Source organism: Streptomyces sp. NPDC006798, from assembly GCF_040635975.1.
Classification (GTDB): Bacteria; Actinomycetota; Actinomycetes; order Streptomycetales; family Streptomycetaceae; genus Streptomyces.
In genome coordinates, this window is sequence record NZ_JBEYIS010000024.1 from 57,672 (window position 1) to 115,342 (window position 57,671).

Annotated in this window: 47 protein-coding genes and 1 pseudogene (2 of these 48 cut by a window edge); 26 read left to right on the forward strand and 22 right to left on the reverse strand. The window is 72.6% G+C overall.

From position 1 onward, the window contains the following. From ABZ714_RS18355 to ABZ714_RS18365, 3 genes are all read right to left on the reverse strand, one after another. A protein-coding gene (locus ABZ714_RS18355) for an MFS transporter (RefSeq protein ID WP_358826274.1) crosses the window boundary here: on the reverse strand, positions 1–590 show its start. It extends 1,375 nt beyond the left edge of the window; 590 of the gene's 1,965 nt are visible here — the first part of the coding sequence; the start codon lies at positions 588–590; the stop codon falls past the left edge of the window. A gap of 206 nt (positions 591–796) precedes the next feature. After that, complete coding sequence (locus tag ABZ714_RS18360; protein WP_358826275.1) at positions 797–2,326, reverse strand: 4-hydroxyphenylacetate 3-hydroxylase N-terminal domain-containing protein; 1,530 nt, start codon at positions 2,324–2,326, stop codon at positions 797–799. Between the two features lie 90 nt (positions 2,327–2,416). Further along, positions 2,417–3,403, reverse strand: coding sequence for an AraC family transcriptional regulator (locus ABZ714_RS18365; RefSeq protein ID WP_358826276.1), 987 nt, complete (start codon positions 3,401–3,403; stop codon positions 2,417–2,419). A 120-nt stretch (positions 3,404–3,523) separates the two neighbouring features. Here ABZ714_RS18365 and ABZ714_RS18370 point away from each other — a divergent pair, with 120 nt between their 5' ends. The 5 genes from ABZ714_RS18370 (at position 3,524) to glgB (ending at position 12,843) form a co-directional block, all read left to right on the forward strand. Continuing rightward, positions 3,524–4,558 (forward strand): NmrA family NAD(P)-binding protein, encoded by a 1,035-nt coding sequence (locus tag ABZ714_RS18370; protein WP_358826277.1) that lies wholly within the window; start codon positions 3,524–3,526, stop codon positions 4,556–4,558. Positions 4,559–4,913: 355 nt separating this feature from the next. Continuing rightward, a complete protein-coding gene (locus ABZ714_RS18375; protein ID WP_358826278.1) occupies positions 4,914–6,902 on the forward strand; it encodes an alpha-1,4-glucan--maltose-1-phosphate maltosyltransferase in 1,989 nt (662 codons plus the stop codon). Further along, positions 6,899–8,638 (forward strand): maltose alpha-D-glucosyltransferase, encoded by a 1,740-nt coding sequence (gene treS, locus ABZ714_RS18380; protein ID WP_358826279.1) that lies wholly within the window; start codon positions 6,899–6,901, stop codon positions 8,636–8,638. The genes ABZ714_RS18375 and treS overlap by 4 nt, the downstream gene beginning before the upstream one ends. A 270-nt stretch (positions 8,639–8,908) precedes the next feature. Next, positions 8,909–10,297 (forward strand): maltokinase, encoded by a 1,389-nt coding sequence (locus ABZ714_RS18385; RefSeq protein WP_358826280.1) that lies wholly within the window; start codon positions 8,909–8,911, stop codon positions 10,295–10,297. 95 nt (positions 10,298–10,392) lie between these two features. Continuing rightward, positions 10,393–12,843: a 1,4-alpha-glucan branching enzyme gene (glgB, locus tag ABZ714_RS18390; RefSeq protein WP_358826281.1), complete on the forward strand. Its 2,451-nt coding sequence runs from the start codon at positions 10,393–10,395 to the stop codon at positions 12,841–12,843. A 527-nt stretch (positions 12,844–13,370) separates the two neighbouring features. Here glgB and ABZ714_RS18395 read toward each other — a convergent pair. Continuing rightward, complete coding sequence (locus tag ABZ714_RS18395) at positions 13,371–15,647, reverse strand: helicase (RefSeq protein ID WP_358826282.1); 2,277 nt, start codon at positions 15,645–15,647, stop codon at positions 13,371–13,373. 317 nt (positions 15,648–15,964) lie between these two features. On the opposite strand from ABZ714_RS18395, the gene ABZ714_RS18400 reads away from it, so the two are divergent. Then, entirely contained in the window at positions 15,965–17,005 is a 1,041-nt protein-coding gene (locus ABZ714_RS18400; protein WP_358826283.1) for an NAD(P)/FAD-dependent oxidoreductase, read from the forward strand. An 11-nt stretch (positions 17,006–17,016) separates the two neighbouring features. Next, positions 17,017–17,727 (forward strand): leucine-rich repeat domain-containing protein, encoded by a 711-nt coding sequence (locus ABZ714_RS18405; RefSeq protein WP_358826322.1) that lies wholly within the window; start codon positions 17,017–17,019, stop codon positions 17,725–17,727. Positions 17,728–18,353: 626 nt separating this feature from the next. Here the strand turns inward: ABZ714_RS18405 and cpt are convergent. From cpt to ABZ714_RS18420, 3 genes are read right to left on the reverse strand one after another with little or no spacing between them, the layout of a single operon-like run. Further along, a complete protein-coding gene (cpt, locus tag ABZ714_RS18410; RefSeq protein WP_358826284.1) occupies positions 18,354–18,920 on the reverse strand; it encodes a chloramphenicol phosphotransferase CPT in 567 nt (188 codons plus the stop codon). A 9-nt stretch (positions 18,921–18,929) separates the two neighbouring features. Beyond that, positions 18,930–19,322, reverse strand: coding sequence for a thioredoxin domain-containing protein (locus ABZ714_RS18415; protein ID WP_358826285.1), 393 nt, complete (start codon positions 19,320–19,322; stop codon positions 18,930–18,932). Next, a complete protein-coding gene (locus ABZ714_RS18420) occupies positions 19,322–19,756 on the reverse strand; it encodes a MerR family transcriptional regulator (protein ID WP_358826286.1) in 435 nt (144 codons plus the stop codon). The genes ABZ714_RS18415 and ABZ714_RS18420 overlap by 1 nt, the downstream gene beginning before the upstream one ends. Before the next feature lie 89 nt (positions 19,757–19,845). On the opposite strand from ABZ714_RS18420, the pseudogene ABZ714_RS18425 reads away from it, so the two are divergent. Continuing rightward, a pseudogene (locus ABZ714_RS18425) lies at positions 19,846–20,052 on the forward strand (ATP-binding protein); the annotation flags it as partial. Between the two features lie 32 nt (positions 20,053–20,084). Here ABZ714_RS18425 and ABZ714_RS18430 read toward each other — a convergent pair. Next, a complete protein-coding gene (locus ABZ714_RS18430; protein WP_358826287.1) occupies positions 20,085–21,188 on the reverse strand; it encodes an alkene reductase in 1,104 nt (367 codons plus the stop codon). A gap of 91 nt (positions 21,189–21,279) precedes the next feature. On the opposite strand from ABZ714_RS18430, the gene ABZ714_RS18435 reads away from it, so the two are divergent. Then, a complete protein-coding gene (locus tag ABZ714_RS18435) occupies positions 21,280–21,636 on the forward strand; it encodes a MerR family transcriptional regulator (RefSeq protein ID WP_358826288.1) in 357 nt (118 codons plus the stop codon). Between the two features lie 339 nt (positions 21,637–21,975). On the opposite strand, the gene ABZ714_RS18440 is transcribed toward ABZ714_RS18435, so the two are convergent. Together ABZ714_RS18440 and ABZ714_RS18445 are read right to left on the reverse strand one after the other, a co-directional pair. Continuing rightward, a complete protein-coding gene (locus ABZ714_RS18440) occupies positions 21,976–22,623 on the reverse strand; it encodes a 1,4-alpha-glucan branching protein (RefSeq protein ID WP_358826289.1) in 648 nt (215 codons plus the stop codon). A gap of 196 nt (positions 22,624–22,819) precedes the next feature. Beyond that, positions 22,820–24,196 (reverse strand): cation:dicarboxylase symporter family transporter, encoded by a 1,377-nt coding sequence (locus ABZ714_RS18445; protein ID WP_358826290.1) that lies wholly within the window; start codon positions 24,194–24,196, stop codon positions 22,820–22,822. Positions 24,197–24,353: 157 nt separating this feature from the next. On the opposite strand from ABZ714_RS18445, the gene ABZ714_RS18450 reads away from it, so the two are divergent. From ABZ714_RS18450 to ABZ714_RS18475, 6 genes are all read left to right on the forward strand, one after another. Beyond that, positions 24,354–26,036, forward strand: coding sequence for a sensor histidine kinase (locus ABZ714_RS18450; protein WP_358826291.1), 1,683 nt, complete (start codon positions 24,354–24,356; stop codon positions 26,034–26,036). A 355-nt stretch (positions 26,037–26,391) separates the two neighbouring features. After that, positions 26,392–27,096, forward strand: a complete 705-nt coding sequence (locus tag ABZ714_RS18455) for a response regulator (RefSeq protein ID WP_358826292.1) — start codon at positions 26,392–26,394, stop codon at positions 27,094–27,096. A gap of 136 nt (positions 27,097–27,232) precedes the next feature. Continuing rightward, a complete protein-coding gene (locus tag ABZ714_RS18460) occupies positions 27,233–28,024 on the forward strand; it encodes a serine protease (protein WP_358826293.1) in 792 nt (263 codons plus the stop codon). 197 nt (positions 28,025–28,221) lie between these two features. Next, positions 28,222–29,082 carry a hypothetical protein gene (locus ABZ714_RS18465; protein WP_358826294.1) on the forward strand — a complete coding sequence of 287 codons (861 nt, stop codon included), beginning with the start codon at positions 28,222–28,224 and terminating at the stop codon, positions 29,080–29,082. After that, positions 29,082–31,214 carry a bifunctional serine/threonine-protein kinase/ABC transporter substrate-binding protein gene (locus ABZ714_RS18470; protein ID WP_358826295.1) on the forward strand — a complete coding sequence of 711 codons (2,133 nt, stop codon included), beginning with the start codon at positions 29,082–29,084 and terminating at the stop codon, positions 31,212–31,214. The genes ABZ714_RS18465 and ABZ714_RS18470 overlap by 1 nt, the downstream gene beginning before the upstream one ends. Before the next feature lie 30 nt (positions 31,215–31,244). Beyond that, positions 31,245–33,443 (forward strand): bifunctional serine/threonine-protein kinase/ABC transporter substrate-binding protein, encoded by a 2,199-nt coding sequence (locus tag ABZ714_RS18475; RefSeq protein ID WP_358826296.1) that lies wholly within the window; start codon positions 31,245–31,247, stop codon positions 33,441–33,443. 196 nt (positions 33,444–33,639) lie between these two features. Here the strand turns inward: ABZ714_RS18475 and ABZ714_RS18480 are convergent, their stop codons facing one another. Genes ABZ714_RS18480 through ABZ714_RS18495 form a run of 4 tightly spaced genes read right to left on the reverse strand, consistent with a single transcriptional unit; the run spans position 33,640 to position 34,684 of the window. Beyond that, on the reverse strand, positions 33,640–33,834 hold the full coding sequence (locus tag ABZ714_RS18480) for a hypothetical protein (protein WP_358826297.1): 195 nt from the start codon (positions 33,832–33,834) through the stop codon (positions 33,640–33,642). A 43-nt stretch (positions 33,835–33,877) separates the two neighbouring features. Continuing rightward, positions 33,878–34,258, reverse strand: a complete 381-nt coding sequence (locus ABZ714_RS18485) for a hypothetical protein (protein WP_358826298.1) — start codon at positions 34,256–34,258, stop codon at positions 33,878–33,880. Between the two features lie 4 nt (positions 34,259–34,262). Continuing rightward, positions 34,263–34,508, reverse strand: a complete 246-nt coding sequence (locus tag ABZ714_RS18490; protein WP_358826299.1) for a hypothetical protein — start codon at positions 34,506–34,508, stop codon at positions 34,263–34,265. Positions 34,509–34,519: 11 nt separating this feature from the next. Continuing rightward, the gene (locus ABZ714_RS18495) at positions 34,520–34,684 is read right to left on the reverse strand and encodes a hypothetical protein (protein ID WP_358826300.1); all 165 of its coding nucleotides are present in this window, start codon (positions 34,682–34,684) and stop codon (positions 34,520–34,522) included. A 332-nt stretch (positions 34,685–35,016) separates the two neighbouring features. On the opposite strand from ABZ714_RS18495, the gene ABZ714_RS18500 reads away from it, so the two are divergent. Next, positions 35,017–35,856, forward strand: a complete 840-nt coding sequence (locus ABZ714_RS18500) for a helix-turn-helix transcriptional regulator (protein WP_358826301.1) — start codon at positions 35,017–35,019, stop codon at positions 35,854–35,856. Then, complete coding sequence (locus ABZ714_RS18505; protein WP_358826302.1) at positions 35,853–36,059, forward strand: DUF397 domain-containing protein; 207 nt, start codon at positions 35,853–35,855, stop codon at positions 36,057–36,059. The genes ABZ714_RS18500 and ABZ714_RS18505 overlap by 4 nt, the downstream gene beginning before the upstream one ends. 198 nt (positions 36,060–36,257) lie before the next feature. Here the strand turns inward: ABZ714_RS18505 and ABZ714_RS18510 are convergent, their stop codons facing one another. The 3 genes from ABZ714_RS18510 to ABZ714_RS18520 form a co-directional block, all read right to left on the reverse strand. Next, positions 36,258–37,391 (reverse strand): hypothetical protein, encoded by a 1,134-nt coding sequence (locus ABZ714_RS18510; protein ID WP_358826303.1) that lies wholly within the window; start codon positions 37,389–37,391, stop codon positions 36,258–36,260. Further along, a complete protein-coding gene (locus tag ABZ714_RS18515; protein ID WP_358826304.1) occupies positions 37,388–38,668 on the reverse strand; it encodes a hypothetical protein in 1,281 nt (426 codons plus the stop codon). The genes ABZ714_RS18510 and ABZ714_RS18515 overlap by 4 nt, the downstream gene beginning before the upstream one ends. 473 nt (positions 38,669–39,141) lie before the next feature. Then, on the reverse strand, positions 39,142–40,167 hold the full coding sequence (locus tag ABZ714_RS18520) for an ATP-dependent 6-phosphofructokinase (protein WP_358826305.1): 1,026 nt from the start codon (positions 40,165–40,167) through the stop codon (positions 39,142–39,144). Positions 40,168–40,559: 392 nt separating this feature from the next. On the opposite strand from ABZ714_RS18520, the gene pta reads away from it, so the two are divergent. The 8 genes from pta to ABZ714_RS18560 all read left to right on the forward strand — a co-directional run bounded on the left by pta (position 40,560) and on the right by ABZ714_RS18560 (position 51,302). Beyond that, positions 40,560–42,680 (forward strand): phosphate acetyltransferase, encoded by a 2,121-nt coding sequence (gene pta / locus ABZ714_RS18525; RefSeq protein ID WP_358826306.1) that lies wholly within the window; start codon positions 40,560–40,562, stop codon positions 42,678–42,680. Between the two features lie 162 nt (positions 42,681–42,842). Continuing rightward, the gene (locus ABZ714_RS18530) at positions 42,843–44,048 is read left to right on the forward strand and encodes an acetate kinase (protein ID WP_358826323.1); all 1,206 of its coding nucleotides are present in this window, start codon (positions 42,843–42,845) and stop codon (positions 44,046–44,048) included. Positions 44,049–44,122: 74 nt separating this feature from the next. After that, positions 44,123–45,547 carry a pyruvate kinase gene (gene pyk / locus ABZ714_RS18535; protein WP_358826307.1) on the forward strand — a complete coding sequence of 475 codons (1,425 nt, stop codon included), beginning with the start codon at positions 44,123–44,125 and terminating at the stop codon, positions 45,545–45,547. Between the two features lie 238 nt (positions 45,548–45,785). Next, a complete protein-coding gene (locus ABZ714_RS18540) occupies positions 45,786–46,427 on the forward strand; it encodes a hypothetical protein (RefSeq protein WP_358826308.1) in 642 nt (213 codons plus the stop codon). Further along, the gene (locus ABZ714_RS18545) at positions 46,424–47,107 is read left to right on the forward strand and encodes a hypothetical protein (protein WP_358826309.1); all 684 of its coding nucleotides are present in this window, start codon (positions 46,424–46,426) and stop codon (positions 47,105–47,107) included. Before ABZ714_RS18540 ends, ABZ714_RS18545 begins: the two co-directional genes overlap by 4 nt. Then, positions 47,107–49,053, forward strand: a complete 1,947-nt coding sequence (locus ABZ714_RS18550; RefSeq protein WP_358826310.1) for a putative T7SS-secreted protein — start codon at positions 47,107–47,109, stop codon at positions 49,051–49,053. The genes ABZ714_RS18545 and ABZ714_RS18550 overlap by 1 nt, the downstream gene beginning before the upstream one ends. Positions 49,054–49,478: 425 nt before the next feature. Beyond that, a complete protein-coding gene (locus tag ABZ714_RS18555; RefSeq protein WP_358826324.1) occupies positions 49,479–50,573 on the forward strand; it encodes an ADP-ribosylglycohydrolase family protein in 1,095 nt (364 codons plus the stop codon). 39 nt (positions 50,574–50,612) lie between these two features. Beyond that, entirely contained in the window at positions 50,613–51,302 is a 690-nt protein-coding gene (locus tag ABZ714_RS18560) for a toxin glutamine deamidase domain-containing protein (RefSeq protein WP_358826311.1), read from the forward strand. A 100-nt stretch (positions 51,303–51,402) separates the two neighbouring features. On the opposite strand, the gene ABZ714_RS18565 is transcribed toward ABZ714_RS18560, so the two are convergent. The 4 genes from ABZ714_RS18565 to ABZ714_RS18580 all read right to left on the reverse strand — a co-directional run bounded on the left by ABZ714_RS18565 (position 51,403) and on the right by ABZ714_RS18580 (position 56,032). Further along, positions 51,403–52,998, reverse strand: a complete 1,596-nt coding sequence (locus ABZ714_RS18565; RefSeq protein WP_358826312.1) for a hypothetical protein — start codon at positions 52,996–52,998, stop codon at positions 51,403–51,405. Next, on the reverse strand, positions 52,988–53,563 hold the full coding sequence (locus ABZ714_RS18570; protein ID WP_358826313.1) for a DUF6114 domain-containing protein: 576 nt from the start codon (positions 53,561–53,563) through the stop codon (positions 52,988–52,990). Before ABZ714_RS18570 ends, ABZ714_RS18565 begins: the two co-directional genes overlap by 11 nt. 126 nt (positions 53,564–53,689) lie before the next feature. Next, positions 53,690–54,346 (reverse strand): DUF6230 family protein, encoded by a 657-nt coding sequence (locus ABZ714_RS18575; protein WP_358826314.1) that lies wholly within the window; start codon positions 54,344–54,346, stop codon positions 53,690–53,692. A 714-nt stretch (positions 54,347–55,060) separates the two neighbouring features. After that, positions 55,061–56,032, reverse strand: a complete 972-nt coding sequence (locus ABZ714_RS18580) for a tetratricopeptide repeat protein (protein ID WP_358826315.1) — start codon at positions 56,030–56,032, stop codon at positions 55,061–55,063. 311 nt (positions 56,033–56,343) lie between these two features. On the opposite strand from ABZ714_RS18580, the gene ABZ714_RS18585 reads away from it, so the two are divergent. Next, positions 56,344–57,066, forward strand: a complete 723-nt coding sequence (locus ABZ714_RS18585; protein WP_358826316.1) for a TetR/AcrR family transcriptional regulator — start codon at positions 56,344–56,346, stop codon at positions 57,064–57,066. Between the two features lie 69 nt (positions 57,067–57,135). Here the strand turns inward: ABZ714_RS18585 and ABZ714_RS18590 are convergent, their stop codons facing one another. Next, positions 57,136–57,671: the 3' end of a methylmalonyl-CoA mutase family protein gene (locus tag ABZ714_RS18590; RefSeq protein ID WP_358826317.1), read on the reverse strand. 1,165 nt of this gene lie beyond the right edge of the window; the window shows 536 of its 1,701 coding nt (coding positions 1,166–1,701); its start codon lies beyond the right edge, outside the window; it ends in the stop codon at positions 57,136–57,138.

A 57,671-nucleotide genomic window follows, 5' to 3' on the forward strand; every position in this document is an offset into this window, starting at 1 on the left:
ACGACATTGAGCCAGAACGTGGCCCGCCAGGACAGCAGATCGGTGAGCACCCCGCCGAGTACGGTTCCGGTGACTCCGCCGAGTCCGCCCATCGCGGCGAAGATCCCGAGGGCGCGATGGCGGCCGGGACCGGCCGGGAAGAGGGTCAGGAGCTGGGCGAAGGCCGCGGCGGCGGCGAACGCGGCCCCGGCGCCCTGGGCGGCGCGGGCGGCGATCAGGGTCTCCGTACCGCCCGCGACGGCTCCGGCGGCGGAGGCGGTGACGAGGACTCCGAGCCCGGCGAGATAGAGCCGCCGGTGGCCGAGGAGGTCGGCGGTCCGGCCGCCGAGCAGCAGCAGTCCGCCGAAGGTGATCAGAAACGCGTTGGCGACCCAGGAGAGTCCGGCCGAGCCGGAGCCCAGTTCCTTCCCGATGGACGGCAGCGCCACATTGATGATGGCGGTGTCCATGATGAGCAGCAGCTGGGTGGAGGCGAGCAGGGCGAGGGCGGCCCCGGCGCCCGGTCTTCCGCCCCCGGGAGGCACGGCGGGCGGGGGCGCCGGCGGCCCGGCCGCACGGCCGGGCCCGGTCGAACCTGGTATCTCGTCCACCTCGTCCACCCCGGGTCCCGGGGGTCTCTCCGGGTCCCGGGGTGCTCCGTACCCCCCGGGAGCATCCGACACTCCGTCGGCGCCCGTCGAACCGCCCGCCCCGTTCCGCCCGGCGCCCGTACCGGGCCCGGAACGCGCCGAACCCGTCAAATGTCCGGTCGCCGGAGCGTGCTCCGGCGGCTGCCCCGGCCGGGCCGAGGGGTCGGTCACGGGCGCGCCCCGTCGGCCGCGAAGGCGTGCCCGGCCCCGGCGGGACCGGCCCCGGCGGCCTTACCGCCGCCGTCCGCGCCACCGCCGGTGGTGCCCGTACCGCCGTCCGTCAGGTCGTAGCCGTCGAAGCAGGCGCGGGCCAGCCGTTCGCACGCGTCGGCGCCCCCGGCCGTCGTCTGCATCGACAGATAGACGTGCGGCGCCCCGTGGTAGAAGCGTTCGTACTGCTCGTGCCGGGAGGCGAACTCGGAGCCGAGCGCGTCCCACGCCAGCTTCAGCAGCTTCACCCGGTCCTTCGCCGTACTCCCCGGCGCCTTGAGATACCTCGCCACCAGCGGGCCCAGTTCGGGATGGAGCAGATCCTCGCCCGACGCCGGGAGCTGGATGACCGCGCCGCCCGCGAGTCCCTTGATCTCCTGGACGGCCCGGGGGTAGATCTCCCCGGCCATGATGCGCTGCGCCCAGGAGATCTCGGTCCCGGGCGCGACCCCGCCGCAGCCGCCGTCGACCTGCTCGTACGACGCCTCGGCGGCCAGTACGAACGCCTTGGCCTGGGCGACCATGCCGAGCAGCCGTCCGACGGACTGGGTGACGGCGGGCAGCTCGTACGTGCCGTTGGAGCGGGTCAGCAGGATCGCGAGACCGGTGAGGAACTCCAGTTTGGTCCAGAAGCGGGTGGCGGCCTGGTGGACGAAGTTGAGATAGGCGGGGGTGCCCCACCACATCGCGGCGGTCGACTCCACATTGCGGTACGTCAGCACCCGTTCCCACGGGACGAAGACGTCGTCGCAGATCAGCATCGCGTCGTTCTCGTCGAACCGGGAGGAGAGGGGGTTGTCGAAGACCCCGCGCGCCCGGCCCTCGTACGAGGTGCGCGAGACCAGCCGCAGCCCGGGGGTGTCGATCGGGAGGGAGAAGCAGAGCGCGTGGTCGACGTCGTGCGGCGCCAGCGGTTCTATGGTGCCGACCAGGACCTCGTCGGCGAAGACCGCGCCCGAGCCGATGGTCTTGGCGCCGCGTACCACGATCCCCCCGTCGCGCTCCTCGACCGCTTTGACCAGCAGATCGTCGGCGCCGGTGCCGGAGCGGGGGTTGGTGATGGTGAAGGCGCAGTAGAGATCGTTCTCGGCGAGCCGGCGGTGGAAGGCGAGAACGTTGTCGGCACCGTCGAAGGTGTCGGTGGTGAAGAGCCGGGGCAGCGCCGCGAAACCGGCCGCGCCGCTCGCCATGTAGTCGGGGGTACGTCCCAGGAAGCCGTAGCTGGCCTCCGCCCACACCTTGTACGCCTGACGGCGGGCGACCAGGTCCGCGTGGGTACGGGGGACCACGAACGCGCGGTGGACGCCGTCGGCGCCGAGCACCGGGCGGTGGGCGGGGTCATGGGCCAGGTCGTAGAGGCCCGCCAGCGACGCGGCGGTGGCGCGGAAGGCGGGATGCGTGGTCACGTCCTTGACCCGCTCGCCGTCCAGCCAGATCTCCCGGCCGTCGTCCAGCGCGTCCAGATAGTGCCGACCAGACCTGATCAACGTTTCTCCTCAACAGGAACATACCCCCCGCCCGCACCGAGCCTCGCCCTGTCTCCGGCGGGGGAGCAATGAAAGACCGTCCAGCGGTGATTAAGAACCAGCCAGCCGTTCGGGGACGGGCCGGGCCCCGGTCCGGTACTCGCCGGGGGTGACTCCGTACCACTTCCGGAAGGCCAGATGGAAGCCCACGGCGCTCTGGTAACCGACCCGCTGGGGGACGGCGGACTGGGGCAGCGACGTCTCGCCCAGCAGCCGGGCGGCCTCCTGCATCCGCCGTCCGGCCAGATGGCGGGCCGGGGCCTCCCCGACGAGTTCGCGGAAGGCGGCGGTGAAGGCGGACCGGGACATGCCCACCTCGCGGGCGAGGGACTCGATCGTCCACGGTTCGGCGAACCGGGTGGAGATGATCACCATCGCCTTGCTGATCCCGGGGTGCCGCAGCAGGGGCAGGGTGGCCGGATTGTCGGCCAGTTCGCGCAGCAGCGGCCGGAGCGCCAGGACCAGCGCCATCTCGAAGGTGCGCAGGGTGACCAGCCGGTCACCGGGGCCGACGGGCCGGTCGGTGGTGGCGAGCAGCCGCAGGGTGTCGCGGAGCAGGGGTTCCTGCTCGACCTGGGAGCGGTCCAGGACCAGCGCCCAGGGCAGTGCCTGGTAGAGCCCGCTGGCGGCGGAGGCGTCGTAGTGCAGTCCGGCGCAGAGCAGCCGGGTCACCGGGCCGCCGCCCTCGATCCTGATCTCCCCGGACGTGCCGGGTTCCCGTTCGGGCAGGACGCTGCCGAGGGCGACGCCGCCGCGCCGGTCGGGGTGGTCGGAGAGCCGGTGCTCGGTGCCGGTGGGGAAGACCGCGAGATCGCCCTCGTGCAGCCGGAAGGCGCCCCGGCCGCCCTGGCCGGTGATCCAGCAGTCGCCCTCGATGATGAAGTGGAGGACGGCACAGCTCTCCTCGGCGTCGCCCTCGATGGCCCAGGGTCCGCGGAGATTCCACCGGCTGTCGAACACTCCGGTGAGCCGCAGCGGCCTCATCAGTTCGCTCAGGAGGTCGTCGCCTTCGGTCTGGGCAGTCTCAACAGAGTCCATTGGACGATCCTTCAACCTCCGACCCGGTTTGTTAATTGATCGGCCGAAGCCGCCGCCGCGAGCCTGGAAGTAGCCGTACCCGGCAGCGACCACAACCTTATCGAAGGGCTCTGCAGACACATGTCCGATCACATTCCGATGCGTGTGGCGGTCGTGGGGGCGACCGGCTTCCAGGGGGGTGCCGCGGCGAGACTGCTGGTCGAGCGCGGCCATCGGGTCCGGACGCTGAGCCGCAGACCGGAGGGGGACCGCCCGGATCTGCCCGGCGTCTCGTTCGGCGGCGGCGATCTGGGGCGGTTCGAGGACGTCCGGCAGCTCTTCGAGGGCGCGACCCACGCGGCGGTCGGGATGCCGCTGGTCTACCAGGCCGAGAAGGTGCTGCGGTACGCGCAGAACATCGCCAGGGCGGCCCGCGAGTCCGGGGTGCGGCGGCTGGTCTACAACGCGAATACCCGGGTCCCGTCCAGGACCACCAATGTGGCGGGCTTCGAGACCCGGCGGCTGGCGGAGACCGTGTTCCGCGAGGGTCTCGCGCAGAGCGGCGTCGAGCTGGTCGTGGTCCGTCCGCCGGTCTATCTGGACAACCTCTTCAGCCCGTGGAACGGCCCGGCGCTGATGACGGAGGGCGTACTGGCCTATCCGCTGCCCGCGGACGCGGAGATCGCCTGGCTCTCCCACCGCGATCTGGCGGAGGCGGTCTTCGCGGCGCTCACGGTCGACGGGATCGCGGGCCGCTGCTTCGACATCGGCGGCCCGGTGGGGCTGACCGGCGAGAACCTGGCCGCCGCGTTCGGCCGGGGCCTGGGCCGTGACGTGCGGTACGTGGCCCTGGAGCCGACCGTCTTCGAGCAGGGGCTCTCCCATCTGCTGGGCCCGGAGGCGGCGGCGGGCATCTCCGGGATCTACCACTACATGGCGACGGGCATGGAGCCCGGTCTGCTGGCGGCCGACGGCGGGGTGTGGTCGACGGCGCTGTCGGTGAAGCCGGCCCGGGCCGAGGAGTGGGTGGCCCGCCAGCCCTGGCACACCTGGACGGAGACCGGCCCGGAGAACGAGCCGGAGCCCGCCGCGGCGACCGTGGCCGCCCCCGCGACGACGAGCACCACCAGCACCACCAGCACGAGTACCGAGACGGAGTCCTCCCATGACGTCTGACGCCCACCCATGCGCCACGGCCCTGTTCCCCAGGGAACCGAGCTGGGAGTACCTCCCGCGATGAACGGACCGCACGGCTGACACGGCTGACACGAGAACGCGAGCCCCCCGGACACCTCCGGGGGGCTCCTTCGCGTTTCGGGAGGCGTAAGGGCGTTGGGCCCCCCGGGTGAACAGGAACGGGCATTGGTACGGACCGCCCGCGTCCCGGAGCCGCTCCCGCCGATCGAACAGTTACAAATATGGGCAACTAACGCTAAAAACAACACTTCACGCAATTAGCCCGCCCGTTGCCGCCCCGCTCCGCGCCGCCCGTTCCTCCTCCCGCCCGCACCACCACCCCACAGGTGAGCCCATGATCGGCCGTATCCCCGTCACGGACGTCCGTCCTCTCGTCGACTGCGGGCACCGGCCCGCCAAGGCCGTGGTGGGTGAGACCTTCGAGGTCACCGCCACGGTCTTCCGGGAGGGCCATGACGCCGTCGCCGCCAATGTCGTGCTGCGCGACCCGGGCGGGCAGCCGGGGCCGTGGACCCCGATGCGGGAGCTGGCACCCGGCAGCGACCGGTGGGGCGCGCGGGTCACCCCGGACGCGCCGGGGATGTGGAGCTATGCCGTGGAGGCCTGGGACGACCCGGTGGCCGGCTGGCTGCGGGAGGCCGGGATCAAGGTCCCGGCCGGGATCGACACCGAACTGGTCCTGGAGGAGGGGGCGCGGCTGTACGAGCGGGCGGCCGACGGCGTACCGAAGCGGGACGGCCGGGAGGCGGTCCTCGCGGTGGCCGACGCGCTGCGGGACGGCGGGCGGGAGCCGCGGGCCCGGCTGGCCGCCGCCCGCGCCCCGGAGGTGACGGCGGTCCTGGCCCGCCATCCGCTGCGCGAGCTGGTCAGTCTCTCCCGGCCGCTGCCGCTGCTGGTGGAGCGCCGCCGGGCGCTCTTCGGCTCCTGGTACGAGCTGTTCCCCCGGTCCGAGGGCGCGGTGCTCGCGCCGGGCCTTCCGCCGGTCTCCGGCACCTTCCGGACGGCGGCCGAGCGGCTGCCCGCGATCGCCGCGATGGGCTTCGACGTGGTGTATCTGCCGCCGGTCCATCCGATCGGCACCACCCACCGCAAAGGCCCGGACAACGCCCTGACGGCCGGGCCCGACGACGTCGGGGTGCCGTGGGCGATCGGCTCGGCGGCCGGCGGCCACGACGCGCTCCACCCCGACCTGGGCACCTTCGCCGACTTCGAGCACTTCGTGGCGACCGCGCGGGCGCTGCGGCTGGAGATCGCCCTCGACTTCGCGCTCCAGTGCTCACCGGACCATCCGTGGGTGACGGAGCGTCCGGAGTGGTTCCGGCACCGCGCGGACGGTTCGATCGCCTATGCCGAGAACCCGCCGAAGAAGTACCAGGACATCTATCCGATCCGGTTCGACGCCGATCCCCGGGGCCTGGTCCGGGAGACCGTACGGATCCTGCGGTTCTGGGCGGCGAAGGGGGTGCGGATCTTCCGGGTGGACAATCCGCACACCAAGCCGGTGGACTTCTGGGAGCAGGTCCTGGCCGAGATCGGCCGGACCGACCCGGATGTGATCTTCCTGGCGGAGGCGTTCACCCGTCCGGCGATGATGCGGGCCCTGGCCCAGGTCGGCTTCCAGCAGTCGTACACCTACTTCACCTGGCGGAACACCAAGGCGGAGCTGACGGAGTATCTGACCGAGCTGTCCGGGGAGACCTCCGCGTTCCTGCGGCCGAACCTCTTCGTCAACACCCCGGACATCCTGCACGAGACCCTTCAGCGCGGCGGCCGGCCCGCCTTCGAGGTCCGGGCCGTGCTGGCGGCGACGCTCTCCCCGTCGTGGGGGATGTACGCGGGGTACGAGCTGTGCGAGAACACGGCCCTGCGGGAGGGCAGTGAGGAGTACTTGCGCTCGGAGAAGTACGAACTCCGGCCCCGGGACTGGGAGTCCGCCGCCCGCGAGGGCCGGACGATCGCCCCCCTGATCACCGCGCTCAACCGGATCAGACGCCGCCATCCGGCGCTCCAGCAGCTGCGGGACCTGCATTTCCACGAGACCGACAACGAGGCGCTGATCGCGTACTCGAAACGGGCGGGACGGGACACCGTACTCGTCGTCGCCAACCTCGACCCCCACCACACCCAGGAGGGGACGGTCTCGTTGGACATGCCGCGACTCGGCCTCGGATGGCACGAGTCGGCCCCGGTGCGCGAGCTGCTCACCGGTGAGACCTATCACTGGGGCAGAGCCGCCTTCGTGCGCCTTGAGCCGGGTGTCACGCCCGCGCACGTGGTGGCTCTGCGACCGTCCCCGCCGATCGGAGGGTCACCCACACCATGACCGTCAACGAACCCGTCCACGACCTGTTCGAGGACACCCCCGAGAAGGACCGCGACCCCGACTGGTTCAAGCGGGCCGTCTTCTACGAAGTACTCGTCCGCTCCTTCCAGGACAGCGACGGGGACGGCGTCGGCGACCTGAAGGGCCTGACCCAGCGCCTGGACTACCTCCAGTGGCTGGGCGTGGACTGCCTCTGGCTGCCGCCGTTCTTCAAGTCACCGCTGCGGGACGGCGGCTACGACGTCGCCGACTACACCTCGGTACTGCCCGAGTTCGGCGATCTGGCGGACTTCGTCGAGTTCGTGGACGCCGCCCACCAGCGGGGCATGCGGGTCATCATCGACTTCGTGATGAACCACACCAGCGACCAGCACGAGTGGTTCCAGCAGTCCCGGTCGGACCCCGACGGCCCCTACGGCGACTACTACGTCTGGGCCGACGACGACAAGCGCTACCCCGACGCGCGGATCATCTTCGTCGACACCGAGTCGTCGAACTGGACCTTCGACCCGGTCCGCCAGCAGTACTACTGGCACCGGTTCTTCTCCCACCAGCCGGATCTCAACTACGAGAACCCGGCCGTCCAGGAGGAGATCGTCTCGGCCCTGCGGTTCTGGCTGGATCTGGGTATCGACGGCTTCCGGCTGGACGCGGTGCCCTACCTCTACCAGGAGGACGGCACCAACTGCGAGAACCTGCCGGCCACCCACGAGTTCCTCAAGCGGGTCCGCGAGGAGATCGACGCGCACTACCCGGACACCGTGCTGCTCGCCGAGGCCAACCAGTGGCCCGAGGACGTGGTGGACTACTTCGGCGACTACGCCGACGGCGGCGACGAGTGCCATATGGCGTTCCACTTCCCGGTGATGCCCCGGATCTTCATGGCGGTCCGCCGCGAGTCCCGCCATCCGGTCTCCGAGATCCTGGCCAAGACCCCGGCGATCCCGGCGAACTGCCAGTGGGGCATCTTCCTCCGCAACCACGACGAGCTGACCCTCGAAATGGTGACGGACGAGGAACGCGACTACATGTACGCGGAGTACGCCAAGGACCCCCGGATGCGGGCGAATATCGGCATCCGGCGGCGGCTCGCCCCGCTGCTCGACAACGACCGCAACCAGATCGAGCTCTTCACCGCCCTGCTGCTCTCCCTGCCGGGCTCGCCGATCCTCTACTACGGCGACGAGATCGGGATGGGCGACAACATCTGGCTCGGCGACCGGGACGCGGTCCGCACCCCGATGCAGTGGACCCCCGACCGGAACGCCGGATTCTCCTCCAGCGACCCGGGGCGGCTCTATCTGCCGACCATCATGGACCCGGTCTACGGCTACCAGGTCACCAATGTCGAGGCGGCGATGAGCAGCCCCTCGTCGCTGCTGCACTGGACCCGGCGGATGATCGAGATCCGTAAGCAGAACCCGGCGTTCGGCCTGGGCACGTACACCGAACTGGCCTCGTCCAATCCGGCGGTACTGGCCTTCACCCGGGAGTACCGGGACGATCTGGTGCTCTGTGTCCACAACTTCTCCCGGTTCGCCCAGCCGACGGAGCTGGATCTGCGGCAGTTCGAGGGACGCCGGCCGGTGGAGCTGATCGGCCAGGTCCGGTTCCCGGCGATCGGCGAGTGGCCGTATCTGCTGACGCTGGCGGGCCACGGCTTCTACTGGCTCCGGCTCCGTTCGGGCGCGGTCACGGAGTCGGGCGCCGCGCCCGTACGGGTGGCCACCGGCTGACGACCGGTACACAGCGCGGGGCCGAGGCTCCGCGCGCCGGGCGCGGGGGGCCTCGTCACCCGCGCCCCGGCACGCCGCCGTAGGCGCCCCGGCGCGAGGCCGCCCGCACTCCGGCGCGAGGGGCACGTACGTCCGAACGAACCGGGTATCCGCGCGCCGCCGGACAGTCGGAGGCGGGATCCGGAACACTCTGGGCATTCGTATATTCGAGACATACAAGACATACGCGACATACGAGTCGGTCAATCCAGAGGGAAAGGGCGCGATGCCATGTCGGAGGCTGCTGCCACCCGGACCCCCGTCGGCCGTCTCCCCCTGCTTCCCTCCCTCGCCCCCCTGCTCCGCGCCTGGCTGCCGCGACAACGCTGGTTCGCCGGAAAGGGCCGCCCCGTCACCGGCTTCTCCCTGGTCTCGGCGGCCGAACTGCTGCCGGTGGCCCCGGCGGGCGCCGGGGGCGCGGCACCGGGACTGCTCCATCTGCTGGTGACGGTCCACCAGGAGGCGCCCGGCGCCGTACCGGACTGCTATCAGCTGCTGCTCGGCGTACGGCACACCCTCCCGGCCCGGCTCGCCCCCGCCCTGATCGGCCGCCCGGCCGACGGGCCGCTGGCCGGGCTCACCGTCTACGAGGCGCTGCGCGACCCCCGGCTGGCCGCCCTGCTCGTGGAGCGGCTGCGCACCCCGGGCGGCCTCGGCCCGCTGCGGTTCGCCCGCGCCGACGGCGCCGCCCCGCTCCCCGCCGGTCTGACGGCCCGCCCCCTCGACACCGAACAGTCCAATACGTCCCTGGTCTACGGCGACGCCTACATCCTCAAGGTGCTGCGCCGGGTCGAGCCCGGCCCCCATCCGGATCTGGAGCTGCCGCTGGCGATCGCCCGCGCCGGATGCGGCCGGGTACCGGTCCCGGTCGCCTGGTACGAGTCGGCGGCGCCCCGGCCGCACACCCTCGGCGTGCTCCAGCCGTTTCTGCCCGGCTCCGAGGACGGCTGGCGGCTCGCCCTGGCCGCGCTGGCCGCCGGACGGCCGTTCACCGACGAGGCCCGGGCGCTGGGCCGGGTCACCGCCGAGGTCCACACGGCGCTCGCCGCCGAACTGCCCACCGTCTCCCTGGGCCCGGCCGAGACCCGGCGGCTGGCGGCCGGGATGACCCGGCGGCTGGACGAGGCCGCGCGGGCGGTCCCCCCGCTGCTGCCGTACGTACCCCGGCTGCGGACCGCCTTCGCCGCCTTCGCCGCCGTCGGCGGGACCGGCCCCGGGCGCCGCGCCCAGCGGGTCCACGGCGATCTCCATCTCGGCCAGGCGCTGCGCTCCGGCACGTACTGGTCGGTGATCGACTTCGAGGGGGAGCCCGCCCGGCCGCTGGACGAGCGCCGCGCCCCCCAGCCGACGGTCCGCGACATCGCCGGAATGCTCCGCTCCTTCGACTACGCGGCCCGTACCCACCGCCCGTGGAACCCGGACTGGGCCGAGCGGTGCCGGATCGCCTACTGCGAGGGGTACGCCGAGGCGTCCGGCCACGATCCGCGCGCCGAACCCGCGTGGCTGCGCGCCTACGAGACCGACAAGGCCGTGTACGAGGTGGTGTACGAGGCCCGGCACCGGCCCGACTGGCTCCCGGTCCCGATGGCGGCGATCGACCGACTGGCCGCCGTCGGCTGACCCCCGCCGACTCCCCCACCGCCGCATCCGCCCGTCGCCCACCGCCCCGCCGACGGCTTACGCCGACCGCCCGCCCGCCGAAGGAGACCCGTCCTGTGACCGCCGCCCGCCCCCCGTACGAGGAGACCCCCGGCACCGGCGCGGCCCGTACGCCCGCGCCGCAGACCACCGCCCGCCCGGCCGCCCGCCCGGCGCCCGCCGCCGCCCGCCCGGCCGGGCCCGCGCGCCCCGCGGCCCGCCCCCGGCCCGCGACGGCCGACGACACCGCCCGGACCCACCGGCGGCCGCCCGCCGGAGACGTCCCCCCGGACCCCGGCCCGCACCCCGGCCCGACCCGGGTGCCGGGACTCTCCGACGACGACCGGGTACGGCTGCTCTCCGGCGGCCATCACGACCCGCACGCCCTGCTCGGCGCCCACACCGCGCCCGGCGGCGGCGTGGTCTTCCGGGTACTGCGCCCCTACGCCCGCTCCGTCACCGTGGTCGGCGACGGGCTGCGGGCCGAGCTGGCCGACCACGGCGACGGGCTCTTCTCGGCCGTCCTCCCGCTCCCCGCCGTCCCCGGGTACCGGCTGCTGATCACCTACGACACCCCCGACGGCCGGGGCGTCCACGAGGTGGTCACGGAGGATCCGTACCGGCTGCTGCCGTCCCTCGGCGAACTCGACCTCCATCTGATCGCCGAAGGGCGGCACGAGGAGCTGTGGCGGGCGCTCGGCGCCCATCCGATGGTCCATCAGGGGGTGGCCGGGACCCGGTTCACCCTCTGGGCGCCGAACGCGCGCGGGGTGCGGATCGCGGGCGGCTTCAACCACTGGGACGGCGGCGGCTTCCCGATGCGGTCGCTCGGCTCGTCCGGGGTGTGGGAGCTGTTCGTGCCCGGCGTCGGCGAGGGCACCCTCTACAAGTTCGAGATCACGCGCCCGGACGGTACGCACACCCTGCGGGCCGATCCGATGGCCCGGCACACCGAGGTACCGCCCGCCAACGCCTCGGTGGTCACCGTCTCCCGGTACGAATGGGGGGACGGCGACTGGCTGGCCCGGCGCGCCGCCCGACCGGCCCACGAATCCCCGTTCTCCGTCTACGAGGTCCATCTGCCGTCCTGGCGGCCGGGGCTGGACTACCGGCAGCTCGCCGAGCAGCTCCCGTCGTACGTCAAGGACCTCGGCTTCACCCATGTCGAGCTGATGCCGCTGGCCGAGCACCCCTTCGGCGGCTCCTGGGGCTACCAGGTGACCGGCTTCTACGCGCCGACGTCCCGGCTCGGCACCCCGGACGACTTCCGGCATCTCATCGACGCGCTGCACCGGGCGGGCCTCGGCGTGATCATGGACTGGGTCCCGGCGCACTTCCCGCGCGACACCTGGGCCCTGGCCGAGTTCGACGGACGGCCGCTCTACGAACACGCCGACCCGGTCCGGGCCGCGCATCCGGACTGGGGGACGCTGGAGTTCGACTACGGCCGCAAGGAGGTCCGCAACTTCCTCGTCGCCAACGCGGTCTACTGGTGCGAGGAGTTCCATATCGACGGGCTCCGGGTCGACGCCGTCGCCTCGATGCTCTACCTCGACTACTCCCGCGAGGAGGGCCGGTGGACGCCGAACGAACACGGCGGCCGGGAGGACCTGGACGCGGTCGCCTTCCTGAAGGAGATGAACGCCACCGTCTACCGCCGCTGCCCCGGGGTGGTGACGATCGCCGAGGAGTCCACGGCCTGGGACGGCGTCACCCGCCCCACCGAACACGGCGGACTCGGCTTCGGGCTGAAGTGGAACATGGGCTGGATGCACGACTCGCTGGAGTACATGGTCCGTGAGCCGGTGCACCGCCGGTTCCACCACCACGAGATGACGTTCTCGATGGTCTACGCGTACACCGAGAACTACGTCCTGCCGATCTCCCACGACGAAGTGGTCCACGGCAAGGGCTCCCTCGTCGGCAAGATGCCCGGCGACTGGTGGCAGCGACGGGCCAACCACCGGGCGTACCTCGGCTTCATGTGGGCCCACCCGGGCAAACAGCTGCTCTTCATGGGCCAGGAGTTCGCCCAGGGCGCGGAATGGTCGGAGACCCACGGCCCCGACTGGTGGCTGCTCGACCCCTCCTACGCGGCCGAGCCGGACCACCGGGGAATCCGGCTGCTGGTCCGCGAACTGAACACGGTCTACGGCCGGACCCCGGCGCTCTGGGAACGCGACACCGTCCCCGAGGGCTTCGCCTGGATCGACTGCGAGGCCGCCGAGGACAACGTCCTCGCCTTCGTCCGCTACGACGCGGCCCGGGAGCCGCTGGTCGCGATCTGCAACTTCTCGCCGGTGGTCCGGGAGTCCTACCGGGTCGGGGTCCCCGAATGGGTGCCCGCCTGGGCGGAGGTGCTCAACACCGACGACGAGCGGTACGGCGGCGGAGGCATCCGCAACGGCGACGGCGAGGCGGCCCCGGTCCGCCCGGAGCCGACGCCGTCGCACGGACGCGGGTCGAGCCTGGTCCTGACGCTGCCGCCGCTGGCGACGCTCTGGCTCCGCCGCGCCGGACTCTCGTAGGGCCCTGCCCTACGACTACCCGGGCCGCGCCCGGCGCCTCGGCCCTCCGGGTGAGCGCCACGAACCGGGTCCCGCCCGGCGCCCGTGCGTTGTCGGCGGTCTGCGGACCGCCCGTGGTTGCTCGCGCGGTTCCTCCCCCTGTGCCTTCGGCGACGGGGGACCCCCAGCGCCTTGGCTCTTCGAGTGAGGCCCACGCCACCCGCCCAGCGGGGCGAGTGTTGCCGGGCGACCGCGCGCCGTCTGTGGCTTGTCGCGCAGTTCCGCCCCCTACGCCTGGCGGCGTGGGGGGACCCCCAGCGCCACCTGGGTTGCCCTCCTGACCGTCCCTTCCAAAAGGCGGGCCCTCCAAGGCCGGGAACCCTTTCAGGGCCGGTGCTGGGGAGAGCATTGAGGGGCTCGGGGAACTGCGAGACAAGCCACAGGCGGCCCGCAGACCGCCGACAACATCAGGTCGCCGGGCGCGCGGCAAGCCGGAGGACCAACGCGGGGGACCGGCGGCATCAGGCGGCACCATCCCCCCGGCGGGCTCAGGCGGTGCTCGGGGTGAGGCCCCCCGGAAGCGGCAGCGTGTGGAGGACCGCGAGGCGCTGCGTCGCGCGGGTCAGGGCTACGTACAGGTCGCTGCCGCCGATCAGGGCCGGTTCCACCACGATCACCGTGTCGAACTCCAGGCCCTTCGCCTCCCGGGGGGTCAGGTACACCACCCGGCCGGTGAGATCGGGGGCGCCCGCCTCGCGGAACCCGTCGCCGAGCCGGGGCAGCAGCTCCGGCGGGACGAGCACGGCCAGCCGCCCCTCCTCGGGTGTCTCCCGGCGGACGGCGGCCCGTACCGCGTCGGCGAGGCCGTCGCCGGTGACCCGGTCGAACCGGGGCGCGACCCCGGTGGAGCGGACCGAACGCGGCGGTACGAACGCCGGATCGTCCGGGAACGCGGCCCGGCGGACGGCGGCGGCCGTCTCCATGATCTCGGCCGGGGTTCGGTAGTTGACCCCGAGCCTGGTGTGGGTCCAGCGGTCGCCGACGTACGGTTCGAGGATCTCCCGCCAGGAACCGGCGCCGGAGCCGTCGGCGGTCTGCGCCGGATCGCCGACCAGGGTCATCGACCGGGCGGGGCAGCGGCGCATCAGGAGCCGCCAGGCCATCGGCGACAGTTCCTGCGCCTCGTCGACGATGATGTGGCCGAAGGCCCAGGTGCGGTCGGCGGCGGCCCGTTCGGCGGCGCTGCGGTGGTCGGCCTCCTCGTGGCGCTCGGCCATCCGCTCGGCGTCCACCACGTCGTGGGCGGCGAGCAGTTCCGACTCCTCGTCCTCGTACTCGTAGCTCTCCGAGCCCGCCGAGACGTCGAGGACGCCCTGGGCGTAGGCGATCCGTTCGCGGCGTTCGGCCTCCTCGGCCGCGCGCCGGGCCGAGTCGTCGACGCCGAGCAGTTCGGCGGCCTCGTCGAGGAGCGGGACGTCGGCCGGGGTCCAGCCGGCCGGGCCGGTCCTGCGGACCGCCGCCGCCTCGTCGGCCGGAAGGTACGGGCCGGGTTCGGCGAGGAACCCTGCCACCAGCTCCTGCGGGGTCAGCGGCGGCCACAGTTCGTCGATCGCGGCATGGACCTCGTCGCTGGTCGCGATGTCCTTGCCGATCTGGGCGAGATCGTCGGGCCCGAGCAGGTTCGGCCCGCCGAACGGGTCGGCGCCGAGCCGGTCCGCGACGTCGCCCGCGAGGGCGTCGGCGATCGCCAGGGCGAAGTAGGGGCGGGCGAGATTGTGCGGCAGCCCGGTGGCCCGGGCGCGGTCCCGGGCCGCGTACGCCATCTCGCGGTGCAGCCGCAGGGTGCCGTACTGGTCGTGGTCGATCAGCAGGGCGGGTTCGGGGAGCGTGTTCTCCGTCTCCGGGTCCCAGCCGGGGATCGCGGGCACCGTCTCGGGCAGCCGCTGCCGGTCGCGTACGGCCCGGGCCAGGGCGTCGGCCATCGCGGTCCGGCCCTTGACGGCGGCGGCCCAGGGGGTGTCCGTACCGGTGGCCCGGACGCCGGGGAAGAGTTCACCGACCGTGGCCAGCAGGACGCCGGTCTCGCCGAGGGACGGCAGGACGTCGCCGATATAGCCGAGGAAGGCCGGGTTGGGGCCGACGATCAGGACGGCCCGGCGGGCCAGCAGCTCGCGTTCCGCGTAGAGGAGATAGGCCGCCCGGTGCAGGGCGACGGCGGTCTTGCCGGTACCGGGGCCGCCTTCGACCACCAGGACGCCCCGGCGCGGGGCGCGGATGATCCGGTCCTGCTCGGCCTGGATGGTCCGGACGATGTCCGCCATCCGGCCGGTCCTGGCGGCGCCGAGGGCGGCCAGCAGTACGGCGTCGGCGTCGTGGTCCTCGTAGCCGGTGCGGGTGGGGTCGGTGAGGTCGAGGAGTTCGTCGTGGAGGGCGGTGACCGTGGCGCCCCGGGTGGTGATGTGGCGGCGCCGGGTCAGGCCCATGGGTTCGTGGCCGGTGGCGAGGTAGAAGGGCCGGGCGACCGGGGCGCGCCAGTCCACCAGGAGCGGGGTGCGGTCGCGGTCGCCGTCCCGGATCCCGATCCGGCCGATGTGGTGGGCGGAGCCGTCGCGCAGGTCGATCCGGCCGAAGCAGAGCCCGGAGTCGACGGCGTCGAGCGCCGCGATCCGGCCGGACTGCTCGGCGGCGGCGACATCGCGTTCGAGCCGCGCCTGAAAGGTGGAGCCGAGCTGGGCGAGAGTGGCGCCGAGGGTGGCGGTCGCCTCCCGCCGCAGTTCGGCCAGGCGCCGCTGGAGCCGGTCCACGACCCGCTGTTCACGGCGCATTTCCGCGCGCTGGATTTCCTCCCGGCGCGCTTCGGCTTTTCCGGTCCCCGTGCTTGACAATTCCACTCCCGGAGCGATATGGTGAGGTTACTTGAATTCCCTGGCCAATTTTCGGACGGGAAGACAATCCCTCAATATACCGCGTTAAAGCCCTCGCCTTCCATTCGGCGGAGGGCTTTTTTGTTATGCCCGGACCTCCGGGCCCGGAGGGCCGGGCCGAGCCCTTCCGGCAGACCTCCGACGTATTTCCGGAACCGGCAAGAACGTTTGCCGCTCCGGCCGGCCGGCGGTGACGCTGAGGTCCGGAGGTGATCGCGATGGACGCGACGAACGAACCGGACACGACCGCGGGCCCCGGCCGGGACGGCTACGAGGTGGTCGTGGTGGGCGGCGGGGCCGCCGGACTGAGCGCGGCACTGGTCCTGGGCCGGGCCCGGCGGCGGGTCGCGGTGGTGGACGCCGGGGAACCGCGCAACGCCCCCGCCGCGGCGATGCACGGCTTCCTCTCCCGGGACGGCATGCCCCCGGCGGCGCTGCTCGCCGCGGGCCGGGCCGAGATCGCCGCGTACGGTACGGATCTCTACCCGGCCCGGGCCGACGAGATCACGGCGGCCGGTCCCGAAGAGCCCCCGGGCCCGGAAGGCCCGTCGGGCGCCTGGGGCGAGCGGCCCGGCGGCTTCCTGGTCCGGCTCGACGGCGGCGCCGTACTCACGGCCCGGCGGGTCCTGCTGGCGACCGGGCTGCGGGACGAACTGCCCGATCTGCCCGGGGTCCGGGAACGCTGGGGCCGGGACGTGCTGCACTGCCCGTACTGCCACGGCTACGAGGTACGGGACGCCCCGCTCGGGGTCATCGGCACCCGCCCGGCGGCCGTCCACCAGGCGCTGATGGTCCGCCAGTGGTCACCCGACGTGGTGCTGTTCGCGCACGGCCTGCCGCTCGGGACGGACGAGCGGGAACGGCTCGCGGCGCGCGGCATCCGGATCGAGGAGGGGGCCGTACGGCGGCTGGCCGTGGCGGACGACCGGCTGACCGGGGTCGAACTCGCCGACGGGCGCGTGGTGCCCCGTACCGCCGTCTTCGTCCCGCCGCTGATGGTGCCCAACGACGGCCCGGCGGCCGGACTCGGCTGTCTACGGGACCCGGCGACGGGGGCCGTGGCGACCGACCCGGCGGGCCGGACGTCCGTCCCCGGAATCTGGGCGGTCGGCAATGTCACCGACGCCAGGGCCCAGGTCGTGGTCGCCGCCGGGGCGGGCTCCGTAGCCGCCATGGACATCAACCACGACCTGACGACGGCGGATACCGACCGGGCGGTGGCCGCGCTGCGCGCCGCGTCGGCTACAACGGGGGTGTGACGACCCATGTGATCGACCTGTGGCGGGCCGGACTCGGCCGGGTACCCGACTCCGTCTGGGACGAGACCGGAGCCGAGGTACTCGTCCTGGCCGGCAACGGACTGACCGCGATCTCCCCCAGGATCGGCGAACTGACCCGGCTGCGCACCCTCGACCTGGGCCACAACGCCCTCACGTCCCTGCCCGCCGAGATCGGGGCGCTGACCGGGCTCAGCCGGTTCCTCTACCTCCACGAGAACCGGCTGACGGAACTGCCGCCGGAACTCGGACGGCTCTCCGCGCTCCGCTATCTCAACATCGGCGGGAACCCGCTGGGCGCGCTCCCCGGCACCCTGGGCGGGCTGACGTCGCTCCGCGAACTCCGGGCCCAGCACTGCGGTCTGACGGCGCTCCCCGCCGCCCTCGGTACGCTCCCCGACCTGCGCGAGCTGTGGCTGCGCGGCAACGAGCTGACCGAGCTGCCGGAGTCCTTCGCGCAACTCGCCTCGGTACGCCGGATCGAGCTGCGGGAGAACCGGCTGACCCGGGTACCGGAGCCGCTGGCGGCGCTGACCCGGCTCCGGGAGCTGGACCTGCGCGCCAACCGGCTGCGGGAGCTGCCGGAGTGGCTGCTCGGCCTCCCGGAGCTGGAGAAGCTCGACCTGCGCTGGAACGATCCGGCGCCGCGGGAGGGGCTGGTGGCGGAGCTGGAGTCCCGGGGCTGCGCGGTCCTGCTCAGCTGACGCCGCCCTCCTCCGGGCCCGTCTGCTGTACGCACCGGAGGCCGTCGACCGGGTGCGTTCGGGGACCGCTCACCCGGTTCCGCACGGACGCCTTCGGCCATGGGGGACCCCCAGCGCCTTGGCCCTCCGGCTGAGGCCCGCGCCTTCCGCCCTGCCGGGTGGGTGTTGTCGGGCGCCCGCGCGCCGTCGTGGGCTGGTCGCGCAGTTCCGCCCCCTATGCCTTCGGCAATGGGGGGACCCCCAGCGCCTTGGCCCTCCGGGGCAGCGCCCACTACCCGGGTCTCGCCCAGCCGCTGATTCTCATTCGCGGTCTGCGGACCGTGGCTGGCTTGTCGCGCAGTTCCCCGCGCCCCTAAATGCTCTCCCCAGCACCACCACGGTGGGAGGCGGGATCCCAACCAAGGCGTTGCCCTTGCAGGGGCCAGGAGTCGGGCAACCAGGGGCGCGGGGAACTGCGCGACCAGCCCACCACGGTCCGCAGACCGCGAACAACACCAGGTCGCCGGGCGGGACCCGGGTCGTGGCGCTCACCCGGAGGGCCGAGGCGCTGGAGGTCCCCCCATTCCCCCAGGCGTACGCGCCGAACTACGCGGGCGACCCGCCACCGGGGCCGGGGGCCGACGACATCAGACGGGACCCTCGGAAGGCCCGGCGGCGCCGAGGCGCGCGGCGATCGTACGGGCGCATTCCAGCGCCTCGGTCCCGGTCGTGTCGACCACCAGGTCGTACGCCACGCCCCGGTGTACCGACTCGGCCTGGGAGGCGGCCATTCCGGCGGCCCGGTCGCCCCGGGCCGTCTCCCGGCCCGCCGCCACCACCGGATCGCAGCGGACCCCGACCCAGAGCACGTCGACCCCGGCGAGGGCGTCCCGCCAGCGGCGCCGGGACTCGGCGCCGCCGAGGAAGACCTCGTCCACGACGACCCGGGCCCCGGCCCGTACCATCGCGGCCACTCCGGCGATCCACGCGTCCTCCAGCCGCCGGAACTCCGCGCCGACCGTGACCTCTCCCCCGGGGCCGACGGCCAGTCCGCCCTCGGTGCCGCCGTCGCCGAAGCCGGGCGGCAGGGTGTCGACGAAGGTGTCGACACCGAGCCCGAGCCAGGGTTCGGGAAGGATGGTCCGCAGACAGCGGGAGATGCCCGACTTGCCCGCACTGGAACCGCCGTTGAGGATGATCGCTCGATACTCCACGGCGGAACGCTAGACGGATTCCCGGCCCAGCGCCTCGGAGATATCGCGGAGCAGCAGCCGCTTGGGCCGGGCGCCCACGGAGGAGTGGACCGGTTCGCCGCCGTGGAAGAGGGTCAGGGTGGGGGCCGACAGTACGCCGTAGCGGCGGGCGGTCTCGGGATTGTGGTCGACGTCCAGTTCGACCACCTTCAGCCGGCCCGCCTCCGTACGGGCGATGTCGGCCAGGACGGGGACCATCATCCGGCAGGGCGGGCACCAGTCGGCGGTGAACTTCACCAGTACGGGCAGCCCGGCGCCCAGGACTTCCGTGGCGAAGTCCTCATCCGTCACGGCGGTCACCGCCCCCGCCGCCCCCGCCGGTGCCGTGTTCGGTGTCGTGTTCGGTGTCGTGTTCGTCGTCATCACCACTCCCCGTATCCGAAGCCGCAGCGCGGCCCCGGTGTCTGGTCCTGTGAGTCCCGGGCGTCCTGTGCGTCCTGTGCCGCCTGCTCCCGCGCCCGGTCGAGCTGGCCCGCGACCCGGGCCCGGACGTCCGTCAGCCGCCCGATCAGCGCGTCGAGTTCGCCGAGTTTGGCCCGGTAGACCGCGATCGACGCCGGGCAGGCGTCGCCCGCCGGGTGCCCGGCCCGCAGGCACTCCACGAACGGCCGGGTCTCCTCCAGTCCGAAGCCGATGCCCTGGAGGGTCCTGATCTCGTCGAGGAGCCGCAGATCGCTCTCGTCGTAGCTGCGGTAGCCGTTCTCCGTGCGCCGCGCGGGCAGCAGTCCACGCGACTCGTAGTAGCGGAGCGCGCGGGTGGTGGTCCCGGCCCGCTCCGCGAGTTCTCCGATGCGCATACGGGGACCGTAGACCTTGACGTCCGCGTCAGGGCAAGGAGCGAGGGGCCGGACGGGTCCGGACCGGGCCTCGGCCGGGTACCTTCGGCTTCATGGACGGCGAGGTCGCCCTGGACGTCCGCGACAACGGCCGGGGCTTCGACCCGCTGCTCCCCCGGCCCTGGACCGGCAGGGGCGGCTTCGGCCTCGACGGCATGCGCTCCCGGGCGGAGCGGGTCGCGGGCGCCCTCACGACCGGGTCCGAACCCGGCCGCGGTACGGCGGTCTCCACCCGGCTGCCCCTGCTCCGCCCATGACCCGTCAGCCGTCCACCACGACCCGGAAGGCCTCAGGACCGCACGGACGCGGCCAGCGCCCGGTGGGCCGGGTAGTCGGTGTAGCCGCGCGCGCCGTGGGTGTAGAGATGAGCGGAGTCGATCTCGTTCAGCGGCAGCCCGGCGGCGAGCCGTTCCGGCAGGTCGGGGTTGGCGATGAAGGACCGGCCGTACGAGACCAGATCGGCCACCCCGCGGGCGATCACGTCCTCGCCGCCCGCCTTGTCGGTGGGGGCGCGGTTCTCGCCGATATTGGCGATGACGGGACCGTCCCAGAGCGGCAGCAGATCGGTGAGGGCCGGGTAGTGGTCGTCGTCGATCAGATGGAGGTAGCCGAGGCCGAGCCGGTTCACCTCGGTCACCAGCCGCCGGTAGACCGGGCCGGGGTCCCGTTCGACCATGCCTTCCTGCGGGTTGCCCGGGGAGAGCCGCAGGGCGGTCCGGCCGGGGCCGATCGCGTCGGCCACGGCGGTGATCACCTCCAGCGGGAACCGGATCCGGTCCGTCACGCTCCCCCGCCCGTAGGCGTCGTCGCGGAGATTGGTGTTGTCGGCGAGGAACTGGTGGATCAGATAGCTGTTGGCGCCGTGCAGTTCGACCCCGTCGAACCCGGCGTCGATCGCGTTCCGCGCGGCGGCGACATGGTCGGTCACGGCCCGGTGGATCTCGTCGACGGTCATCGTGCGGGGAACGGGGGCGTCGGCCTTGCCGCCGTCGCGGATGTGGACCCGGTCCGGCAGCGGTACGGACGAGGGGCCGGCCGGAAGGTCGCCGTCGAGCCGGGAGAGCGGATGGCCGTGCCGTCCGCCGTGCATCAACTGGGCGTAGATCCGGCCCCCGGCCGCGTGGACCGCCTCGGTCACGGCCCGCCAGCCGCGCACATGGTCCCGGGTCTCCAGGCCCGGCAGCCGCCAGCCCGCCTGCCCCGCCCGGCTGGGCCAGATGCCCTCCGTGATCAGCAGTCCGGCACCGGCCCGCTGGGCGTAGTAGTCGGCGACGACGGGCAGCGGAGTGCCGTCCTCGGCGGCCCGGTAGCGCGTCATGGGCGCCATGACGATGCGGTTGGGGAGGTCGAGGGTGCCGAGCGTGAACGGGGTGAACAGCGGTGAGTTCGTCATGCCCGTACCGTAGAATCTGACACAGGTGTCAGGTTCAAGTCCGAATCGGCGAGCGGTCGGGCCGGACCCGGCCGGGACCGAAGGAGCCGGAGTGCGGATCGGTGAACTGGCACGGCGCACGGGGGTCAGCGACCGGTCGCTGCGCTACTACGAGAAGCGGGGACTGCTGGTCTCCGACCGTACGCCCGGCGGCCACCGGGAGTACCCCGAGGCGGCCGTCGACCGGGTCATCCACATCCAGGAACTGTTCGCGGCCGGCCTGAACAGCGAGATGGTCGCCCGGGTACTGCCCTGTATGCGCGACACCGACGGGGGCCCGTCGGAGGCGGCGACGCCCCAGTTGGTGGTCTGGCTGACGCAGGAGCGGGACCGGATCGACGGCATGATCCACGAGCTGATCCGCTCCCGGGACGTCCTGACCGACGTCATCGGCGCGGCATCGTCCTGACCCGGGGGGTCCCGCCTGCTGCCGCGCCTCGGCCCTCCGGGTGAGGCCCACGCCACCCGCCCAGCCGGGCGAAGGTAGTCGGGCGACCGCGCGCCGCCCTGGGCTGGTCGCGCAGTTCCCCGCGCCCCTAAATGCTCTCCCCAGCACCACCCCTGAAAGGGCCCCGGCCCCGGTACGAGGGGGCTGGTTTCTTTGCGAGGGCGGTCAGGAGAGCAACCAGGGGCGCGGGGAACTGCGCGACAAGCCACCCACCGGCGCGCGGTCGCCCGACAACACCCACCCGGCAGGGCGGAAGGCGCGGGCCTCACCCGGAGGGCCAAGGCGCTGGGGTCCCCCCGATTACGACGCGCCGCCCCGGCGGATCGTGGCGAACACTCCCCTCTCCCGGGAGCCGTCCGGGCGGCTTCGCCAGGAGCCCTCGACGCGGCCGATCACCCCGCCCGGGAGGGGCTCGCGGGGGTTCCGGTGGAGGTGGAGCGCCAGGTCCGGGCCGAGGGCGATGACGGTGCCCGACGCGTCGTCGGTCACGCGCACCGCCGCGCCGGGCAGCGCGACCGTCCCCGTGTACTCCCGGCTGATGTCGCGGTCGGGGGTGCCGGTGGTGTTCTGGTCCTGCGCCTCGGCCCGGCCCTCGACCAGGGCGAGCAGCCGCGATACGAGGACGGGGTCGTGGCAGCCGTCGTAGACCCAGCGCTTGCCGAGCACCCCGTGTTCCAGGGTGCCGACGAGGGCGTCGCCGGCGGCGCCGTCGAGCGGGGCGCCCCGGTAGGTCAGGGGGACGAGGTGGAGGGCCGGTTCGGGCCCCGAGTCCTCGGTGAGGACGATGAACTCGATCCCCACCTCGCCCGCCGGGTCGTCGAGCCGGAAGCCGCCGACGGTGACGGGTTCGGGGGCGGGTCCGCCCCGGTACCAGGGGCGGGTGGGGAGCCAGCCGGCCAGCAGCTCCGGCTTCGTCGGCTTGAGGGTGGTGTGGTGGACGACGGCCATGCCGGAACCTCTTTCCCGGGGGACTTCCGTGCGTACGGGCCCTCGTACCCTCTCATCCGTCCCACGCGCCCCCGGGCACCCGGGCGCCACGGGCCCGTGGTCCGGGAACGGCGAGGGGCGGCCCGTGCGTCGGGGAAGTACGCACGGACCGCCCGGGTCCTTCGGGACAGGCCCGGTCACGGGGCCGTCGCCGGGGTCACACCTTCGCGGGGACGCCCTTGCCGGTACGGGCTTCGGGGACCTCCGGGGAATCGTCCGCGACCGGTCCGCCGTGGCCGTCGTCGAGGAGGGTCTTCTCGTCGAACGGGATCCGCCCGGCGAGCACCTCGGCCATCCGGTCCTTGTCGATCTCCTTCGTCCAGGTGCCGACGAGTACGGTCGCCACCGCGTTGCCCGCGAAGTTGGTCAGCGCCCGCGCCTCGGACATGAAGCGGTCGATGCCGACGATCAGGCCGACGCCGTCGACCAGTTCGGGCCGGTGGGACTGGAGGCCGCCCGCGAGGGTGGCGAGTCCGGCGCCGGTGACCCCGGCCGCGCCCTTCGAGGCGATGATCATGAAGAGGAGCAGGGAGATCTGCTCGGAGGCGCTCAGCGGGTCGCCCATCGCGTTGGCGATGAAGAGCGAGGCCATCGTCAGATAGATGGCGGTGCCGTCGAGGTTGAAGGAGTAGCCGGTGGGCACGGTGATCCCGACCACGGGCTTGCTGATGCCCATGTGCTCCAGCTTGGCGATCAGCCGCGGCAGGGCCGACTCCGAGGAGGAGGTGGAGACGATCAGCAGGAACTCCCGGCCCAGGTACTTCAGCAGGGACCACAGGTTGACCCCGGCCACCAGCTTCAGCAGCGCGCCGAGGACGACGAAGACGAAGAGGGCGCAGGTGACATAGAAGCCGATCATGATGACCGCGAGCGACTTCAGGGCGTCGAGGCCGGTCTCGCCGACCACGGCGGCGATCGCGCCGAAGGCGCCGATCGGGGCCACCCACATGATCATGGCCAGGATCCGGAAGACCAGCCGCTGGATGTGGCCGATACCGCGGAGAATCGGTTCGCCCGCCTTGCCCATCGCCTGGAGGGCGAACCCGGCCAGCAGGGCGATCAGCAGCGCCTGGAGGACCTCGCCCTCGGTGAAGGCGGAGACCAGGGTCTTGGGGATGATCCCGAGCAGGAACTCCGCGGTGGACTCGCCGCCCGCGCCCTCGGCCGCCTTGTCACCGGCGGCCTTGGCCTCCTCGGTGATCGAGAGTCCGGCGCCGGGCTCCAGGAAGTTGCCGACCAGCAGACCGATCGCCAGGGCGACCGTCGACATGATCACGAAGTAGCCGAGGGCGAGCCCGCCGACCGCTCCGACCTTCGCCGCCTGCCGCACCGAGCCGATACCCAGCACGATGGTGCAGAAGATGACCGGCGCGATCATCATTTTGATCAGATTGACGAAGCCCGTACCGATGGGCTTCAGCTCGACCGCGACCCCCGGGGCCGCGAAGCCCACGGCGATACCCGCAAGCACCGCGATGATCACGGCGATGTACAGGTAATGCGTACGATCCCTGCCGCCTGCTGTCGCAGCCACGGGGTCCTCCTCGAAGAAATTGCCAGGTCCATGTCCCATATGGATTTCGGCGAATATCCATCACCCTGTGACCCGGGTCACCGTTGCGTACATTTCGTTCACGGCCGAATCGTTCACCGCCCGGCAATCTCCGCGAAACGGAAGGCACACTGGTGCCATGCGCATACCCCGCCCCCGCAGCCTGGCGGGCCAGCTCTACGCGATGCAGGCCGTCCTGGTCGCGGCGATCGTGGCGGGCGGTGCCTTCTTCGCCTATGTCGTCGACCGCTCGCAGGCCGAGGAGACCGCCCGCCGCCAGTCGACCGCGACCGCCGCGGCCGTCGCCGACTCGCCGTCGGTGGCGGCCGCCGTCCGCTCCGCCGATCCGACCGCGATCCTCCAGCCGTACGCGGAACGGGTCCGCCGGGACGCCGGGGTCGCCTTCGTCACGATCATGGCCCCGGACGGCATCCGCTGGACCCATCCCCAGCCGGAGGAGATCGGCCGCCCCTATCTCGGCCGTACGGAACAGGCGCTGCGGGGCGAGGTCTACAGCGAGACGACCGTGGGGGTGCTGGGCTCCTCCATCCGTACCGTCGTCCCCGTCTACGCGCCGGAACCCCCCGGCGACGGGGCGGGGCCGTCCGGCGGGCGGCGGATCGTCGCCCTGGTCAGCGCCGGGATCACCATCGACCGGATCAGCGAGCAGGTCCGCGGGCAGGTGATGGGGCTGCTGGTGGTCGCGGGCGCCGCCCTCGCCCTGGGCGGGGTCGGCACCCATGTGATCAACGCCCGGCTGCGCCGCCACACCCACGGTATGAACGCCGCCGAGCTGAGCCGGATGCACGACTACCACCAGGCGGCCCTGCACGCGGTCCGCGAGGGGCTGCTGATGCTGGACGGGCGACGGCGGATCGCCCTGGTCAACGACGGCGCCCGGGAGCTGCTGGGCCTGGGCGGCGACGCCGTCGGCCGGCCGGTCACCGAACTGGGGCTGCCGCCCGCGCTCACCGGTGCGCTGCTGGCCTCCGAACCCCGGGTCGACGAGGTGCATCTGACCGCCGACCGGGTCGTGGTGGTCAACACCAGCCCCGTCGTCGGCGGGGAGCACCGGGGCACCGTGGTCACCCTGCGGGACCACACCGAACTCCAGGCGCTCTCCGGCGAGCTGGACTCCGAACGCGGCTTCAGCCATGCCCTGCGCTCCCAGGCGCACGAGGCCGCCAACCGGCTGCACACCGTGGTGTCGCTGATCGAACTGGGCCGGGTGACGGAGGCGGTCGACTTCGCCACGGCCGAACTGGAGCTGGCCCAGACCCTCACCGACCGGGTCGTCGGCGCCGTCGGCGAACCCGTCCTGGCGGCCCTGCTGCTCGGCAAGGCCGCCCAGGCCAACGAGCGGGGTGTGGAGCTGGTGCTGGCCGAGGACAGCCGGATCGACGACGGGCTGCTGCCGCCGTCGCTCCCGGCCCGTGACCTGGTCACCGTGCTGGGCAATCTGGTCGACAACGCGGTGGAAGCTGCTTCGGAGGCCGCCCTCTCCGGGGCCCGTCCGGGCCGGGCCCGGGTCACCGTCACGGTCCGCGCGGACGACGGACGGCACGGGGCCGACGAGGGCCGGGAGGGTGGTGGCGAGCTGCTGCTCCGGGTCCGCGACACGGGCCGGGGCGTGGCCCGGGAGAGCGCCGACGAGATCTTCCGGCGCGGCTGGACCACCCATGGTTCGGGGCGGGGCCTCGGTCTTGCCCTGGTCCGCCAGGCGGTCCACCGGGCGCACGGCACGATCGAGGTGGGCACGGGCGACGACGGCGGCGCGGAGTTCACCGTACGGCTGCCGCTGGCGGACGGGGTCCCCGTATGAGGCCGGTCGCCTCCGGCGCGGCGCGGAGGGCCGGCCGTACGGCTCGCCGGACCGCCCGTGGCGGCCCTCCCGAAGGGCGGCGGTCTTCTCGTACCGCGCCCACCGGCCGCCGGGGGCGGGCCGGACCCGGAACCACCCCGCCGCCGCCCGCACACCGGGCCGCCGCCGGAAGCCGGACGGCGGCCGGGGCGGACCGGACGGCCCCGGAACCGTTCCGGGAATCGGACCGTACGCCCCCGGGACCGCGCCCCCGTGCGTCCCGTCCCGCACCGGGAGGTGACGGCGGCCACGGGCCCGCCGGGTCCGGTGACGTACGATCGCCGCTGCCCATCGGCACCGGGGAGGTGCAGCAGCCATGACCGCGGACGGAACCGCTCGGACCATCGGTGTCCTGGTCGTCGAGGACGATCCGGTCGCCGCGGACGCGCATGCGCTGTACGTGGGCCGGGTCCCCGGTTTCTCCGTGGCGGGCGTGGCGCACTCCCGGTCGCAGGCGGTCCGGGTCCTGGAGCGGCGCCGGGTCGATCTGCTGCTGCTCGACCTCTATCTCCCCGACGGGCACGGCCTCGGTCTGGTCCGCTCGCTGCGGGCCGCCGGGCACGGCGCCGATGTGATCGCCGTGACGTCGGCCCGGGATCTGGCGATCGTCCGGGAGGGCGTCTCCCTCGGGGTGGTGCAGTACGTCCTGAAGCCGTTCACCTTCGCGACGCTCCGCGACCGGCTGGAGCGGTACGCCGAGTTCCGCGCCGCCGCCGGTGAGGCCAGCGGTCAGGAGGAGGTGGACCGTGCCCTGGCGACCCTGCGCGCCCCGGAGGGCAGCGCCCTGCCGAAGGGCCTGAGCGGGCCGACGCTGGAGTCGGTGACCCGGACGCTCCGGGACACCCCGGAGGGCCTGACGGCGGCGGAGGCGGGGACGGAGGTCGGGATCTCCCGGATCACCGCCCGCCGCTATCTGGAGCATCTGGTGACCCAGGGCCGGGCGGTCCGCAGCCCCCAGTACGGCCAGATCGGTCGCCCCGAACTCCAGTACCGCTGGGTCACCGGCCCCGGGAAGCGCTGACCTCTCGCCAACCGGTCCGGCGGGTCCAACCGGGTGACGTCACCGGGGAGATGGAACGCCCCGGCCGGAATTCCCGTCCTGCTGCGCGGAAGAGCGCGGCACAGACCGGTCGCGCCATGACACTCAGGGGGAAACCGTGTCCGTGTCGTCGAAGGCCCCGAACGCCGTCCGCCGTACCGCCGCCGTCCTCGCCGCGTCGGCGCTCGCCGCGACCACCCTGGCGATCACCGCGAGCCCCGCCAGCGCCGTCCGCGACGGCCAGAACACCACCGTCACGGACCACCCCTACGCGATGCTCCTGATGACCCCGGACGGACGGCAGGCGTGCGGGGGCACCCTGATCGCGCCGACCAAGGTCCTGACGGCCGCGCACTGTCTCGACGAGCCGGGCGACGACCAGCTCCGGGTGGTCGGCGGCCGGACCGAGATCGCGAGCACCAAGGGGACGGTCCGCACCATCCGCTCGATCAAGACGCACCCGCGGTACGAGCAGGGGACGCTGGCCAACGACGCCGCCGTGATCACCCTGAACCGGGCGATGCCGTACGCGCCGCTGCCGGTCGCGGGCCCCCGGGACAACGCCCTCTACCGGGTGGGCTCCACCGCCAAGGCGATGGGCTGGGGCCGGATCGCCCGGGACACCGACGCCACCCGGCTGAAGTCGGCCCAGCTGGTCCTGTCGCCGCTCGCCGCCTGCGAGCCCTTCACCGACCCCGCCGACAGCCTCGCGAAGAAGGTCTGCGGGACTCCGCCCGCCGGGACGACCAACAGCACCTGCCGGGGCGACTCGGGCGGTCCGCTGGTCGCCGGGGGCAAGCTGATCGGCATCGTCAGCACCGGCAACAAGTACTGCGACACCGAGCATCTGAAGTCCGTCTTCACCCGGACCAGCGCCGTCGCGGCCGACCTCGGCCTGCCCACCGGCTGATCCGGACCCGTACCCCGTCCCCACCCACGGGCCCGGCCCCCCGCCACGGGGGCCGGGCCCGCTCCCCCGCCCGCATACTCCTGCCGCCGCCCGGGAACCATGAGGTGTCCGGCGAGCATCGCTATGGGCGCGGACCGGCGCCCCAGGGGGCCGTGTCCGGTGCGCGCCGAGCGGACACGATGCGAAGGGCGGGGATCGTGGCGGAGAGAAAGGCCCGGTGGGGGTGGGGAGCCCTCGCCTTGTGCGGGATCCTGGTGGCCGGTTGTACCGGTGGCGGGGACGGCGACGAATCCGGTAAACGGCCGTCGGACGCCGCGGTGGTCGTGGCACCGGACCGGGACGTCGCACCGGCTCCCACGCTGGAGCCGGCCGATCCGGCGGCCCTGCCCCGCACGGCGGCCGAGGCCAGGAAGATGATCGACAAGCTGATCGTCGGGCCCGAGGGGCTTCCGGCGGGGACGCGGAAGGCGACGCCGTACGAGAGCGATACCGCCACCTGGTCGGTACTGCGGAGCGACTGCGTCTGGAACCGGGAGCCGATCCCGGACGACGTACTGGCCACCCTCACCCGGCACTTCGAGCTGCCTCCCACCGACGGCAAGGGCCGGGTCCGCTTCTCGGCGACCATCACCTTCCACCGAACGGCCGCCGACGCGGCGTGGGAGCAGGCCCGGGTGGTGGAGGAATCCCTGCACTGCGACGAGCAGGTACTGCGCCGGGGCGAGCGGCTCACCGAGCTCAATCCTCAGCCGGCCCGGTTCGGGGAGGCCGCCAACCTGCACAGTGAGGACTCGCTGTCGGAGGCGGGGCAGTGTGTCAGTGAGCGGCACGGCGGCCCGTATCCGTACTCGTGGCAGCAGGTGACCTACGCCTCGATGGTGCTGTCGTCCTCGGTCTGCGCGGGTGCCGGGTACACCCCCGAGGCAGCGTTCAAGCTGGTGTCCGAGGTGGTGCCCTTCACCCAGCTCAGGGCTCGGGAGGAGTTCGGGCGGGAACCGGGCCCGAAGAACGGTTCGAAGGCCACGGCGTCACCGTCCGCCGCGAAGGACGGTGCGTGATGGAGCGGTTGCTGCCGTCCGACCCCTCCCGGCTCGGCGTCTACCGGCTCCTGGGCCGGCTGGGCGCGGGCGGGATGGGAGTGGTGTATCTCGCCCGGTCCGACCGGGGAGAGCTGGCCGCGGTCAAGGTGATCCAGCCCGAGTACGCGGCCGAGCCCGCGTTCCGGGCCCGGTTCCGGCGGGAGGCGGACACCGCCCGCCGGGTGCGCAGCCCCTGGGTGGTGCCGGTGCTGGACGCGGACACCGAGGCCGGATCGCCCTGGCTCGCCACGGCGTTCGTCCCGGGCCCGTCGCTGGCGGAGGCCGTCGCGGAGTGCGGCGTACTGCCGTCGCGGGCGGTCAGGGTACTGGGGAAGGTGCTGGCCGGGGCGCTGGCGGAGGTGCATTCGGCGGGTCTTGTGCACCGGGACGTCAAGCCGGGGAACATCCTGCTGGCGATGGACGGGCCCCGGCTGATCGACTTCGGGATCGCCCGCTCCACCTCGGCCGAGGCAACCGAACTGACCTCCGCCGGGGTCGTGGTGGGCAGTCCGGGCTTCCTCTCCCCCGAGCAGGCGCGGGCGCACGAGGTGGGGGCGGCCAGTGATGTCTTCTCCCTGGCCTGCGTTCTGGTCTACGCGGCCACCGGCCGCCCGCCGTTCGGTCTGGGCGCGGTGGACGCGCTGCTCTACCGGACCGTCCACGACACCCCCGATCTGACGACCATTCAGGACGAGGAGCTGCGGGAGCTGCTGGGCCGCTGCCTCGCCAAGGACCCGGCGGACCGGCCGTCGGCGGCCGAGGTCGACGAGGCGCTGGTGGAGGACGCGCCGGAGGGCACGATCGACTGGCTGCCGGATCCGGTGGTGGCGGTGATCGCCCGGCGGGCGGACGCGATGCTGGCGCTGCCCGGTATCGAGCCGACGCTGGTCCCCGAGGCGACCGTTCCGGAGAACGCCGCCGCGCCGGGGCGGCGCCGGTTCCTCGGTCTCGCGGCCGGTGGTACGGCGCTGCTCGCGGCGGGCGGCGGTACGGCCCTATGGTGGGCGCTGCGCGACGACGAGAAGGAGCCGGTGGCGACCGGACCGCGCCGGGTCATCGGGCTGCACGCCGACCTCAGCGGCCCGCAGAAGGCCGAGGGCCTGGTCCAGGAGCGGGCCGCCCGGCTGGCGGTGGCCGAGTTCAACGCCCGCGCGGAGAAGCCGTTCACCCTGGTCCTGCGCGTCCTGGACGACAAGGGCGAGGCGGCCAGGGCGGTGGGGGCGGCCCGGCGGCTGACGAACGATCCGGAGGTACTGGGCGTCGTCGGCCCGACCGGTTACATCTCGGGGGTGGCCGCCGTCGAGGTGTACGAACGGGCCCGGCTGCCGCTGATCTCGGTCTCCGAACTGTCGCTCGCCGCGGCCCAGGAGTCCCTGTTCGCCTCACCGAAGTGGTACTACCGAGCGGCCCCGCTCCGGCCGTACACCGCCTACGCGACGATGATGGCGATCTCCGCGCAGGGCGCCACCCGTCCGGGCCTGCTGATCGACCGCGCGGGCGGTCTCACCGGCTGGGAGATGACGTTCCTGTCGAAGGGCGCGGCCGGGGGCCTCAAACTCGATCTGGCCGTCCGGGTCGTACCGGAACGGGCCGCGCCCGATTCGGTCGTGGCCGATCTGCTCTCCCGGAGCATCGACAGCCTGTACTACACCGGCACCCCGAAGCGGGCCGCCGTGGTCGCCCGCGCCCTGAGCGGCAAGGGCTTCACCGGCCCCCGGTTCCTCGACTCGCTGTCGGCGACGGCCGACTTCACCGGCGCCGCCGGTGCCGCGGCCGACGGCTGGCAGTCGCTGACCCCGTACATCGGCCCCGAGGCCGCCCGGGTCAAGACCTTCGCCACCGCCTATCGCGCACGGTACGGCGCCGCCCCGCCGGTCACGGCCGCGGAGACCTATGACGCGATCCGGCTGCTGGCCGACCGGATCGGCTCGCTCCGGGCCGGAGCCGGCCGCCGCGAACTGGGCGGCGCCCTGGCCGCCGCCGAGTTCAAGGGGCTGGCCCAGACCTACGCGTACGACGACAGCGGCTATCTGAAGGCCACGCATGTGCACCACTACCGGGTCGGGAAGGGCCGGTTCGGCTATGTCGGCCCCCTGAAGCTGCCCACCTGACGGCCCGCGAGGACGGCGAGGAACAACACGATGGACGCACTGCGTCCCGAGGACCCCGAGTCGCTCGGCGGGCACCGGCTGCTCGCCCGGCTCGGCTCGGGCGGCATGGGCACGGTGTATCTGGCCCGCGCCGCCGACGGAACGCCCGTCGCCCTGAAGGTGATCCGGGCCGAGTACGCCGCCGATCCGGCGTTCCGGGCCCGGTTCCGCCGTGAGGTACGGCTGGCAAGCGGGCTCACCGGCGCCTGGCTGGTCCCGGTGGTGGCGGCCGACCCCGACGCCCCGGCACCCTGGCTCGCCACCGCCTTCGTCCCGGGGCCCTCACTCACCGAGGCGATGGCCGCCGGGCCGCTGCCGGGACGTACGGTCGCCGTCGTCGGCGCCCGGCTGGCGGCGGCCCTCACCGAGGTGCACGCGGCGGGTCTGGTGCACCGGGACGTCAAACCCGGCAACATCCTGCTCGCCCTCGACGGGCCCCGGCTGATCGACTTCGGCATCGCCCAGGGCGCGGGCGTGACCGTACTGACCGCCCCGGACATGGTCGTCGGCACGCCCGGCTATCTCTCTCCCGAGCAGACCCGGGCCGTCGACGGGGAGGTCGCGGCGCCCAGCGACGTCTTCGCCCTCGGCTGCGTCCTCGCCTACGCGGCCACCGGGCGGCGCCCGTTCGGGACCGGCGACCCGGGCGCGGTGCTGTACCGCACCGTCCACGAGGAGCCCGACCTCGACGGGCTCGCCGCCGTCGTCCCGCCGGAGCTGGCCGGGGCGATCACCTCCTGTCTGGCCAAACACCCGGCGGACCGGCCCACCGCCGCCGAACTCCGGGCCGTCTGCGAGACCGCCGGAGGCGTCGGGGCCGTGGAGGGTGGTGCGCCCGGCGGGGCGGACTGGCTGCCGTCGACGGTGGTACGGCTGGTCGCCGACCGCTCGGCCCGAGCCCTGGACCCGCCGCCCCGGCCCGCCGGAGAGACCACGGTCGCGTTCCCCGCCGGACCCGGCGGGCGGCGCGCCACCCGGCGCCGGGCGCTGATCATCGGCGGCTCGGCGGTGGCCGCCGTCACCGCCTCCGGCGTCGGCGCCGCGAACCTGATGTTCCGCCGCGACCCGGACGGACAGCGGGACGACCCCCGCCCGGTCCCCACCCGGACCATCGGCCTCCAGGCCGACTTCTCCGGCCCCGGCAAGGCAGACGCCACCGCCCAGGAACGCGGCGCGCGGCTCGCGATCGCCGCGCACAACGCCCGGCGCGACCGGCCCTTCCGGCTCGCCCTGGCCGTCCGCGACGACCGGGGCCGGGCCGCCGAATCCATGACGGCCGCCCGGCGGCTGACCGGGGACCCCGCCGTGTGCGCGGTGATCGGCCCCACCACCACCGCCGCCGTACGCGCCGCGGTCCCCCACTACACCGCCGAGTCGATGCCGATCCTCCTCGTCTCGGCCGACCCCGACGACACCGGGACCGCCCTCACCGACACCCGTACCCTGATCGCCGCCAGGGCCGCCGGCTCGTACCGGACCTACCCTGTGCTCTCCTATCTGACCCGGGTCGCCGACAGCAGCCGAACGGCCCTCGTCGAGGACGCGGCGGCAGGCGCCGAGGCCCGCTCGATAAGCCGGAATCTGTCCGAGGCACCGCCCAACGGGGGAACGACGACCGTCCATGTGATGCCCGCGAACCGGACCGACTTCACGACGGTCGTCCGCGAAGCACTGGCCACCCGGCCGCAGGCGGTCGTCTTCGCCGGAACCTCCCCCACCCGGGCGGCGGCCTGCGCCCGGGCCCTCACGGCGGCCGGGTTCACCGGCGCCCGCACCGGCTTCGAACCCGCGATGCGCCCGGCGTTCCTCGAAGCGGCCGGACGCGCCGCCGACGGCTGGATCTTCGAGGCGCCCTACACCGACGCGGCCTCGGCCACCACCAAGGCGGCCCGCGCCTTCACCGCCGCCCACCGCGCCCGCTACAACGCGCCACCGGCCCGCTGGTCCGCCGAGGCGCACGACGCGGTGGGCCTGATCGCCACCGCCCTCGCCGCATTCGGCTCCCGCGCCTCGGTCACCCCCGGCGAGGTCGCCGAACGCGTCTTCCGCTCCAGCTACGAGGGCGTGGCGAAACCCCTCGCCTTCCAGGCGAACGGCACGCATATGCTGCAACTGGAGAGATCGGCGTTTCTCTACCGCGCGGAGAAGTCGAAATTCCGCTTCCTGGGCCGCTTCGACCAAGTCAAGTAGCGCCGCGTTTCCCCCAAGTGGGGGCATCCCTCCCCGCCCGGAAGGCCCCCGGGCCGCGCCCCGCCTGTGGTCGCTCGCGCAGTTCCCCGAGTCCCTCATACCGAGGGCGACGCTCGGGAGAGCATTAGGTGGCGCTGGGGGTCCCCCCGTCGCCGAAGGCACAGGGGGAGGAACTGCGCGACAAGCGGGGTGGTGGTTAGTTGATGTCGTCGTCGGGGGAGGGTCCGGCGCCGTGTCGGGTGGCGCAGGTGGGGCAGGCGTATTGGACGAGTGGGGGGCCGCTGGCTCGTTCGGTGACGCCGACTATGACGGGTGCTCCGGTGGGGTGTCCGCAGTAGGCGCAGGGTGGGGTGAAGGGCTGGGGGGTGGTGAGGAGCGCTTCGCGGGTCATGGGGGTTACCTCGGCGGAGCCCCGGTGGGCTGGTCGGGGCGTTTCAGGGGGGTGGGGGTGTGATGGTGGCGGTGTAGCGGCCGGTGTGGTCGGTAGTGGAGAAAGTGACCGGGTGGCCGTCACGTAATCGGTGGTGGGCGGCCCCGATGAGTCGGGGGTGGGCCCAGTGGCGGAGTTCGGTGGGGGCGTCGCCCGGGTGGTCGGCGTACCCGGGCAGGCGGCGTAGCGTGCTCCCGGCCCAGGGGGTGTGGGGGTCGGGGTCGAGGCGGTCGGCGATCCGGTGGGCCCGGATGCAGGTCCAGCGCAGGGCCCGCCCGGGATACGGGGTCTCGAACGTCCCAAGCGTCACGCGGGCGGTGCGAAGCGTTCCGTAGACGGGCCCCTCGGCGATGAACTCCACGCGGTAACCGGCGGAAGTGGTCACGGTGTTACGTCCTGCCGGGCGGAGGGTTCCACTGGACGGTGTCGCACACCGCCCGCGAGAACCTGCGGTGACCGGTCACACTGAGATGGAACGCCATCCACACCTCGGCGTACTCCGCGTCCACGGGCCGCGCGTTGCCGGGTTCGGGCGGCACCTGTCCGCACCGGGGAGACCCCGACACGCACTCGACCTTCAGGGACACGCCCTCGGACGCGACCGCGTCCAGGGTCCAGTCCCGAAACCGCGACACCCCGTCCCCGCTCACGCGTCCGGCCCGGCAGCCGCCACGGGCACACCGTCGTGCGCCGGATGGCGCCGCAGCAGCACCCGACAGTCCACGGCCCGCGACACATCCCCCGCCCGCCGCGCCTCCTCCAGCAGGGCGCGCAGCCGTTCGCACTCCCGGCACTGTTCCGTCGAGTTCACAGCACACCTCCGGCACGGCGGTTGCGGCCCGTCACCTCAGGGCGAAGACGCGCCATGGTCGGACTGAACGAACGGTCATCCGAGCCCGCGTCCGCGTCGGTGTCGGCGTCCGCCGGGACCGCGTCCGGGCACTTCGGACCCCCGCACTCACACGGCGGCCAACCGGGAGGCATCAGGACTGGGGTTCGCATGGGCGGGGGCCCGGATTGTTGGTCTTTCGTTCCATCTGCGCTCACACCTTCGCTCCTCTCTGTAGTGGTTCCACTACCAAGGAGGCTCAGGGTGACCTACAGTCGGGGCCCCTTCAACATGCCGAGCGGGGAGGGCACGCCATGGTCAATCGCAAGGAACTCAACCCCGACAGGTCGCCGCAGGCAGCCTTCGGAGCCCGTTTACGCAGACTGCGCGAGGCGCAGGGCTGGACCCAGGACGACCTGGGTGAACGCATGGGCTACTCCGGCAGGCACGTCTCCGCCGTCGAAGTCGGCCGCAAAGTGCCGACGCTCCCCGTCGCGCGCAGCGCCGATACGGCGCTGGGACTGACCGGCAGCGCCGACGCTTTCGAGCGTGAGTGGCGCGACATGGTGCACGGCGTGATGTTGGAAGGCTTCCCGGAGTACGTCGGCTACGAGGCCCGCGCGGCGGAGATCCGGCTCTTCGAGGTGGGCGCGATTCCCGGACTGCTCCAGACGCCGGAGTACGCGGCGGCGATAGAGCAGAGTGTGGTGATGCACGGCGCGATTCCCCCGGAGCAGGCCGCCGAGCGAATCGAGTTCCTGACCGAACGACAGACCGCTTTGGCCCGCCCTCTCCCGCCCGTGATCATCGTGGTTCTGGACGAGAGCTGTATCCGTCGACTGGTGGGCGGTCCGAAGGTCATGGCCGCCCAGTTGGCACGGCTGATCGACTTCGCCGAGCAGTCGCACACCGTGCTCCAGCTCGCCCCCTACGAACTGGGCGAGCGCCGACCGTTCAAACGACAGGTCAACCTTCTGACCATGGCCGACCGCACCGTGATGTCCTACGTCGAGTCCGAGACCCAAGGCCATCTGGACCGCGAGATCGGCTCCGTAGTACCGCTGTTGAGGGCCTACCATCAGCTTCAGGCCGTATCGCTCTCTCAGGCAGCATCCGTAGAGATGATCAACCAGGTTCGAAAGGGCTTCTTGTGACTACCGACTCCCCCGCTCAGCGTTGGGTCAAGTCCTCCTACAGCGGTCAAGGTGGCACCTGCGTCGAGTGGATGCCGTCCCACGCCTCCGCGACCGGCATAGTCCCCGTCCGGGACTCCAAGCGTGAGGACGGCCCGGTTCTGATGGTGTCCGCGTCGGCCTTCGCCGGGCTGGTCACCCTCGCCCGGTCCGCCAGGCCGTAACGCCACCACGCGGACGTGGACTGAGGCTCCGCACGCACCACGAGGGCTCCGTTCGGTGACTGACCGGGCGGGGCTCTCTCGTGCGACCACCCACGGGCGGCAGTCCCGGACGGAGCGTCAACCACCCACGGCGAGGGGATCAGGGGCGCGGGGAACTGCGCGACCAGCCGCAGGCGGGGCGCGGGCCGCGACGACACGTCAGCCGACCTCGGCGGGGCCCGGATCCGAGAAGGCGCAGCCACGCTTGAGCGCCGACGCCCTCGCGAACGTGTCCAGCGCGCGGCGGGCCCCGGGGTCGGCCGAGCCGCCCCGGAGGACGTACAGCCCGCACGCCGTGTTCCGTACGACCACGGATTCCGCCCGGTCCGGCTCACGGGCGGCGTACGGCCCGTAGAACGCCTCCAGGGTGTAGCCGCCCCGGCCGCGCGGCGAGCCGCCGAACTGCTCGGCGCCCGGTGTGCCGACGACCCGGCAGTACTCTCGGGGCGAGAGTCCGTGGCCGCCGCCGTCGGCTACCCGGGCGCCGGGGAAGCCGGGCCGTACGCCGCTACACGCCCCGCGCGCGGCGGCGGGCGGTACCGCCTCGTCGTCGGCGGGCGGGAGCGGCACCGTACGCGGCACGGTCGCCCCGGACGGCATCCCGCAGCCGTATCGTTCGCCCGCGCCCGTGGCGACGGCGGTCACCAGCCGGGCGAGGGCGACCCGTTCGGCGGGGTCGTCGGTGCCGCCGCCCTCGATCGCGGTCTCGGCGGTGACCAGCAGGTCGGTGGCGCAGTCGAGGAGGACGGCGGCCACCTTGCCGTCCTGGTGGAAGCTGTCGTCCAGGAAGCCGTACCAGCCGTGTCCGAGGGGTACGGGGTCCGAGGCGGAGGCCCCGGAGTAGTCGGGGGCGGCGCGGCGCGCGGCCTCGGTCCCGGCCGCCGGTACGGACCGTACGCCGATGTCCACCGAGCCTGCACGGCCCAGGTGTTCACCTGCGCCGCCGCCGGTCCGGACAAGGACGCACCGCAGGTGAAGGGGGTTCGCCGGGTCTCCGCCGCCTTCGGCGATCCGGTGTTCCCGGTCCTCGGCGAGAGGGCCGGGTCCGAGGACGGCCCGGACCTCGGGGGCGGGGGCGAGCCCTTCGCAGGCCGACTCCAGGGCCCGGTCGCGCCCCCGGTCGGAGAGTTCGTCCCCGAAGGCGGCCCACGCGGCGACGCCCGCCATCAGGGCGAGGGCCAGGGAGACCGGGCGGATCCGCCACCGGGACACCGGGGCCGCCGACGGCGGCACGGGCCGCTCCTCGTCGTAGAGGATCTCGCCCGCCGGGCGGTGGTCGCCGGGGCCGCTCATCGGGCCCGCTCCGGGAGTGTCGTGGTGTCGCGGCAGCCGGACCGCCGGGGCCAGCCGTCGGACGCGGCCAGATAGCGGGCCAGCGCGCGGCGCGCGGTCTCCGTGAGCCGGTCGGCGTCGGCACGGGGTATCCGACGCCATCCCTCGGCGTCGGCGGTGCCGCGCGGCGGGGTGACGGCCACCCGGTGATAGGCCCGTACTCCGGCCCGCTTCCCGGGCCCCGCTCCGTCGCACAGGGACGACGCCGATACCGACGCCCGGGGCGTTTCTCCGCGCCACTTCCAGGAGCCGTCGGCGCTCCGGATATTCGACCCGTCGGGGTCGCCGTAGAGCCGGGTTCCCCAGCCGCCGATTCCGCTCACCGCCTCGACTCTCCGCCCGTCGGGGTGTCCGATCGCGCAGACTCCGGTCCGGGTGGCGTACGGCTCACCGGGGTCGGCGGTCCAGCCGCCGCCGATGCCCAGGGCGCCCGGGTCGAGCCAGCGGCAGAGCGCGGGGTCGGCCGCCGGGGTGAGGCCGTCGGAGTCGGCGGCGCCGAGGCCCGTACCCCCGCATCCGGCGCGCTCGGCGACCCAGTCGGCGACGGCGACGGCGGTACGGGCCGCCGCCCGCCGGTCCGCCAGATCGCGGGCCGGTCCGTCCCGGTCGTCGGCCCCTTCGTCCGCCGACCGGTCACGCGGGAGTACGGCCCGTACCCGGATGTCGTTGGTCCGGCCGCCTCCGTGCCGGGTGATGCCGGTGGGACAGTCGAAGACGAGAGTGGCGGCGGCCCAGCGCCCGGTGAGCTGGGAGCCGCCGAGTGCGGACGGCGGCAGGGCCAGCGGGAACGTCTCCCCCCTCTCCCTCGGCAGTGCCGGCGTGTCCTGGTCGGGCTCCCCGACGGCAGTGGCCCGGACCATGATCTCGGCCCCGTTCTCACCGCGCGGGCCGCCGCCGCCCCAGGAGAGCCGGCAGTCGAAGAGCGCCCGGGTGCCCTGGCCGGGGTCGGTGCCGAGGAGGGTGCCGTACTCGGCCGACCGCCCCCGGGAGCCGTCGGGGAGGTACGGGCGCAGCCGCTCGACGGGCAGCAGCCCCCGGCAGGCGCGGTCGAGCTGGGCCCGGTTGTCGGCGAGCCGGTCCCGCCGCTCCAGCGCTCCGGAGGCGGTGGTGCCCACGGCGGCCACCGCGATCAGGGCGAGGGCCAGAGCGATCCAGGTACGGGGCCGGGGTTGCCGTAAGCGCCGGGACCACCGGCCCGCCCGCCCGTCGCCGGTACGTTCCCCGTCCGCTTCCCGCATCCGCCCGCCCCCAGGCTCTCCGGCCCCGGTTCGGGGGCCGCGCGCGGGACGCTATCAAAGGAAGTGCCCGGGCCCGGTCATCACCGGCCGATCCGCCCGCCGAACACGACCGGACCCGACCGGCCCGTACGGACCCCGGCTGACCTGCCCGGACGCTGTCCGACCCCGGCCGGGACATGTCCCGGACAGGGAATCCCTTGCCCCGGCGGCGGGTCCGGGCGGAGGGTGGAGACGCCGCCGCGGCACCGGAGACAGGGGCACTGATCGCGGGAGCGAGGCGGCTACGGGGGAACACACGAATGGCCTCGGCCGACGACACGGGGATCGACCGAGGTCATTCGTCTCGCCGTAAGGAACGCCGCGCGCGGCCACCGAGCACGCGTCGGGTCCGACCGGTACGACCGGCCGGACCCCTGAGCCGCACAGCCACAGGCCGCACGACCACAGGTCGCACGGCCGCGCTGCCGTCCGGACTAGAAGACGGACTCCGCCTCGTTCATCCGCTCCTCGGGAACCTTCTTCAGCTCCCGGACCGCGTCCGCCAGCGGCGCCATCAGGATCTCCGTCCCGCGCAGGGACGTCATCTTCCCGAAGTCGCCGCGGTGCGCGGCCTCGACCGCGTGCCAGCCGAAGCGGGTGGCCAGGACCCGGTCGTACGCCGTCGGTACGCCGCCGCGCTGGACGTGCCCGAGGATGACCGGCTTGGCCTCCTTGCCGAGCCGGTGCTCCAGCTCGACCGCCAGCCGGTTGCCGATCCCGAGGAAGCGCTCATGGCCGAACTGGTCGATCTCGCCCTTGCGGTAGTCCATGGAGCCCTCCGCCGGGTGCGCGCCCTCGGCGACGCAGATCACGGCGAACTTCTTGCCCCGGGCGAACCGCTCCTCGACCATCTTGACCAGGTCCTGGACCTCGAAGGCGCGCTCCGGGAGGCAGATGCCGTGGGCGCCGCCCGCCATCCCGGACTCCAGGGCGATCCAGCCCGCGTGCCGCCCCATGACCTCGACGACCATCACCCGCTGATGCGACTCGGCGGTGGTCTTCAGCCGGTCGATGGCCTCGGTGGCGACGGTGACCGCGGTGTCGAAGCCGAAGGTGCGGTCGGTGGCGGAGATGTCGTTGTCGATGGTCTTCGGGACGCCGACGACCGGCATGCCCGCGTCGGCGAGCATCCGGGACGCGGTGAGGGTGCCCTCGCCGCCGATCGGGATGAGGACGTCGATCCCGTACCGCCGCTGTATCTCGCCGCAGTTCTCGGCCGCCTCGCGCAGTCTGGCTCGTTCCAGCCGGGCGGAGCCGAGGATCGTGCCGCCGCGGGCGAGTACGCCGCTCACCGCGTTGAGGTCGAGGGGGCGGTAGTGCCCGTCGAGGAGGCCCTTGAAGCCGTCCTCGAATCCGATGACCTCGTCGCCGTGCCCGGTGATGGCCCGGTGCACGACCGACCGGATGACCGCGTTCAGTCCGGGGCAGTCGCCTCCGGCGGTGAGCACTCCGATTCGCATCGCGCTGTGTCTCCTGCTCGTCAATGGGACGTTTGAGCCGGAAAACAATTGTTCCACGCCGCGGGGGCCGCCGCTGCCGGTTCCCCCCGGGGCCGCCGCCCGGCTCCTTCTCCGGCTACCCCGGGGAACCCTTCCGACCCCTTCGGCCGTCCCACCAGCACCCGAGGGGCCGGTCGGCACCGGCCCGGTCCCCCCGAGCCGCCCGCCAGGCGCCTAGCGCACCGACAGAGGTATCGTCAAGAGGCACAGACCGCTCACCGGCGGTTTCTTTTGCGGCCCTCACCAGGCCATAAACGCATAAAAGCGATAGAACGCTACGAACACTACAACGGACGAGTCGCACGAACACCACGATGGCGTGAGCGGGCGGACGGGCGGACAGGAGAACACACGTGACGCGCAGCGTGTACGTGACCGGAATCGACCGCGGAGACGGCCGCCAGGTCGTCGAGCTGGGGGTGATGGAGCTGCTCACCCGCCAGGTGGACCGGGTGGGCGTGTTCCGGCCGCTGGTGCACGACGGACCCGACCGGCTGTTCGAACTGCTCCGGGCCCGCTACCGGCTGACCCAGGACCCGGCGACCGTCTACGGCCTCGACTACCACGAGGCGTCCACCATCCAGGCCGAGCAGGGCACGGACGAGCTGGTCTCCCGGCTGGTGGACCGGTTCCACCGGGTGGCCAGGGAGTACGAGGTCGTCCTGGTCCTGGGTACGGACTTCGCCGCCACCCAGCTCCCGGACGAACTGGCGCTCAACGCCCGGCTGGCCAACGAGTTCGGCGCCTCGGTGATCCCGGTGGTCGGCGGGCGGGGCCAGACCGCGGAGTCCGTACGGGCCGAGGCGCGTAACGCCTTCCGCGCGTACGAGGCGCTGGGCTGCGACATCCTCGCCCTCACGGTCAACCGGGTGGCGCCCGCCGACCGGGAGTCGATATCCGAGCGGCTCGCGGCCCGCCTCCCCGCCCCCTGCTACGTCCTCCCGGACGAGCCCGCCCTCTCCGCGCCGACGGTCGCCCAGATCACCCACGCACTCGGCGGAACGGTTCTGCTGGGTGATGACTCGGGCCTCGCCCGGGACGCCCTCGACTTCGTCTTCGGCGGCGCGACCCTCCCCAACTTCCTCACCGCCCTCACCCCCGGCTGTATGGTCGTCACCCCCGGCGACCGGGCCGATCTGGTGGTCGGCGCGCTGGCCGCGCACTCCGCGGGCACCCCGCCCATCGCGGGCGTCCTGCTCACCCTCGACGAGCGGCCCACCACCGAGGTCCTCACCCTGGCCTCCCGGCTGGCCCCCGGCACCCCGGTGATCTCGGTCGCGGCCACCAGCTTCCCCACCGCCGCCGAGCTGTTCCGGCTCGAAGGCAAGCTCAGCGGCGCCACCCCGCGCAAGGCGGAGACGGCCCTCGGCCTCTTCGAGCGCCATGTCGACACCGGTGAGCTGCTGGAACGGCTCGCGGTCGCCCGCAGCGGCCGGGTGACGCCGATGATGTTCGAGCACGAGCTGCTGGAGCAGGCGCGGGCCGACCGGCGCCGGGTCGTCCTCCCGGAGGGCACCGAGGAGCGGGTGCTGCGCGCCGCCGACGTCCTGGTCCGCCGGGACGTCTGCGATCTGACCCTGCTCGGCGATCCGGACGTGATCCGCAAGAAGGCCGCCGATCTGGGCATCGACCTGACCTCCGTACAACTGATCGATCCGCACGCCTCGGAGCTGCGGCAGCCGTTCGCCGAGCGGTACGCGGAGCTCCGGGCCCACAAGGGCGTCTCGGTGGAGCTGGCGTACGACGTGGTGGCGGACGTCAACTACTTCGGCACCCTGATGGTCGAGGAGGGCCTGGCCGACGGCATGGTCTCCGGCTCGGCGCACTCCACGGCCGCCACCATCCGGCCCGCCTTCGAGATCATCAAGACCCGCCGGCCCACGGACCCGGGCGGCGGGGCGGCGATCGTCTCCTCGGTCTTCTTCATGTGCCTGGCCGACAAGGTGCTGGTCTACGGCGACTGCGCGGTCAATCCGGACCCGAACGCCGAGCAGCTCGCGGACATCGCCGTCCAGTCCGCCGCGACGGCCGCCCGGTTCGGGGTGGAGCCCCGGATCGCGATGCTGTCGTACTCGACCGGGACGTCCGGCTCGGGCGCGGACGTGGACAAGGTGCGGGAGGCCACCGAGCGGGTCCGCGCCGCCCATCCCGAGCTGCGGATCGAGGGCCCGATCCAGTACGACGCGGCCGTCGAGCCGTCCGTCGCGGCGACCAAGCTGCCGGATTCGGAGGTCGCGGGCCGGGCGACCGTGCTGATCTTCCCGGACCTGAATACCGGCAACAACACCTACAAGGCCGTACAGCGCTCGGCGGGCGCGGTGGCCGTGGGTCCCGTACTCCAGGGTCTGCGCAAGCCGGTGAACGATCTGTCGCGCGGCGCCCTGGTCGGCGACATCGTGAACACGGTCGCCATCACCGCGATCCAGGCGCAGCCGGTGCGGGAGCGGTCCGCGGCGGCGCCCGCGCCCGTCTGACCCGTACGCCCCCTGTCCCCGTCGTCCCTGTCCCCGCTCCCGTCCCCGGCCGAGTCCCCGGCCCCGCACAAAGAAGGCATCGCACCCGTGACCACGCCCCCCACCTCCCCCGCCGGCGGTACGGCCCCGGCCACGCCGGCCGGACCGTCCGCGCCGTCCCGGATTCTCGTCCTCAACTCCGGCTCGTCGTCGGTGAAGTACCAGCTGCTCGACATGCGGGACGCGTCCCGGCTGGCGGTCGGCCTGGTGGAGCGGATCGGCGAGGGCGAGGCCCGGCTGGTGCACACCCCGCTGGCCGGGGGCGGCGGCGGGCTGCGGGAGTGGACCGGATCCATTCCGGACCACGCGGCGGCCCTGAAGGCGGTCGCGGAGGAGCTGGCGGCGGACGGGCTCGGCCTGGACTCGCCGGAGCTGGCGGCGATCGGCCACCGGGTGGTCCACGGCGGGCTGCGGTTCTCCGCGCCGACCGTGATCGACGAGGAGGTGCTGGCGGAGATCGAGCGGCTGGTGCCGGTGGCGCCGCTGCACAACCCGGCCAACATCACCGGGATCAGGACCGCGCGGGCGCTCCGCCCGGATCTGCCGCAGGTCGCGGTCTTCGACACGGCGTTCCACACCACGATGCCGGAGGCGGCGGCGCGGTACGCCATCGACGTGGAGACGGCGGACGCGCACCGGATCCGGCGGTACGGCTTCCACGGCACGTCGCACGCGTATGTCTCGCGGGAGACGGCGCGGCTGCTGGGCCGGGCGCCCGAGGACGTCAATGTGATCGTGCTCCATCTGGGCAACGGCGCCTCGGCGTCCGCGGTGGCGGGCGGCCGGTGTGTGGACACCTCGATGGGTCTTACGCCGCTGGAGGGCCTGGTGATGGGTACCCGGTCCGGCGACGTCGACCCGGCGGTCACCTTCCATCTGAAGCGGGTGGCGGGCATGTCGACGGACGAGATCGACGTACTGCTCAACAAGAAGAGCGGCCTGGTGGGCCTCTGCGGCGACAACGACATGCGGGAGATCCGCCGCCGGATCGACGAGGGCGACGAGCGGGCGCGGCTCGCCTTCGACATCTACGTACACCGGCTGAAGAAGTACATCGGAGCGTATTACGCGGTTCTCGGCCGGGTCGACGCCGTGGTGTTCACGGCGGGTGTCGGCGAGAACGCGGCACCCGTACGGGCCGCCGCGATCGCGGGGCTGGAGGAACTGGGTCTGGCGCTGGACTCCGGGCTGAACGAGGAGCGGTCCCCGAACGCCCGGATCGTGTCGCCGCCGTACGCGCGGGTCGCGGTCGCGGTCGTCCCGACCGACGAAGAGTTGGAGATCGCCCGGCAGACGTTCGCACTGGTCACCACGGAAACACTCGACTGAGCGAATAGCCGCCCATTTGTATCTTCCGCCAGACGGAATATTCCGAGTCGAAACAAACCGATAGGATCCGCCTTATGCGCCGTTCCAAAATCGTCTGCACACTGGGCCCCGCCGTCGACTCGTACGAGCAGCTGAAAGCTCTCATCGAGGCCGGTATGAACGTGGCCCGCTTCAACATGAGCCACGGGACCCACTCCGATCACGAGGGCCGGTACCACCGGCTGCGCCAGGCGCAGGAGGACACGGGCCGGGCGATCGGCGTGCTGGCCGACCTCCAGGGCCCGAAGATCCGGCTGGAGACCTTCGCCGAGGGCCCCGTCGAGCTGGTCCGCGGTGACGAGTTCACCATCACCACCGAGGACGTCCCCGGTGACAAGACCATCTGCGGCACCACGTACAAGGGTCTGCCGGGCGATGTGTCCAAGGGCGACCAGGTCCTCATCAACGACGGCAACGTCGAACTGCGGGTCGTCGAGGTCGACGGCTCCCGGGTGAAGACGATCGTCGTCGAGGGCGGCGTCATCTCCGACCACAAGGGCATCAACCTGCCCGGCGCGGCGGTGAACGTCCCGGCGCTCTCGGAGAAGGACGTCGAGGACCTCAAGTTCGCCCTGCGGATGGGCTGCGACCTGGTCGCGCTCTCCTTCGTCCGGAACGCCGACGACGTCAAGGACGTCCACAAGGTGATGGACGAGGTGGGCCGACGCGTCCCGGTCATCGCCAAGGTCGAGAAGCCGCAGGCCGTCGAGAACATGCTGGACGTCGTGATGGCGTTCGACGGTGTGATGGTGGCCCGCGGCGACCTGGCCGTCGAGTACCCGCTCGAAAAGGTCCCGATGGTCCAGAAGCGGCTGATCGAACTCTGCCGCCGCAACGCCAAGCCGGTGATCGTCGCGACCCAGATGATGGAGTCGATGATCACCAACTCCCGGCCGACCCGCGCCGAGGCGTCCGACGTCGCCAACGCCATCCTCGACGGCGCCGACGCGGTGATGCTCTCCGCGGAGTCCTCGGTCGGCGCGTACCCCCTGGAGACGGTGAAGACGATGTCCCGCATCGTCATCGCCGCCGAGGAGGAGCTGCTCTCCAAGGGCCTCCAGCCCCTGGTCCCCGGCAAGAAGCCGCGCACCCAGGGCGGCGCCGTCGCCCGCGCGGCCTGCGAGATCGCCGACTTCCTGGACGGCAAGGCGCTGATCGCCTTCACCCAGTCCGGCGACACGGCCCGCCGCCTCTCCCGCTACCGGGTCTGCCAGCCGATCCTGGCCTTCACCACCCAGGAGTCCACCCGCAACCAGCTCACCCTGAGCTGGGGCGTCGAGTCCTTCGTGGTCCCCCATGTCGACAACACCGACGCCATGGTCGACCTGGTCGACGCGGAGCTGCTGAAGCTCCAGCGCTACAACGAGTCCGACACCATGATCATCACCGCCGGCTCCCCGCCCGGAGTCCCCGGCACGACGAACATGGTCCGGGTGCACCACCTGGGCACGCAGTCGTAACCCGACACCAGCACGTCAGCGGCGGGGCCCGGTCCATACGGACCGGGCCCCGCCGCTTTTTCCGGCCCCGGGCCGATCACGCCCCCGGGCGCTTGGCCCGTGATGATCAGCCGTCAGTATGATGCCCGGATAATCGCCGCTGGCTTGAACACGCCGGAGCCCGGCCGGGCATGAGCCGACCGGCACCTCATCCGGCTTCGGGCACCGGCGATCCCGGTTCATCAGCACAGGGGGTCCGATGACGCACGAGCCGCCCGGGGCGGATCACGACGCGCCGGGACCCGAGCGGGCTGTCCCGGCCCGGCCGACGTCACGGCTTTCGGCGTACGCGGAGATGGCACCGCCGCCCGGCGGTCAACCACCCGGCGATCAGGGGCAGACGGCGGCACAGGCACGGAACGCACCGCCGCCCGTCGGGCCCGTCGGGGGTCCGGCCGTCGAGGAATCGTCCGAGGACCGCCACCGCCGGGAGTTCGCCCAGTTGTTGGCCGGTTTCCGGGCAACAGCGGTACTGGTGCCGCTCGGTGAGGGCGAGGGCGGCAGCGAGAGCGAGGGCCCGGAGGCCCGGCAGGGCTGGCTGACGGCCGACCACAACGGAATCCGCTTCATCCTGGCCTTCACCGACGAGCAGGCGCTCGCCCGGTACGCCCGGCTGCGCGGCCGCTCCCACGAGGAGTGGACGTACCAGACGGTCCTCGGCGAGCGGCTGCTCGATGTGGCGGTACCCGCCGCCGGGATGCCGTGTGGTGTCGCGCTGAACTGCGCCGACGGGCCGCGCGGCATGGTCTTCCCGCCCGTGCGGGGGATCGTGCCGGACGAGGCGGCGATCGATTCCGAACACGCCGCACATTCCGACTATCACGAGGGGGAGCTCGGTTGAGCAACGACGGGGGCGTCGGTCCGGGGGGAAAGGACCTGCGGGCGCAGGGACTCGATCTGATAGCGAAGGGACTCACCGACGCGCTGGCCGAGTTGAAGGAACTCGGCATGGTCGGCGAGGCCGGTACCGGGCGCGGCTTCGGCGATATCGCGCTCTCCGGTCTGGAGCTGGGCCACGAGGAGGTGACGGAGAAGTTCTCCTCGTTCTGCGAGCGGTGGGAGTGGGGGGTCCGCTCACTGATCAACGAGGGCAACGAGTTCGCCCAGGGGGTCGGCCTGTCGGCGGGCACGTACTACGAGACCGAGAAGTACGTGGAGGGCTTCCTGAAGATCGGCACCAACGCGATGATCGGGAACCCGTACGCCACCGAGGACGAGGTGGTCAAGCAGGGCTGGGGCGACATCGCGACGTCCGGCACGTTCGGCGAGGCCGACTACAGCATGGAGTCGTGGGAGAAGGCCCACGCCAATGTGGAGCAGGGGTACAAGGACGCCGGGCGCGATCTGATGACCTCGCGCTTCCTGATGCACGGCCTCACCCCGCAGAACCTCCACGACGATTTCGGGGTCTCGGACGCCGACTACGACCGGTGGCTGGACAACACCTTCGGCCCCTCCCCCGAGGCCCGTGCCGAGGCGGCGCGACAGGCGCAGGGCGCCCCCGGCGGGGGCGAGGGCTGATGGGCTTCCTCGACGATCTCGAAGGCGCGGTCAACAAAGGGCTGAGCGTCGGCGAGGATCTGATCGACTCGGGCAAGGAGAAGCTCGGCGAGGCCGTCGACTACGGCAGCGACAAGCTGGGCGACGGCCTCGACTACGTCGGCCTGGACAAGGCCGGTGACTTCGTCCACAACGCGGGCGACCACATCGCGGCCGGTCTCGGCGCCACCCCGAGCGAGCAGGGTCTCGGACATACGGAGGACCCGAAGCAGCTCGTCCACGGCAAGGTGGGCGAGATCCGGGAGTCCACCAAACACCTCAAGGACTTCTACGCCGCGTTCGACCGGGTCAGCCAGGGCATGCGGAAGGTCGACTCGTCCGGCTGGCGGGGCGAGGGCGGTGACGCCTTCCAGCAGAAGGCCACCCTCCACCCGGCCAAATGGGCCAGGGCGGCGGACGCCTGCGAGCGGGCCGCGAAAGCCCTGGACGCCTACGCCGAGACCGTCAAGAGCTCGCAGGACAAGGCGCAGGACGCCATCGACACCTACCGCCGGGGGCGCAAGGCGAGCGAGACGTCGGCGAAGGCGCACAACGAGAAGATCAGGACCTACAACGCCAAGGTCCTCATGGGCGAGGACCCCGGCCCGCAGCCGGACGAGTGGGTGGACCCGGGGGTGGCCGACCGCCAGAAGGCCGAGACCATCCTGGAGGACGCCCGGCTGGTACGGAACGAGGCCGCGTCCCGTACCGCGTCCGCCATCAACGCGACCCTGGCCCACGCCCCGGCCGAGCCGCCGCCGCTGTCCCGGCTGGGCAACAACTTCCTCGACCTGAACACGGCCATCGGCCTCGAAGGCGCCCAGCTCACCGGTGGCATCGTCAAGGGCACCGCCGGACTGCTCAACTTCGCCCGGGGCCTCAATCCGATGGACCCCTACAACCTCAAGAACCCGGCCGCCTACTACCAGAACGTCAATATGACGCTCGCCGGGCTGGTCTCCACGGTCTCCCACCCCGACCGGGTCGTCCAGGCCGCGATCGACGGGTTCAAGAACAACCCCACCGAGTTCGTCGGACGCCTGCTGCCCGAGCTCGTCGGTACGAAGGGCGCGGGGTTCGCCAAGAGCGGGATGCGGCTGGGGCGGGGTGTTCCGGACACCTCACCCGACGGACCGCCGTCGCCCCAGGACGGCTTCGGCCCGCCCGGCGTGCACGGGGACGCCGCGAACCCCGGTCTGCTGGAGAAGTTCCTCGACGACCAGTTCCCGTCGCTCGACGACACGGGCGGGGGCACGGCAGGGCGGGCGGACGGCCTGGCGCCCGACGGGCAGCGGCTCTCCGACGATGCGTTCGACGCACTCAGCAATGAGCAGAAGCACGCCATCGCCTCCGCCGAGGTACGCGGTGGTGTTCGCGAACTCGCGGACGATACCGAAGCGGCCAAATTCGGCGGACAGCACTGGAACGACTACGCCGACTCCCTGCCGGAGGAATCCCGACAGGCGCTCCGGGACTACTCGGGCCCGATGTACAAGGAGATGAACGGATACCTCCGCGGCGACGCCGACATGGGTACGCCCGAGGTCCTCCGCAACATTGAGAATGCCGACAAGGCGCTGGCGGGCCGAACGGTACCGGAGGACGTCATGGTGGTCCGAGGGCAGGATGTGGGCTATCTCAAAGCCGAGAGCCCCGAAGATCTCATCGGACAGAAGATCAAGGAACCCGGTTACCTGTCGACGTCGCTCGGTGACAACGGGGCCGTATCGTCCTTCAGCGGCAAGGATGCCGTCCTGCATCTCAGGGTCCCCGAAGGGCATCCGGCCATGTGGATGGAGAATGTGAGTTACTTCAAGGGGAGCGAGCGGGAGCTACTCCTCGGACGCGACACCACGTACGAAGTGACGCGCTCCTTCGAGGACGGCGGTCAGTGGCATATCTACGGCACTGTCCTGCCGAAGAACTAGTAGAGGAAGAGCGCATGAATTCCGACCACCACAACACCGGACGCCCCCGCTTCGTCCCGATAACCACCAATCTCCGTATCTTCGAGGACGACGGTTCGGGCATGCGCATCACCGGTGGACCGCCGATTTACCAGTTCACGACCAATGGCCCGGTGGGCTATGTGGCCGTGGCCGACACCACGAACGCGGTCGTCGGCTACGTATGGTTCAACGACGAGGACGACGCGGCCGGGTGGACCCCGCTCAGGTCCGTGGGTGAACGTGCCAGCAGTCTCGGCACCAACTGGCGGGAACGGCTCAGGGCGGGCAAGGAGCGCGGCCTCACCCCGTCCCAAGCCGTGATGGAGCTGATCCAGCGGTGGCCGGACGCGAGGAATACGCATATCGTGCAGGGCTCCCTCGCCCGGGCGTCGAGTCTGCGGGAGATGCGCGAACTCGCCGGTTACTTCAACACGGGTCGCACGAGGAAGACGGCCGCCAGCTCCCTCTTCGGCCTCGCCATCGGCGATGCCATGGGATATCCGACCGAATTCCTCAACATGGAGCAGATCGCGGCCGAGTTCGGCCCCTGGACCGAGATGGGTCTGCCGCTCTCCGCGAACGATGTGGCCCGGGTGACCGACGACACCCAGATGGCGCTGGCGGTCGGCGAGGCCCTCGTAGAGGCCGCGGGCCCCCTCCACGAAGGGCGCGGTCCGCGCGAGGCCGCCGCCGCTCTCACCCCGTACAGCGTCGAGGTCGCCCTCCGTAAGCACTTCGGCGCCTGGCTGCGCGACCCCGAGAACAACCGCGCCCCCGGTGGGACCTGTCTCCGGGCCTGCGGCAATCTGGAACGCGGGATGCGCTGGCAGAACGCCACCGTCATCGGCTCCAAGGGCTGCGGCGCCAATATGCGGGTCACCCCCGTGGGACTGATCCCCGCCCTCGGCGAGGAGCAGCGCGCGGGTATCGCCCAGTTGCAGGCGGCGCTCACCCACGGCCATCCGACGGCGCTGGCGGCCAGCGATCTGACGGCGCACGCCACCTTCCTCCTCGCGCACAGGTACCCGCTCAAGGATCTGCTGTCCGAGCTTCGCGCGTACGGGCAGCGGAACCGCACCACGTATCACGGCGACTGGCTCGGCGACCTCGCCGCCAAGGCGGACGTGGCGGACCCGGCGGCCTTCATCGCCTTCGGCTGGGACGAGACCCTGCGCGCCCTCGACAAGGCGGCCGACGCGCTGCGGGTCAAGGACATCGAGCGCGACCCGTCGGAGGCCGTGGGGCCCGGCTGGATCGCCGAGGAGGCGCTGGCCACGGCCCTGTACTGCCTGCTCGTCGACAAGTACGACGGCCATCCGCGCACGGTGGTCATGCGGGCCTCGCACTCGTCCGGCGACTCGGACTCCATCGCCGCCCTGGCCGGTGCCTTCGCCGGGGCCAAGCGCGGCAGCACGTCCTGGCCGCCGGAGTGGCGCGAGGCCATCGAGTACAAGGAGCGCATCAGTGCGCTCGCCTCGGTCTGGGACTCCGTCGACTGACCGTCGGAGAAAGTCCGAGAGAGCAAGAGAGAAGAACAGATGTCGGTTACGGACCCGGCGGACCCCGCCCGGCGGGCGGCCGCCTGGCTGGGCGGCACGTACGGCGGACTCGTCGAACTCGCCGCGCCCCGACCCGTCTGCGAGACGGAGACGGCGTGGCTGATGTCCTGCCGCACCCTGGCCCAGCCGGGTTTCCCGCGTACCCCCATGCTGGCGTCGTCCGTCGTCGTACCCAAGATCGGCGGCCATCCCTTCCACCCGGCCCCGAACGACCTGTTCGCCGATCTCCAGCCGGTGCCACCGCTGGAGGCGGCCGAGCGGATCACGGGCCAGAGCCGGCGGATCAACGCCCGCGGGTCCGTCGCCGCCCTCCACGCCACGCTCGACGGCTTTCCGTCGCGCCCCGTCCTGTGGCAGCCGGGGCACGAGGCGCCCGGCTGGTGGACCAGGCTGCGCCGCCGGTACTTCCCCCGCTTCGAGCCGATCGCGGTGGACGGCTGGCACGACGTCGTCCGGGCCGTCGAGGAGCCGGGGCCCGACACCCGCGGACTGGTCTGGGTCCGGCGGGCGATGGGCGGCCACGAGATATCGGGCCATCTGGTCTATGCGCAGAACCTGCGGGGGCGGGCCGTCTTCCTCGACGCGCTCACCGCCTCGCTCGCCCGGCTCGACACCCGGTGGGTGCGCGAGATCGTCCTCGTACGGAGACTCCCCGGCGCGGAGGGCTGAGACAGAGGCCGGACGGGCCGTGGACCATACCTGAAATGGCCCACGGCCCGCCCGTGGTCCGCGCGGTCCCGGGTCGTCGTGTCCCGGGGCCGGGAGGAGTCTACGAGGACGTGTCGCCGTCCGTGAGGTAGTTGCGCAGACCGGGGATGGTCAGGGTGCCGCCGAACTGGCCGGCCTGTCGGATCGTCACATCCGTGAAGAACGCGAACGGGATGTTCAGCGGTGGCGGGGTCGCGGGGCTGAAGGTGACCGGGATGATGCCGAACAGGTCGCCCTTCAGCTCCTCCGTGTACATGGTCACCGTACCGTCCCGGATCGTGGACGTGGAGCCGGGGCGGGCCCGGGCGTGCATGGTGCGGCCCATCGTGGCGACCGTCAGCTGGTGCAGGTCCTTGATGTCGAGACTGCTCGCGGTGAATTTGAGGGCGGGCTTGAGCCCGCCGCTGCCGGTGCGGACCTGGACGATGCCGTGGTAGTCGAGGCCCCTGAGGGTGAGCCGGGTGCTCTCCAGGGTCCACGGGTCGTCCGGCAGGCCGGGGATGCCGCTTTCCTCCTTCGCCGCCGCAAGTGCCTCCGGGTCCGCCTCGGGGCACGGGAAGCGCGGCACGGCGCCGTCGGGGATGTCCGTGTCCGGGCGGGGTTCGAGGCTCTTGGCGGCCTCGTCCAGCTCCTCCACGTCGGCGCCGACCCGGCGGGCCGCGTCGGTGATGGACTTCTTCGTACGGTCCGTCGTGCCGCCGTCTCGGCCGGTGTCGCCGGGCCGGTGCGCGGGGTCCTTCGCGGCGGGCCGCTGGGTGGTGCCGGGCTTCGGCCGCTGCCCGGCGGCCGGTCCCGTAGCCGTCGGGTCGGGCTTCGGCGTGGGCTTCGGCGTCGGCTTGGGCTTGGGTTTCGCGGCGGGGGGCGCGGGTGTCCCGCCCGGGCCGTCGGAGTCGTCCGGGTCGTCCGGATCCTCGGGGTCCTCCGGCTCATCGACGTCGTCCGGGTCGAACAGATCCTTGATGGCGTCGCCGAGACCCAGCGGATCCCAGGGGTCGTACGTCTTCCCCGGGCTCGGCTTCGCCGAAGGCGGGGACGCGGGCGCGAGCGCGGGCGGGGACGTACGCGCGGACGCGGGTGTGCCTCCGGGCCCCGGCGGCGCCGAAGCGGTCGACGGTACGGCCGTCGACCGAGCGGCCGTCGACCGAGCGGCCTTCGACGGAGCGGCGGTCGGTGGTGCGGCGGCCTTCTTCCTGACCGCGCCCTCCGGCGTCACGGCACCGTCCGGTACGCCCGTATCCCCGGTGTCACCCGGACCGCCCGGCTCCCCTCCCGTGCCGCCCTCCCCGGCCTCACCGGCCTCACCCGACTCACCGGGCCTCGGGTCCGGGGCGGATGACGCCCCCGGCGACGGGGTGTCGGACGGTTCGGCCGTACCGGACGGGCCCGGTGCCGGCTTCTCCCCGGGCGATGGCTCGTCCGAACGCGTCACACAGGGCCCGGGGGCGTACGGGATCCGGTCGTCGGCTATCGCCAGGCGCGGGGTGAGCCCCATACCCATCAGTACGGCCGTCGGCATGGCCGCGAGCGCGATGACCTTGCCCGTCGGGGTCTGGAGCTTGCTCAGCAGGGACTTGCGGGGGGCCGCGTGCCGGGGGCCCTCGCGGCCGTGCGGGCCGGTCGTCCCGGCCGGATCCGGCGGAGTGACATCACCCTGCACTGTTCCTCCCGCCGTCGGGCTCTGTGGTGGTGGACTCCCCGGATACCTCCGTCTTCTCCACGGAGACGGGCGGCGTCACGGACTCGGCCGGTACGGCCGGAGCGGACACCACCGCGACACCTCTGGTCAATGGATCGGGGTCGGCGTCCTGTGGCGGGACCGGCTCACCGGGTGCCCAGGCGACCGAGAGCGCACCGCCGACCAGGGCCAGTACGAAGCCGATCAGGAAGCCGCCGAGATTGGCGACGGGAATGGAGATCAGCGCCAGCAGGATCGCGGCGATCCCGGCGAAGACCCGGACGATGTGGTGGAACCACATGGTGAATCCGAGGGTGACCAGCAGTACACCGATGATCAACGACGCCGCCCCCGCCGTGGTCGACAGGGAGAGGGTGACATGCCCGAGCTTGAGGGTCGCGTAGGGGAAGTAGGCGATCGGGACCCCGCCGAGCATGGTGAACAGCCCCGCCCAGAACGGCCGCTGCCCCCGCCAGTCACGGAACCGCCGCCGGATCGCGCGAAGGACGTTCTCGTTCCGCCCGGTGGCCATGGAGTCGGCGCTCATGGAAAAACAGCTCCCTGGAACTGGTGTCGCTGGTGGTGAGTGGGGCGGGCGGTCACAGCCGCACCGGTGTCACCGCCCGCCCGGGAAGGTGCCCGCCCCAGGCCCCCTTCTGCTGCGGAGGAGGACCTAGAAACACTCGACTCCGGGGCCGGAGCCCTTCTTGATCTTCATATCCAGACCGCCGAGCGTGAATGTGCCCGCCGTGGTGGCCCACGCCCGCTGTTCCACCTCGGTGAGCACGGCCTCGTCGGCCTGCTGGGCGAACCCGTTGGGCTGGATCTCGTTCTTGACGGCGGGCCCCTTCCCCACCCCGTTCCCGTCGTCGGTGTGCTTGGCGGCGATACCGATGTCGATTTCGGTGAACGTGGCATCACCCTTGAGTTCGGTGATGTCCAGATAGAGGTTCTTGGCGGTGACGGACTTGTCGCCGTAACCCGCCTTCAACTGAAGGGTGAAGGTGCCCAGCAGCGGCACCTTGGTGACCACCGACTGGCACATGTCCTCGATCGTCGCGGACTTGAAGGTCGAGACCATGACGGGCCGCCCGATCGTCTCGTCCCCTTCGGGCTCCGCGTACGCGTTGACCACGCCCCCGTACTGAGAGAACCCCTTGCCCTCCAGATAACCGGCCCTCACCTTGAACTCCTGGCCCGACACGGCGAAGGACGCCGCGAGCGCCCCCTGAGCCAGGCCGACGCCGATCGCGGCCGTGGCGGCCACACTCGGCACCATGACTATGGCGAACCTTTTCCATCTGGTTCCGCCACGAGCCACAGACTCCATGACTGTTCCTCCTTCTCGGACGTACCACCCCGGAGGCGGACGACGGACGCCCGTCCGGAGATGGGAGAAGTGCTACGTCCTCGGGAAGGAGAGCGCTTGCGGTCCGGGCGCGCAGCGCGTCCGGAACACCGGCGATCACCCCCGAGCGACAACCACTGATCACGCCTGACGCGTCATGCGCAACCTCGGTTCGGACAGGCCCTGCCGTACGGAGTCGTACAGGCGACAGGTACCCCCCTGTCCGCGTCCGGCGTGCCGCCGGCCGGCCCGATGGGGACCCACCGATCGCGGGGGCACGGCGGCAACCGGGCCGGTGCGATAGTGGACCGAGCGTGCCGATCGTGGTGCATTCCGAGCCGTGACACAAGGGGCTTGGTTACTGGCCAGTAACTCTTCGGCGACCACCACCCCGTCACGCCACTCCGGGCAGCCACACAGGGTGCGGCGCCACCCACGCCAGAAGCGGTGAAAGCCATCAAAAACGGGATGCGGGACGACAGTTGACTTACTGCGAGTAACAGGGCTCCACTTTACCAATTTTTGGTAAAGCGCTTTCATCACCCTTCACGCACGCCCCGGAGGCGGCCCGGAATCCGCACCTCCGCGCCCGGCGCCACCGCGCGCGGAGGCCCGCCGCCGACCGGCCCCCGGGGCGGACCCGGCGGCCGGTCGTGACAGCGGTTCAGCGGTTCAGGGATTCAGCGCCGCAGGGGTTCAGAACAGTACGCGCGCCAGCGCCCCGCGGGCCGCCGTGACCCGGGGGTCGTCCGACCCGACGACCTCGAACAGCTCCAGCAGCCGGACCCGCGCGGCGTCGCGCTCCTCGCCCGCGGTCCGCCGGACCGTCTCGATCAGCCGCCCGAAGGCATCCTCGACATGACCGCCGACGAGATCGAGATCGGCCGCCGCGATCTGGGCGACGACATCACCGGGCCGGGCCGCCGCGTCCTGGCGCACCTGCTGGGCGTTCAGATCCTTGACCCGGCCCAGCAGTTCGGCCTGGGCCAGCCCCAGCTTGGCCTCCGTATTGCCCGGATCGTCCGAGAGCACGTTCTTGTACGCCCGTACGGCGCCCGCGAAGTCACCGGCGTCCAGGGCGTCGACGGCGGCGGAGAGCAGGGAGTCGTAGGGCCCCGGAGGCGCGGCCTGCGGCTCGGCGGAACCGCCGTCGGCACCCGGGTCGACGGTGATCCCGGTCAGCCCGAACCGCTGCTCGGCGACCTCGATCAGCTGGTCCAGCGTGGCCCGGATCTGCTCCTCGGGCGCGGCACCCTGGAACAGCGGCAGCGCCTGGCCCGCGACCACGGCGAAGACGGCCGGGATGCCCTGGATGCCGAACTGCTGCATCAGCGTCTGGTTGGCGTCGACATCGATCTTGGCGAGCACGAAGCGCCCGTTGTACTCCACGGCCAGCCGCTCCAGCAGCGGGCCGAGCTGCTTGCAGGGCTGGCACCACTCGGCCCAGAAGTCGAGGACGACCGGTACCTCGGCCGACCGCTGGACGACATCGCGGTCGAAGCCCGTCTCGTCGACGTCGATCACCAGGCCGGAGGGGGCGACGGCCCCGCCACCGCCCTGGCGCGCGGCCTCGGCACGGGCCTGCTCCGCCTTGGCCTTGGCCTCGTTGGCCGCCTTCACCGCGGCGAGGTCGACGACACCGCTCATGGACATGTTCCTAGGCTGCATGGGTACATCCTCCCCCCTTCGCGCGCGCAAGTGAAAAGCACGGTGTGAAAACCCCGCCACCGCTGTCCGGAACAGCTCGGACGAGCGGGTCCCCGGGGGTCGTACGGTCCTGCGGTGGCGCGCGGTCCCCACCACGCGCCGGTGGCTGTCGCGAAGAAGGCCGCGAACGCGCCCCGCGGCCTCGCGGCGGGAGGGGCGCCAACGCTTTCGCTACGCGTCGTAGCGTAACGGTGGCGGCACTCTACCGTGCCGGACCCCCGCCGTGAACTGGATCACAAGGATCCGTCTACCCGCGGGTATGGTCACTCGTCATGCAGAGTCGGCAGAGCCGCCGGAACCACAGGGGACGTCCCAGGACCGCCGGGACCGATACGGCGATCCTGGACGCGACCCGCGCCACCCTGGTCGACCTCGGCTGGTCGAAGCTGACCATGGGCGAGGTCGCGGCCAGGGCCGGGATCGCCAAGACCACCCTCTACCGCCGCTGGGACAACAAGAACGACCTCGTCGTCGACGCGGTCGCCGTCCTCTTCGACGAGCTGAGACCGCCCGACCGGGGCAGTCTCGCCGCCGATATGGAGGATGTCGTCCTCCAGTTCGCGGCGCTGCTGGAACGCCCGGAGGCCCGGACCGCCCTGATGGCGGTGGTCGCCGAGGGCACCCGGGACGACGCGCTGCGCCGCCGGATCCGCTCGGCGATCGTGGACCGCCAGAAGCGGCTGGTCCTCCAGGGGCGGGCCCGGGCCCAGGCCCGGGGCGAACTGCCGTACCGCGACGGCGGCCCCGGCCCGGCGGACGGCCCGGCGGCCGACAGCGGGCGCGAAGACGGACACGAGCCCGAGCCCGACCTCCGTACGACGGAACCCGAGACCGCGGCCGGCGCCGAGAGCGACACCGAGGCCGATCTGATCTTCGATGTGGTCGCGGGCGCGGTGGTCCACCGGACCCTGGTCAGCTCCGCGCCCGTGGACACCGCCTGGGCCCGCTCCCTGACGTCCCTGCTGCTCGGCGGACTCCTCCCACCGCCCCGCTGACCACGGGCCCGGAGACCGCCCGCCTCCGGGCCGCAGGCCCTCGTACCGCTCGATACCGCTCGGAACCGCTCAGAACCCCGGCGGTTCCGTGTACGTCCCCCACTCGTCCCGCAGCACCCCGCAGATCTCGCCCAGGGTGGCCTCCGCGCGGACCGCGTCCAGCATCGGGCCGATCATGTTGGCCCCGCTCCTGGCCGCCGTCAGCATCGCGTCCAGGGACGACCGGACCCGGGCGTCGTCGCGGTGGGTGCGCCGGTCGGCCAGGACCCGGACCTGCTCGCGTTCCACCTCGTGGCTGACCCGCAGGATCTCCAGATCGCCGGTGACGGAGCCGTGGTGCACATTGACGCCGACGACCCGCTTCTCCCCCTTCTCCAGCGACTGCTGGTAGCGGAAGGCGGATTCCGCGATCTCCCCGGTGAACCAGCCGTCCTCGATCCCGCGCAGGATCCCGGAGGTGACCGGTCCGATCGGGTGCCGCCCGTCGGGATGGGCCCGGCGGCCCCGCTCCTCGATCCGCTCGAAGATCCGTTCCGCGTCGGCCTCGATCCGGTCGGTGAGCTGCTCCACGTACCAGGAGCCGCCGAGCGGGTCGGCGACATTGG

Bases quoted from the DNA above. Each gene is read 5' to 3' on its own strand.
- ABZ714_RS18365 (WP_358826276.1), bottom strand. From the start codon at position 3,403: ATGGACTCTGTTGAGACTGCCCAGACCGAAGGCGACGACCTCCTGAGC.
- ABZ714_RS18370 (WP_358826277.1), top strand. From the start codon at position 3,524: ATGTCCGATCACATTCCGATGCGTGTGGCGGTCGTGGGGGCGACCGGC.
- ABZ714_RS18375 (WP_358826278.1), top strand. From the start codon at position 4,914: ATGATCGGCCGTATCCCCGTCACGGACGTCCGTCCTCTCGTCGACTGC.
- treS (WP_358826279.1), top strand. From the start codon at position 6,899: ATGACCGTCAACGAACCCGTCCACGACCTGTTCGAGGACACCCCCGAG.
- ABZ714_RS18385 (WP_358826280.1), top strand. From the start codon at position 8,909: ATGTCGGAGGCTGCTGCCACCCGGACCCCCGTCGGCCGTCTCCCCCTG.
- ABZ714_RS18395 (WP_358826282.1), bottom strand. From the start codon at position 15,647: ATGCGCCGTGAACAGCGGGTCGTGGACCGGCTCCAGCGGCGCCTGGCC.
- ABZ714_RS18400 (WP_358826283.1), top strand. From the start codon at position 15,965: ATGGACGCGACGAACGAACCGGACACGACCGCGGGCCCCGGCCGGGAC.
- ABZ714_RS18415 (WP_358826285.1), bottom strand. From the start codon at position 19,322: ATGACGACGAACACGACACCGAACACGACACCGAACACGGCACCGGCG.
- ABZ714_RS18420 (WP_358826286.1), bottom strand. From the start codon at position 19,756: ATGCGCATCGGAGAACTCGCGGAGCGGGCCGGGACCACCACCCGCGCG.
- ABZ714_RS18430 (WP_358826287.1), bottom strand. From the start codon at position 21,188: ATGACGAACTCACCGCTGTTCACCCCGTTCACGCTCGGCACCCTCGAC.
- ABZ714_RS18440 (WP_358826289.1), bottom strand. From the start codon at position 22,623: ATGGCCGTCGTCCACCACACCACCCTCAAGCCGACGAAGCCGGAGCTG.
- ABZ714_RS18450 (WP_358826291.1), top strand. From the start codon at position 24,354: ATGCGCATACCCCGCCCCCGCAGCCTGGCGGGCCAGCTCTACGCGATG.
- ABZ714_RS18455 (WP_358826292.1), top strand. From the start codon at position 26,392: ATGACCGCGGACGGAACCGCTCGGACCATCGGTGTCCTGGTCGTCGAG.
- ABZ714_RS18470 (WP_358826295.1), top strand. From the start codon at position 29,082: ATGGAGCGGTTGCTGCCGTCCGACCCCTCCCGGCTCGGCGTCTACCGG.
- ABZ714_RS18475 (WP_358826296.1), top strand. From the start codon at position 31,245: ATGGACGCACTGCGTCCCGAGGACCCCGAGTCGCTCGGCGGGCACCGG.
- ABZ714_RS18480 (WP_358826297.1), bottom strand. From the start codon at position 33,834: ATGACCCGCGAAGCGCTCCTCACCACCCCCCAGCCCTTCACCCCACCC.
- ABZ714_RS18500 (WP_358826301.1), top strand. From the start codon at position 35,017: ATGGTCAATCGCAAGGAACTCAACCCCGACAGGTCGCCGCAGGCAGCC.
- ABZ714_RS18510 (WP_358826303.1), bottom strand. From the start codon at position 37,391: ATGAGCGGCCCCGGCGACCACCGCCCGGCGGGCGAGATCCTCTACGAC.
- ABZ714_RS18515 (WP_358826304.1), bottom strand. From the start codon at position 38,668: ATGCGGGAAGCGGACGGGGAACGTACCGGCGACGGGCGGGCGGGCCGG.
- ABZ714_RS18520 (WP_358826305.1), bottom strand. From the start codon at position 40,167: ATGCGAATCGGAGTGCTCACCGCCGGAGGCGACTGCCCCGGACTGAAC.
- pyk (WP_358826307.1), top strand. From the start codon at position 44,123: ATGCGCCGTTCCAAAATCGTCTGCACACTGGGCCCCGCCGTCGACTCG.
- ABZ714_RS18540 (WP_358826308.1), top strand. From the start codon at position 45,786: ATGACGCACGAGCCGCCCGGGGCGGATCACGACGCGCCGGGACCCGAG.
- ABZ714_RS18550 (WP_358826310.1), top strand. From the start codon at position 47,107: ATGGGCTTCCTCGACGATCTCGAAGGCGCGGTCAACAAAGGGCTGAGC.
- ABZ714_RS18555 (WP_358826324.1), top strand. From the start codon at position 49,479: ATGCGCGAACTCGCCGGTTACTTCAACACGGGTCGCACGAGGAAGACG.
- ABZ714_RS18560 (WP_358826311.1), top strand. From the start codon at position 50,613: ATGTCGGTTACGGACCCGGCGGACCCCGCCCGGCGGGCGGCCGCCTGG.
- ABZ714_RS18570 (WP_358826313.1), bottom strand. From the start codon at position 53,563: ATGAGCGCCGACTCCATGGCCACCGGGCGGAACGAGAACGTCCTTCGC.
- ABZ714_RS18575 (WP_358826314.1), bottom strand. From the start codon at position 54,346: ATGGAGTCTGTGGCTCGTGGCGGAACCAGATGGAAAAGGTTCGCCATA.
- ABZ714_RS18580 (WP_358826315.1), bottom strand. From the start codon at position 56,032: ATGCAGCCTAGGAACATGTCCATGAGCGGTGTCGTCGACCTCGCCGCG.
- ABZ714_RS18585 (WP_358826316.1), top strand. From the start codon at position 56,344: ATGCAGAGTCGGCAGAGCCGCCGGAACCACAGGGGACGTCCCAGGACC.